The sequence below is a fragment of the Rhodococcus sp. 14-2470-1a genome (assembly GCF_002259425.1).
Classification (GTDB): Bacteria; Actinomycetota; Actinomycetes; order Mycobacteriales; family Mycobacteriaceae; genus Rhodococcoides; species Rhodococcoides fascians_E.
Genome location: NZ_NPFZ01000009.1, coordinates 1 through 57671 on the forward strand (window position 1 = coordinate 1; position 57671 = coordinate 57671).

Sequence of the window (57671 nt, forward strand, 5' to 3'; positions counted from 1 at the left end):
AAGAGTCGATTGATGCCGTCAGCTTGAGGATACGTCTTTTGGCGACTTCGCATCACTACCTGGCCGCCGATACACCCACAGATCAGTCACAAGGGCCAGGGAATCTTGACGATCACGCTAATGCTTGAAGGTTGAATCGTTAACCCTAGGGCTAATTAGCGGGTCAGCCCTTGATGTCGTACGCCGGAAACGTTCATCCACGCACGCCCGATAGGAAAGCAGTTGAATACTTAACGGATCAGAGGCGCCCGACGATGACTGTGCACCACCCCCGACCCATGGCCCCGCGTTCCACCTCGAGCTCACGGTGGGACACCCGCACCGGCATGGTCATCGCCAGCGCTTCCGGGGCGCTACCGATGCTCGCCATCGCCCTGATCGAGCCCTCCTTCCTTCGGCCCGGTGCACTCCCGATCCTGACCGCCATAGTCGCGTTCACCGCCCTCACGGTCGCGATCGCTGTCCGCGCCGGACGCCTCACCGAAACCCAGTTCACGATCCTCGGATCCGGAGGCATGCTGGGAGTAGCGATCTCGGCGTACCTGATCGCCGACCCCGCCGGAACCCGCGCGGTGACCTCCATGCTCGCCGTCGTACCGGCGATCGCTGCTTCCGGCTCCCCACCCCGCGTCACAGCAGCCTTGACCACAGCATCGATGGCCATGGCCACGACGCTGTCCGTCACAGCTATGAAGTCCTCCGGCATGGCCGTCACGATCATCGCGGTCGGCGCGGCCGTCACCACTGTGCTGGTCCCCGTAGCGCTGATTCTCGCTCTTCGACGCTCCATCACCGCCGTCAACCAGCGACTGGAGACACTCGCCAACACCGATTCACTGACCGACCTGCTGAACCGACGTGGACTACTCGCCGCCGCCGAGACAGCACTGCGCACGGCTGACGGTCAAGCCGCATCCCTGACCGCCGTCGTAATCGACGTGGATCACTTCAAGACCGTCAACGACACCCACGGACATGCCGCCGGCGACCGGGTCCTCATCACCATCGCTCGAACACTGGAACAGACCGTCGCCCGACCCAACGAGCCCGGATCGATCGTCGCCCGCATCGGAGGCGAAGAGTTTCTTCTCCTCATGCCCGGAGCGCATCCGACGCTCGGAACCACCATCGTCGAAGCAGTCCGACCGAGCGGCGATGTCACCGTCAGCGCCGGGTCGGTAACAGTCGAGATCGAGCAGACACCCCACAGCACCTCTGGGATCGCGCCGATCCACATCGACCGCAGTGCCGCCGACACGGCGACTACCGGTGAACCGAGTCCCGTCGACCACGCCCGTCTCGGAGTGGAGCGGACAATGGATTCCATAGTCCGCGCCGCCGACCGCGGACTGTACGCAGCGAAAACAGCGGGACGCGACCGCGCCCACCACTGCGGCGCCTTCACACTCACACTCGCGGAGAACACTCCCCCTGATGCGTCCGACCCCGAACCTGCCCATCATGGCGTGCCCGTGATCCGGCGCTGACAATTCCAGCGCGGGAATCCAGCGAACGGTAGGTGCTGACGTGTTCGTTCAGCGCCGAAACCCTCGCTCCGGGTCACGCGGCGAGCTGTCGGCGAACGGGGTGAACCACTGCGCCGGATCGAGATTGACTGCGCCGAGACCAGGTTCGATGTCCTCGTCGAACAACATCAGTACGTCATGGTCTTGGAACAGAAATTCCAACGGACCATCCCAGTCGCTGTCACTGTTGTGCTCGGGGAGTCCGTCGGTCAGGTCGGTACGTGGATCGGAGGGGTCTGTGGCCATACCCCGGGCACGTTGCATGATCAGGTGCAGTGCCATTTCCTCACCGGTACACCGAGGATCGGGATCGGCAGCACCTGATGTCTCGGTAGCGAGGTCGTTGAAACAGCGTGCCTGGTGACGCCACCATGTCACCGATTGTGTCCAGGTGGATGGTGGGAAGTCGCTGAGAACGGAGATGTCCTGCGACGCGAAGTCCGGGATCTTGGCCAGCTCGTCGATCGCGTCGTAGACGTCGTCGGCGAGGGTCCAGGCAGCGACTTCGACGAACTTGCGCTGCCTCGGCGTCAGTTCGATGAACAGGTCGTACAACATCTCCGCGTCTGCGGTGTGAACCGGTGGTCGAGCGGCGTTCCGGCCTGAACCAGGCACCGGGGTTGGTGCGGCGCGTCGTGAGCTGCCCTCGTAGCGGCCGGTGGCGAAATCGACTGCTATGAACACCGACTCGCTGCCGTCCTCTCCTGTGTTGCTGACCTGCTCGACGCTGCTCTTCCCAGTGGAACCGGGATTGCGCCCGGTGTCTTCGCCATCGATATCTGGTCCGCCGGCGTCTCCGCCACCGAGGTCCGATCCGTTTGTGTCCACGATCGAACTGTAAAGGCGAACCGCGGCGCAGTCTGTGGGGCGCGCCAGGCTTGCAGAGTTATCGGCGCAACATCTCCGGAGCTTGTTTCTGTCCTGTTGTGCTGCGTTCGGTCCGAAAGATGCCTCTTGGTCTTTTTTGCTGCAAACTAATAAGTCGGACATTGTTCACTCGACGACAAGGAATTTGTCATGCGATCGATCAACCGGGCACTTCTCGGCGGGTGTGTTTGTGCCCCGGCATTGTTGGCCTTCCCGGCAGCGGCCTCAGCGGCAGAACCGGATTGGACCTACGCGGTCACCGTCGACGGATCGACGGTGACCAACACGATCACCAATAATTCCGGCAGCACTTTGACCTGCCTTGCGCGTGGAAGGTGTGCAGTCATTGTGTTGCGAGACTGAGTAATTCAATTTTGTCAGCTTGTCCGGGGCGTGTTAAATACTCCGAGCACGGCACGTTTGGCCACCTGGTTCAGTCGGCGTCGCAAATTGTCGTCAACGACGCCTTCCCCTGTGTGCGCTGGCGGGTCTACGGGCGTTCTCACCCCGGGGGCGAGGTGGCTCGTCAGAGGTCGTCGAGCGCGACGATGCCGTCTTGTAGCGCGCGGGCGACAAGCGCGGCTTTGGTAGGGGCGGGCCGTCCGACGGCGTTGTATTTGAGTCGTATGCGGGTCAGGTGGGTGTTGACCGTTCCGAGCGCGATGTGCAGAGTCGTGGCGACGCCGATCTTCGAGTCGCAGTACAGCCACGCTCGAAGAACGTCTATCTCTCTGTTGCTCAATCCGGCGTGCGCGTACGCGGGGCGCCCGGGGACGGCCGCGCGGGTGGCCACGGAGGGGAGCGGCGCTTGCAGAGCAGGGACGGTCGGTGCAGCGGTGGGAACGATGCGGGTCCGCAGCGGCGACCGAACTGAATGGGTGCGACCGGGCGTGGCCGGCCGAATGCCTGACGGAGGCGGGGGAGCGGTGAGAACCATGATCGTTACCTCTCAAAGCTGACACGAATCGACATCGCGAACGAGTCAGAGCGTCATTGGCGGGGGCGATTCGGAAGCGGATCGGCGACTGCGGCGTCGGGGAGAAGCGCACCCAGGATCCGTTGTTCAGCGGTCGTCCGAGAGCGCCATGTGGCCGCGTGCACCCGTTGTACGGGCCACGAGACAGGTGATGATTGAAGCTTGTCGCAATCTGAACACGTCTCCAGATCTGCTGCAACACAATCAGTCTCGATCCACATGCCCACGTTTGTGTCTCATCTACATGCGTGTGTAGCTACAGCTACATTCTGCGGCTAGCGCGGCCTTGTGGTTATAGTTCGATACCCATGTTCGTTCGATCAAGGTGGTTACCCGATGAGTTCGAAGCCGACCCCTCGGGAGCAACTGCTACGCGCCGGTTCGCGTCTTCTCGGCCGGCTCGACATGACCGACATGGTGCGTGCTCTGTCGATTTCGGCGGTCGTCGACGAGGCGGGTCTGTCGCAGCAAACTTTCCACAACACCTACCCCGGTAGTTCTCGCGCCGGAGGAACAGGCGGCAAGGAAGCGTTCGTCGAGGACCTGCTCGAGAACATCACCATCGAATACTCCGGATTCCCCTCCGCCACGGAGTCCGCGGGCGGGCACCGGTCGGCATCCGCGCGCGCGGAGCAGGTCAGCGGCGTGTTCGACGACATGACCTCCGGCCTGCTCCGTCGGCGGATGCTTGCGGTACTTCTCGCCAGCGACCACGACGGCGCCCGCAAGGCAGTCGTACCGGACTTCGAACGCTTCGACACCGACTTCCGGGCGTTGGTCGGCGATGCCGTGCAAGCACGCGGCGGTTCGATCCGGCAGCCACTGTCGCTGACGATGCTTTCGACCATTCTGGGATCACTCCTCGACGGACTGGCCCTACGCGAGATGCTCACACCCGGCACCATCGACCCTCGTGATGTCGGCGCCGCTACCCAATCGATCCTGCGGTGGGCGATCGACCCGGTGCATTCGGACCGGTCGATCCCCGACGCGGACCCCTCGGCCGCAGACAGCGCCCTCGACCCGATGCTCGACGACGTCGAAGCCGAGGTCATCTCCGCCACCGAAACCCTCTTCGTCGACCACGGATACTTCCTGGTCACCCTCGCCGACATTGCCCGCGCTGCCCGGATCCGGCTCGATGATCTGATTCGTCTGTTCCCGAGCAAGATCGACATCATCGTCGCCGGGCTCAAGCCCGAGTTCGACCGGGTGCTCCGGCTTCAACGAGCCGACGAAAAACTAGCAGTGGAACCCCTCGCCGCGTTGCGCCGTACCTTGACCGCAATCGGGGAGTTCGTGATCGGCAACCGAGCCATGAGTTCGGGAATGCTTCTGGCGCTCAGTTTCGAACAATTCCAGCAGCCCAGCACGGTCACCACAGTTCTGGAGAACCTCTACCTCCCCTCAGCCGTCGTGCCGATTCTCGAACGCGGTCGAGAGCAAGCGGTGTTCACCGCCGATGCCCCCGTGATGGAAGCGGCGATCATGCTCACCAACAACGTCCTCTTCCGGTGCCTGACCCGCCCGAGCGAGTCCGCCGCCGATGTCGTCGACGGAGTGTTGCGGGTACTGCTGCCGGGCGTCGCGGCACCGAACCGGTGAGCGACCTCGTCCCGCGCCAGCCGGATGCGGTGGGCGGTTACATCCACCACGGATTGCTTCGGTCCGATCACTGGGATTGCCTGACGCGTCTGTCGGATCGCCTCGTCGAGAGCATCGGGGCCCAACCACTCGACATCCACGCCGATCAGCGGTGGTACGTCCCGCGCGGCATCGAACCCGCGCTGCTCGAACGCCTCGACCTGCCAGGCACTGCCCCGCAGATCGTGGTCGGTGAAGCCGGGCATGGGAAGTCGACATTGCTGTGGTCGCTACACCATGCGCTGCGGGAGCGTCAGCGCAGACCGATGATGGTCTCTGCGACCTGGCTGCAGCGCAGCGAAGACGGATCGCGCACCACATCGACCGCGGACATCGCAGAAGCCGTCATCACCGAGCCCGGTGCCGTGCTGCTACTCGACACTGCAGATCTATTGCTGCACAACGAATCCACCAGGCTCGCCGTCGTCGATCTGCTCGACCAGCTCGCCCGCGCCGGTGTACCGGTGGTGGCCACGACCAGACCGCAGGAAAGTGCGTACCTGCCGCCGACTGTGGGCTACAAGGTGCACCTCGGACCCTACTCGATCGACCGCGAATTGCCGTCGGCGATCGTCGCGCTGACCGAGGAATTCTGCACAGACGATGCGTCCGTGCCCACCGACCCGTTGACGGCGATCACCTCCGCTCGCGCACGCGGGCTGCTCGTCGACGAGGTGTGCACCAGCCCACTGCTGCTGCGCCTGCTGTTCTCCCTGTCCGCGCCTCGTTTTCCGAGCCTCGAACTCGACGTCAGCGGCTTGTACTCCCAGTTCTGGGCACGCCGAGTCGCCGCCGACCACCGCACCGGACCGGACACGCCGATCGACGGCGGCGACGACCTCACCGCGACCGCCGGAATGTTCGCGATCGCAATGCTGGCGTTGGGAACTCCCGAACCGCACATCGGCGACCTCGTCCGCCGCGCCGCCGACGTCACTGCAGCCAACGGACACCCGGCCGGCGAGGACGTACTCCGCAGCGACCTTCGAACCTTGACTGCTCGCGGTGTCCTGATCACCGTCGATGAGCGAGTCCGCTTCTTCCACCAGACGTTCTTCGAGTTCGCCGCCGCCAAGGGACTGACCGCACGCGGCGGCGAGCACGAACTCCCGCGGCTGATCGAGCGGATCATCGACGCACCCGACGATCTGTTCGTCGGAGCCGTCGTCGAACAAACCTTGATCGTGCTCGGCACCGACACGATCGCGCACCCCGTAGTGCGCGATGCATGCCGCACTCTGCTCGAGACCGGCCACCCGACATTGGCCGCGATCACGATGACCGTCTGGGCGCACCACCCCGCGACCGTTCGATTCTCCGATCACGACATCTCCTCCGCCACGGACGACCAGCTACGCCGATTCCTCCGAACCCTGCCCCGCGTACACAGCCCGATAGCTGTAGTCGCGGAGCGCCTTGCAGCGCTGTGGGCCTCGCGGCCCAGTCTCCGAACGGCGATCGCCACGACCGCCGCCTCTCTCGCCGGCCGCGACCCCGCGTCGATGGCGGACTTTATTCGCGGCACCGACATGTACACCGAACTCGCTGCATCCCACGGCCTGTATCTGCAATCGAACAGCGAACCCCGCACCCTCCTGCGGCAGATCGCCCCCACCGAGCCGGCCTTGGCCCGCCACACGATCCTCGCCACCATCATCGGTCTTGCCACCCCGACGGCCGGCACACGATCGCGCTCCTCGGGCAAGGAGACCATCGCCGCTTACCTGATCCTGGCGGCTGATCTATGGAACCTACTGCGCGAGAATACTTTCCTCGATGAGTTGGCCAGCGCGATCAGCGACGTGCAGGCTCGCTCGGATGACAGCGACGCCGATACCGTTCGTGATGCGTTCGCGATGCTCACCGCCGCAGAACTGGACCGACGACTCACCGGTGCCGCGGACATGTCCACGAGCTGGCTCGACTGGGTTCACACCGTGCTCGCTGCGCTCGAACGACCGGGAGGCGACCGCGATCCCATCGTCGCAGCCCAGCTCCTGGCCCTCGGTACGACCATGCACCGGTTCTCGAGTCCCGAACACGACCACCTCATCGCCGCCACCTTCACGCGCATCGTCGCGCTCACCGGACGTCCCGCACCACGCCAACTCGCGCGCGGTGCCCTGACCCGAATGCTGAGCACCGACTCAGCCGCTCGCCGCGCTCTGGTCCCCATCCTGTCCAGGATGCTCGATGGACACCTACCCGCCGCGCACAACGGCTCGGCCCCCGGCGACGAGCTGTGGGCAGCCGTCGCCCGACAGACACTCTGGCACCACGACATCGATACCGATGTCGTCCACCGAATTCTGGCACCCACAATGCGGACATACGCCGACGACGCCCGATTGTTCACCACCGGAAACCACCTGGTGGCGCTGGCACCGGTGGCCATCGTCTGGGGCGAGCCGGAGGCTGTGGCAGCAGGGCATGCTCTCGCCGACATCGATGTGCTTATCACACGCGAGAGGCAAGCCGCGAACACGTTCCTCGACCGTGCGATCGAACGCGCACACCAACGACCGGATGTCCTCGTTCCCCTCATCATCGCGATTGCCCGCACGGTCGGCCGCACCGCGACGATCGCTGCACTACTGTCCCGCCCCGAGAACCTCGACGCCATCGACTCCTGTGCCCCGATGCTGAACGATTGGCTCGCCGACCTGCTCACCGGCGGCGACAACAGCCAACGCGATGGTGCAGACCTGCTCAGTCGACTAGCCGAACGCGGGATCACCACTCCGACATTCGAACAGGTGGTGTCCTGGCTCGACCGTGCCACCAGCCCGCAAGCGACAGCGAACCTGCTCGCCACCATCAGCACCTACGCACGGCAATCGGGGACGACCTCAGACGCTGCGACGCTGTTCGAAGAGTTCGTGGCCACAATCTCGGACCCGGAGCCCGCGATCACACCACGAGGACGCAGCCGACAACCAGTCGTAGTCGAGGCAGCCCGCACAGGGCTACTCGAATGCCTCGCCGACAAGACTGAGTCGACCTCCGACCAGTGGCCCACCGTCCACACCCTGGTATTCGCGCCGCGACTGCATGGCGCTGCTGTCGACGTCGCTGGAATCGGGCCCCTCGCGCTCTTCCTGGGTAACGAAGCCCGCGCCGGCCACATCGACGAAGCCATCGCTCATCTCGAACACACCTGCACCACGCTGGCCGAGATGGACAAGAACCTGCGAGTAAAAGCGTCCAACAAGCTCAAGCCCTCAGTCGCCGAGATCTTGCGGCGAGCGAAGAACCATCATTACGACGCGCTGGCACGCCTGGTCGATTTGGCTCCGGACCAAACGTCGAAACAATTGATCCACGGCATGCTCGACTCGCCCTTGTTCGCCGAGCGTGCCCGCGAATTCGGTTCGAACCTCTCGGTCATCCCGCGCGTCATCGGTATCGGACCTTTCCCGGAGGTCCTCGTCCCCGCCACGCCGCCGATACCACCTGCCGAAGTCACTGAGTCCGCGACGAATGCGCCCACCGGCGAAGGGGCAGCAGCGCAAACACGTGCCCGCCACGCCGCACAGGTTATCCTCACCCTCGATACATGCACGCGTGAGTTCGAAGCCGCGACATTGTCGGCCTACGAGGCGATCAGAAAGCACACCGCGGCTACGAACGACGACGCCGCCGCACGCGCTTTCTCCGAAGCGACCGGATTCTTGGTATCGGAGTCGACGGTGTACAGGCTCAAAGTCGGGACCTATTGGGTGCCGCCGTCGCAAAAACTGTGCGAAACGATCGACAAATACACAGCCGCACGCGGCACGTCAACCGATCTGACGAAAAAGCACGCAACGTACATAGCTGCTAAGCAAGCCTCCGACGATCTGAAGAACGCACGCCGCTGACAACGACAACAGACCAGGTCACTGCCCGCATCGCCTGCCTTCACGCGATCTTCGCAATTTCATGAAACGGTGAAGGCAACTGCGCCGGAGGTGAGGTCGAGGGGTCCCACTTTTGAGTCCGGCATCGAGCACTCGGCTGCCGGATCATGATTCGAAAGGCCCCGCCATGACCACGGCAGAGCACCACACGCCCGAACAGCCGACACATTTCGCGGGTGTCGTCGCCGCGACCACTCCCGCCTACCGCCGGTTCCTCACCGACCACGGCATCGATCCCGACACCGTCGCCGACATGCCCGATCTGTCCGCGCTGCCGATCACGACGAAAGAGAACTACCGCCGCGTCAACACACTCGCCGACCTCCAGCCAGGTGAACCCGGCGAGGTCGAAGTCATCGCCTTCAGCGCTGGATCCTCCGGCACACCGACCGCCTGGTCCCGCGGGCGGGCGAGCACCGACCACGGGGCGACGATGTTCGGACACGTTCTCGAGGAAACGGCAGATACACGACGTCGCTCCGCACTGTGTGCGGTCACATTCCCCTCCGGCCAATACGTCGGCGGACTTTTCATGGCGCAGATGCTCTTCGATTTGCAGCGACGACATCACCGTCTCACGGTCACCACCCCCGGCATGGATACGTCCGCGATCGTCCAGTTCATCGAGGAAGCGGCGGACATCTACGACCAGGTCGTTCTCTTCGCCTACCCGCCGATCGTGCGTGATCTGCTCGATACGCACGGCGACCTGCTCCGGCGGCATCGCGTGATCGTCATCGTCGGCGGCGAACCGGTTAGCGAAGCATGGCGCACCCTGGTGCTGACGATGCTCGGCCACCCGAATGGTGACCTCGTCCGAGTGGTGTACGGCGCAACGGACGTCGGGTTCGTCGGCTACGAAACCGCAGCGACCATCGCTATCCGCGCAGCCGCAGCGCACGACCCGGTGCTCAACACGACGATGTTCGGCACGCAGTACACCTCCGGAGACCTCGTCCAGCAACCCGCCTTCGTCCAATACCGACCCGAACACACCTACATCGAGGTCGACTCCGAGGGATACCTGCTCTTCACTGTCGGGGGAGTGCTCCCGTTGGTGCGGTACCGAGTCAACGATCGCGGCGCCGTGCTGACCGGGACACAGATCCGTAACCAATTGCACGACAACGGATACAGCGACCTCGCCGAAAGCATCGATGCCACCGGATCGTATCTACTCGTCCACGGACGCACCGATGTCGCAGCGATCTTCAATGCCGTCAACCTCTATACCGACTACTTCAGACCCGCAGTCGAGCATATTTCCCTCGCCACGAGGTTGACCGGCCGCTTCGTTGCCTACTGTGAACCCGACTCGGAGCAACGCACGACACTGGTACTCGACGCCGAATTGCGGCCCGGGCAGCAGTCCGACCCCGACACCGCTGAGCACCTCACCCAGCTGACGATCGCCTCCCTTCGGCAGCTGAGCGCCGAATACCGCGTCGTCCACCATCAACGGGGCCACGCCGCCGAACCGATAGTGCGCCTGAAACCGTTCCGCTCCGACGGCTTCGTCACCGACGGAAAGCAACGCACTACCCGCTGACCGCAGCGTGACTTGCGTGCACCTCGTCCCGTAGGCAGGACGAGGTGCACGCAGCCACGATGGCCCAGTCAGCACTACACCGTTCATTCGAACAATCGACAGATGTACACCGTTCGAATGACATATTTGTCGGTTGTTCGAATGATTGAACGAACACGATGGGCGCTTCGGTTCGAACAGGTGAACGAAGTTGGCGTCCACCCCGAGGCGGCGACAATTGCCCGATGCGCCCGCTCACAGTGCGGACGGTCAGGCGTCGGCATCGTCTCGTGCCGTGGTGGCTGTCTTGTCTGTAAACCGAGATGACGGCGGACCTACTCAGCGGTTCGTGGGCCCACGGTGTGCGAGTTGCTCGCGCGCCGCAGTTGGCGGAAGCGTCATCATCTATCGGTGCCTCCACGTATCGATCGCATGATTTACATCGACGACTCCGGTCGGCCCCAGTCCGGCCACGCCGTGTACGGGTGGATCGAATTCAGCCCAGACCGGTGGAGGTCGGTGCTGCGATCGTGGTTGGACACCCGCAAACGTTTGTGGCGCGAGTACGGCATCCCCGTCACACAGGAATTGCACACCACCGAGTACGTCAACGGGCGTGGACGAATCTCCAAACACATCCCCGAGCGACACGTCCACGACGGGCACGAGTACTTGAAAGACTTCGGCCGAGAAGTCGCGGTCGAGTGCCTCGACACTCTGCGTTCCACCGAGGGTCTGACGGTCGGGTCGGTGTACCGCCACGGCGAACCCACGGCGCTTGCCCAGACCAAACGCGAGCTCTACGCCGACCTCGTCACTCGAATCGAACACGAGCTGGCACAGTCGGACTCGCTGGGTCTGATCTTCATGGACGGCGACGGGAGCGACAGCTCCTACCGCACAACCCACCGCAACCTCGCCCTGGCCGAACGACGGGTGATCGAAGATGCGATCCATATCGACTCATCGGGCTCACAACTGGTTCAGATGGCCGACCTCGTCGCATGGTCCGCCCACGCCACGATCGACAGTCACACGAAGAACGTGTTCGCGGGGGACTGGTACGCCGATTACCTCTCCGAGCGCGATCCGAAACGAGGCCCAGAACCGCTATACCCCCCCCAGATACAGCAAGACCCCCTGCTCCACAGGTGCGGGGGGGGGGTCTGCGGGATCAATGCTATCGCTATGACCCCATCGGGGCAAGTACGGCGTCAGGGCGCACGCTCACGTGCCGCGACTCCCACCGAGTCCTGTCTGGCTTGGGCGTAATTCGACGACTGGGCCTTCGGTCCGCGACGAGGCCGACCACTCGTACGTTCACATCTTGTCAGGTGTACTTGATCCGGCGGGTCTACCTGCTTGTGTCACCTGGTTGTGGTTTTGTCGAAGAATGTTCGACAAAGAGGGGAACAGAGTTTCCGACGACGACGTCTTGGACAAGGTTCGGGACATGGGCGCCGCCGTGGTGCGGCGCGGGCCGGTCGAGAGTCTCGACCTCGCGAGTTGGCGACGAGAGCTCCGCGTACAGGCCAAGGCCCGGGGCTTCCGGATCCATGTCCGCACGTCCGACGACGTCATCATCGTGTCCGACCCCGATCATGTCGTCGACAGGCGACGCCTGCGTGCGGCGATGGAGGCTGTGGCGCTGCCGCCGGACTTCGGACCGCGCTGACCCGAGACTAGGGGAGCGCCGCTGTCGGACGCCGCCGGTAGCGTTCGAGATGTGGCACCCAGACCGCCCCGCCCGTCAGCTCGATATCACTAAGACTGGGGACTGTTCGTCGACTGGTGCTCCGCCGCCGAATACGTTTCGTTACCAACGACTCCGGTGGTGTTCGGCCGAGTTGCTTGACGACAGTCCTGCCGGTGACGCGGTGCAGAGGCGCCGCGTCTCGGCCATCAACCGCCATCACCTCGACTCCGGTCACATCCCACCGGGGCAGGTGACGTCGATCCGTCTGGCACTCAACTCCGTCCGCGCGGAGCGACTCGACCGCCGCGCTGAGCACGTTCACAAGATCGCCGCCGCTCTGCCGGTATCGGGTACGACCGAGGCACTGTTCGGACGCCGGGATGCGGTCTTGCTGATGTTCGCCGGGACGGGCTTCTCGTACCGGGCGATCGCCGATCTCGACCGCACCGACGTGTCCATCGATGGGCAGGATGTGCGGATCGGCGGCAGTCACCGCGTCCGTATCACCGCCCGATCGACGGATGCGACGCCAGCCATGTAGTGGCACCGGTGGTCCGAAGTTCGGCAGTTTTCCGACCGCTACCACTCGACCACCCTGCTCGCGCAGCAGCTGGAGCGCGGCAGGTATCCCGACATGGAGCATTGGCCGCAGCGACCGGGTCCGGTCGCGGTGCCGATCGATCGGTGGGGACACATGCCGTTCCCGCCCGCGCCCATGACTGCGGACGCCGTCGCCGCGGTCGTGAACGCGTCTCTGACCGACTCTCCGCCGCGGCGCACAGCCCGCACACCCGGGCACCACCGCATCGACAACGAGAGCCGTACGGACACCTTTGAAACTACTGCAGTAGCACCGGTTTCGGCGGATTTGGATCCGGGCTACTACGAGCGCGGGGTGCAGGCCCGGCGCCGGGCCAACGTGGCCACGGCAGATGTCCCCGGTCTCGTCGACGAGGTCGAACACCGCATCGAGAAGCTGCTGCAGCGGACCCTGAATCTGCTGGGCGACACTTTCGACGACCCATTCTGAGCCGCACCACATCCTGATACGGCACACCGTGGAGCACGTACTTGACGTACGAACCGCTTATCGGTTGTCGATTATCACCAGGTCCTTTCGCCAAAATCGGTGCCGGGCGGATGAGCGAATCGGTCGGTTGCTAGTTCATTCGCTCCAATACTGGTCGACGAGGTGAAGCGAAACTCTAGAGGTGGTCTTGCCAAGGAGTCCGATCAACTATCGCAAGCGCTTCAATCGTGCCGTCTACCCCAGACCATCGACATCCGTGCAGGTTCAGAACAGATCGGAGCGTCGAATATCAGTGACGCTCGGTGTCACGAGACTGTCACAAGTCGGTACGTTCGGACATGGACCGGCCCGGACGGTGATGTACGAAAACCGTTGCAGATAAACAAATATTGAGTCCAGAGGCGTTCATGTGAATCCAGTTCTAGGGACTTAAAATCCGCACAGTGTCGGTTCGAGTCCGACTGGGGGCACGGGGTCCACATGGACTCGGAAACTTAGTCCACGTAACAGTTTTCGTCGCGTATCGCAGACGGTGGTGAACCGCGGTGGTTTTGAATGGACAAGTGAGGCAGCGGACCTGGTGTACGTTGTGTTGTTGACACATTGTTGCTGGATTTTCCTTTCTTTATGCAGGTCAAAGCGCTTTTGTGGAATGCGAGATTGTCGTTCGTGGAAACTCGATGACACGAGCCTGTCACAACTCGGTACGCACTGGATCAAATCATGTGCTTGTACGACCGCTAGGCCGTCTGCGCGATAGCGGATCGTGAAGTCACTGATAAGACTGCAACGCGGTATCCAGCGGACGAGAGATGCCCGAGCGGGCGCCCTCTCCGTCATCACAACCACCGGGTGGGTGGCCGGATGACGCCGGTGTGGCGACGAGTGCCGCTCGAACGAAGGAAGCCACCGTTCCCTGACGGGTGACGGTGGCTTCTGAAACCCGGACTGCGCCGGGAATACATATCCAACTGTAGCCTCTGCTGCGTGCTTGTTCAACCGACGCCTTCGCAGCAGGCTGCGTTGATCTCGCTCACGGCGAGTTCGCGTCTGGCTCCGTTTCGTAGAGCGTGCGACGGTCATGAGGGTCCGGCGCTCGCGTTGTATCTGCTGGACGCCCAGCTGTCGTCGCATATTCACGGACACCTACGAATTGTCGAGGTCGTCCTTCGCCAGCAGATGCACGAGGCCTTGAAAGCTCGATATGGAGCGCGGTGGTTCGACAGTGCGAGCGCGGCGGGGCTGTCCAGCGACGGTCGTAGCAAAGTTGCGCGAGCATACGAAGATTTGATGCTCCAGCGTTCGAGGCGTCGATCAGATCGAGCGTCCGCGCTTCCCACCGCTGACAAGGTCGTCGCGGCGCTGATGATGGGGTTTTGGGCGGGACTGCTGCGGACACCTCGTGATGTCGACCAGGAAGCCACATTGTGGATACCGGCGCTTGAGGGCTGCTTCAACCGGCACCAGTCGCTTCCTCCGTTGAGTCTTTCGGCGGCTCAGAAAATTTGCCGACGGCTCAATTGGGCCCGCAACCGAGTCAATCACTGCGAGAGCGTTGTTTTCGGCTTCCCGCAGCCCGGCCAGGTGCAGGGTGGGCATGCATCCCGTCGGAGAGCTGACCGACGCGGGCCGTTGGATCCTGTGCGGCGGGGTCGTGCTGTTCGTCGTCGGGATCTGTTCCATCCTCGGGTGGAGCTCGGGTGATTGGAAGACTGTGATGCAGTGGCCGGGGCTGGCGATCCCCGCCGTCCTGGCGGTGGGCGCCGTGGACAACGCACTCCCGTTCGCATCGGCCGTCGTGCTCGCTGTCGGTGCCATCATCGCCGTGGTCACGGGGATCGTCCGGCGCCAGCGAAGTCCGATCGAGACAACAGAAACCTGACGCGCCGGTAGCGACACGCGACGTCCCGTCGCACACCCCTCGATGGTGACGATCATCTCTGACCGGAATACCTGACTGTTGCCGACGGTTAGTCGATGTAAGTATCGCCCCCGTCTGGAAAGAGTCGAATCAGTGAAGTTGTTTTCTCCGTTGACGCTAGGTGCCCTCGACCTCGAGAACAGGCTTGTGATGGCTCCGCTCACGCGGGTGCGGTCCGGGCGTGACGGAGTTCCCGGCCCGCTGGTGGTCGAGCACTACCGTCAGCGTTCCTCGCTCGGTCTGATCGTCACCGAAGGCACGTATCCGTCGCACGCGGGTCAGGGATTCCCCGGCCAACCCGGCCTCGTCACGCCCGAGCAGATCGACGGCTGGAAGAATGTCGCCGACGCCGTGCACGCCGAGGGTGGTCTGATCGTTGCTCAGGTCATGCACGCAGGCCGTGTCACGCACGAGGCGACAACAGGCGGCTACGAGGTCGTCGCCCCGAGCGCGATCGCCATCGACGGTGAGACACGGACCTACGACGGGAAGAAGCCGTACCCCGTGCCTCGCGCCCTGACGACCGACGAACTTCCTTCGGTGATCGAGGAATTCGTCCAAGGAGCCAAGAACGCCATCGCAGCAGGATTGGACGGCGTCGAGATTCACTCCGCCAACGGTTACCTGCTGCACGAGTTCCTTTCGCCCGCATCGAATCAGCGTGACGATGCCTACGGCGGCACACCCGAGAACCGCGCGAAGTTCGTCGTGGAGGTCGCGCAAGCGGTCGCCGACGCCATCGGAGCCGACCGCGTCGGAATCCGAATCTCGCCCGAGCACAACATTCAGGATGCGCTCGAAACCGACCGCGACGACGTACACGCGACTTACGCCGCCCTGGTGAAGGGGATCGCTCCGCTGGGTCTGGCGTTCCTGAGTGTGCTGCACAAGGATCCGTCGGGTGAGCTCGTTCAGGATCTGCGCCGCACCTTCGGCGGTCCTGTTCTCGTCAACAGTGGATTCGGCGAAATCACCAGCAGGGACGAAGCTCTGTCGCTGGTCGACGACGGATTCGGCGACGCTGTCGTGGTCGGCCGTCCCGCCATCGCCAACCCGGATCTGGCCCGCCGATGGAAGGAAGACCTTCCACTGAACACTCCGGACCAGAGCACCTTCTACTCGGACGGTGCAGAGGGCTACACCGATTACCCGGCACTACAACACTGAGACGATCGGGAGGAGGAGCACCCGTTCCTCCTCCCAGGTGTGCACCGGGACTGGACGTACATTCCGCCGCATGTCTTGCAAGGCATTCGGGTGCCGTGGCGCCGCTAGGACAGCTCGCGACGCACGAGTTCGGTCCCGGCGGCGAGCGTGCGCATCTTTTCTCGCGCGACCCGTCGATCGAGAGGCGCCATACCGCAATTGGTGCTCGGATACAGTTTGTCCGCGTCGACGAACGGGAGGGCGCGTCGAAGGGTGGCGGCGACTTCCTCTGGCGTCTCGATGGTGCTACTCGCAACATCGATCGCTCCCAGCATGACTTTCTTGCCCCGAAGCAATTCGATCACGTCGACCGGTACCCGCGAATTGTGGCTCTCCAGCGACACGATGTCGATCGAAGACTGTCGCAGCAGTGGAAACGACTGCTCGTATTGACGCCACTCTGCCCCGAGCGTCGCCTTCCAATCGGTGTTGGCCTTGATGCCGTACCCGTAGCAGATGTGCACGGCAGTCTCGCAGCTCAACCCGTCCGTGGCACGCTCGAGCATCGCCACGCCCCAGTCCTTCAGTTCATCGAAGAACACGTTGAACGCAGGCTCGTCGATCTGGATGATGTCCACGCCTGCCGCTTCCAGGTCCTTCGCTTCCTGATTCAGCGCCGTCGCGAACTCCCACGCAAGCTTTTCGCGGCTCTTGTAGTGGTCGTCGTAGAGTGTGTCGACCATTGTCATCGGACCGGGCAGGGCCCACTTGATCGGCTGGTCGGTTGTCGCTCTGAGGCGGGCGGCGTCGTCGGCGAACACAGGCCTTTCGCGGCTGACTTCGCCGATTACCGTTGGAACACTTGCGTCGTAGCGGTCTCGAATTCGTACGGTCTCGCGTCGATCGAAGTCGACGCCGCTGAGGTGCTCGATGAACGTGGTCACAAAGTGTTGACGGGTCTGTTCACCGTCGCTGACTATGTCGAGCCCGGCTTGCTTTTGCTCGTGCGCCGCAAGGGCTTGGGCGTCGAGTTTCCCTTCGCGCAGTTCGTCCTCTCGCAACTTCCATGGGGACCACAGCTTTCCGGGCTCGGATAGCCAGGAGGGCTTGGGCAGGCTACCGACGATCGAGGTGGGTAGGAGGGTGTTCATCTCTGGTACCTTTCGGTTCTGCGGGCTCAGGCCGTCTGCGCGAAAGCCCACCGTTCGAGAACGGCGCCGTACGGTTCGATGAGATTTACCTCGGTGAACTTTCCTTGGGTGGTTGCGAGGCCGGTGCGCTCGACACGGTCGTAACTCACCTGTGGCAGTGAGTAGTTGCCGTTGTCGAGGCTGGGCCGATATACCTGCGCCGCTGCGTTATTCGAATTGTAGATTTCCGGACGGTAGATCTTCTGAAACGTTTCCATCGTCGCGATCGTTCCTGCAAGCGCGAGTAACGAGTAGTCGTTGAGCAAGTCGCCACGGTGGTAGAAGGCAAGTGGAGCGGCGGAACCGCGAGGCATGAAGTATCGCGCGCGGAGCCCCATCTTCTCGAAGTACCGGTCGGTGAGCGACTGCTCGTCCGCCACGTACTCCACCCCGAGAATCGGATGGTGATTGGTAAGACGGCGGTACGTCATGGACGTCGACACACTGATGCAGATGACCGGCGGCTGCGAGAATCGTTCGCGATACTCGTCCGACTCGACGAAACGCTGGAACACCTGCCCGTGCAGGTCGCCGAAGTCGCTGGGGATTCCCGTTGCTCGGTGCCCCGGGAGCCGAACGCTGAAATCGTAATCACGAATGTACGACGAGAAGTTGTTCCCGACGATTCCTTCGGTGCGGGATCCGGCCTCTATGTCGACGATGTCGACATCGAGCACTTCGATCACCGGGAATGCGGATCCATCCCCGGCCGACGCGAGATGCAGGTCTACGGAAACGATGTCGAGGTCGAGCCTGTAGCGGTCACCACGTGGGTTGTCCCAGTGCACCAACTCGTTGACACGGGTATTCATCATCGTCACCGCATTGCGCAGATTCTGTCGGCGACCCTCGCCCCGTGCGAGATTCGCGAAATTCGTCGTACTGCGCGAGCTGGTCGACGGTGTGTAGTCCTCGTCGAAGCGTGTCGTATCGATGCTGAAGGCACAGTCGTTCGTCATTGTGGAGAGTTGCCCCGATCATGTGCGGTAACTACAGCGACGAGGGCGTCGCCGCACGGCTGATTGCTTGGTTCTGTGCAGCACTTCGGCCCGCCGCATCCTCGTGCCCAGATGGACTCTCGGGCCGAGATATTCGAAGATCGGCGGCGCAAAGTGACGCGAAAATGAGTGTAGACAGACCGACCGCCATAGGCTAATTGCTTCGAACGATAGCTGGATATACCGAATGGCTATCCCAGGAGATCGACTCCGAATCCTGAGACGACGTCGCGCATCTCCAGCACGAATCGCCGGGCCTGAGCGGTCAAGGACACCGAGGCATGACCGATCCAACCGATCTCGATGCGCTCGTCCACGTCCAACGGCACGGCGACGATGGACGGATCGAGATCGTCCGAGACGATGCCGGTGGAGATGGTGTATCCAGCCAGACTGATCATGAGGTTGAAGATGGTCGCCCGATCACTCACCCGGATGTCTTGCTTCGACGAACGGGTGGAGAGGATCTCTTCAGCCAGGTAGAAGGAGTTGTTGGCACCCTGGTCGAAGGTGAGCCGGGGCAGATCCTCCAGATCACTCAGGGTCACGCTCGTTCGTTCTGCGAGCGGATTCGTGCGGGCGACGAAAATGTGCGGCGATGCCAGAAATAGCGGCGTGAACACCAGTCCGGCTTCGCGAATCAACTTGTCGATCACGTTTGCGTTGAACTCGTTGCGATACAGCACACCGAGCTCACTTCGCAGTGTGCGAACGTCCTCGATGATGTCCCACGTACGGGTCTCGCGAAGAGTGAACGCATATTCTGCCGCTTCGGATGCCTTCACCATCCGGGCAAAGGCGTCGACGACGAACGAGTAGTGCTGAGTCGACACGGCCAGCAGCCGCCGAGAGGGTCCGCGGCCCAGATAGCGTTGTTCCAGGAGCTCTGCCTGCTCGACCACTTGACGCGCATAGCCTAGGAATTCCGCCCCGTCCTCGGTGAGCGTCACGCCGCGGGTCGAGCGAAGGAAGAGCGTACGCCCTACGCGATTCTCGATGTCTTTCAATGCGGACGACAGGGTCGGTTGCGCGACGTAGAGAAGGTCGGCCGCGGCACTGATGGATCCCTCGGCGGCCACTTCCACGAAGTACCGCAACTGCTGAAGGGTGATTCCCCGCGCCGTCCCTGCGATGCCACGCGCCATAGCGAGAACTTATCGCATTGGTACACGATGCGGACGCTGGTGCTGAAGTCCCGCCGAGTTCGTGTCCGCGGGTTCTCGAAGGCGTCCATCTCGATTGCGATACGCCGCGCGAGTGAGTATGGAATCGGCAAGCCGAACCTCGCCCGACGACATCGCTACGAACCCAAACGGCCGACTCATCCTCGGCGTTCTGCGTCCGCTGCCCAACGCCCGAGCGCGTCGATCGCCGTGCGCAGGGCATGTCCGCGTTCGGTGAGTGCGTAGGCTCGTGTGTTGTGCTTCAACGGAAGACGGGTCAACACGCCTGCTGCTTCGAGTTCGCGCAGACGGGTCGCGAGCATGTTCGTCGGCGTTCCGAGATCGCGCTGGAGATCGCCGTAGCGTTGCGGCCCGTCGAGCAGTCGCTCCACGATCAGTAAAGCCCACCGAGCGCCGACGACGTCGAGCGCTGCGGCCAGGTCGCTCATGCGGGCGTGTCGACGTCCGGCTTCATCCAGAACGGGGAGTAGTGATAGCCGTCGGGATCGTCGAACTGGCGCTGGTACATGAACGGGTAGTCGTCGGTGTCACCGATTCGACCACCGGCGGCGCCTGCACGTTCGACGAGTTCGTCGACGGCCTCGCGGCTGGCGAGGTCGAAGGAAACGGTGACTTTCGACGGGGTGCCCGGCCCGCCGATCAACTCCTCGGTACCTCCCACGCTTGCGTACATCTCGCGGCTGCCGAGCATGACGTACTGCCCGGGTGTGATCGCGAAGCACGAGACGTTGTGGTCGGACATCTCTGCGTTGAGGGTCCAGCCGAGGGCGGTGTAGAAGGTGGTGGCGCGCTCGACGTCGTCGACGGGGCAGGTGATGAACAGGCTCATGCGAGAACACTTGCAAAATGCAAGTGCGCTGTCAAGGGTGCTATCGGCTTCTGCGGTTGCGTCACAGAGGTGAGCGGGCGGATCCGGCTGAACCGCAGTGCTCGGTCGAGGTGTGCGGGCCGGTGGATCGAGACTCCGATACGCCCGAAGATGCGTTGGCGTCGTCGATGGTGGTCAGATCTCGACCCTGGGTTTCGGGTGTGAAGAACGTCGTCGCTGGGCACGGACAGAAGTCGTGCGTGCGTCGGACGTTGCGTGGCGAGTGGGCGGTGACGACTTCGCCGTCTCAGCGCGGACACCGACGACGACGTCACGGCGCTCGCCGAACGGGTCGACCAGCGGTTCGAACGGTCACCCGAGAAGCGTTCGGGAGGCCCGAGGAACGAGATACCGGGCAGCCGGTAGTGGACGAGTAACGAGACCTTCAATGTTTTCGCCTCCGACGTGCACCAGAGTTCTTCTTGTCGAACAAGTCGCCGGATGACCGGCTCAACTCGAAAGAAGAACACCATGAGCGTAACTCCTCGTCCCGATCTTCAACTCTCGCATGCAGTGGTCACCGCCGACGTCACTGCGCCGCTCGACTTCGTCGATATCGAGCAGTGGCTCAAAACCCTTCCAACGCATGAGTATCAGCGCTGCGCACCCGGGGATCACAAGGCCGCCGGTTACACCGTCGACGACGACGGCACCCCGATGTCGATCAATGTCGAGATGATCGGAACCGGTCTCGTCATCCAGCAGTACCGTTTCGAGGTCGCCAGCAGGCACTACTGCAAGATGGTCTCGATCTCCGACGTCTTCTCGGCAGCCGGATGGACCACCACTCAGGTGATCTGGGAGCTCGGCATCGAACAACTGGACGGCGACAATCTGCGCTACATCAACACGGTCACCTCGCACCCCACCGAGGAATTCCTCGAGTTCATCACTTCGAGCGGACAGACCTTCGAAGACGCCGCAGCAGCGCGGCAGAAGGCGTCGGGGCAGCACTGCGAACTAGAGACCCCGCACTACGCCCAGAGCATCGCCAACTTCGCCAAGGCTCGTGCGGCTGACGCCGTCGCGGCGGGCAACTCCGGGTAGCACGCATATACGTCGACGGACCCAATCATCAACGGATCCAATCGTCGACGGCCCTGCATACGTCGGCCGAGGACTCGATCGGCGCCAGGTGTCCGACGCCGTCGAGTGTGATCACGGCCGGTTCGCCCGGTAGCGATTGCCGAAGCCGGGTTGCTTGCTCCACCGGTATCCAGGGATCATCGGTGCCCCAACCGATTCGAGTCCGACAGCGAACTTCCGCCAGTTTGCGGACCAAGGGCTGGGTGTGGTCGGGGCGCAGGGCGGCGATCTGTCGGTAGAACCCGGGCTGTCCGACCTCCCCGAGCCAGGGCCCGGTCAGGGTGTCGAGCCACGCGGAACTCAGCGGCCGCCGGGCAGCACCGGCGATGTATTCGCGCACGAGCGCAGCGTGCAATGGTGCGGGAAGCGCGCCGAACACGTCGGTGTGCTCGGCGACGAGCTTGAAGAATGGCGACCCCCAGGGGTCCAGTGTGACGATGTCCCACAGAAACAACGATGCATAGTCGACGCCATGCAGTACATGTGCACCGAGTGCGACCGCGCCGCCGATGTCGTGGGCGATGACATGCGGACGGTTCACTCCCCACAGTGACAGCAGCCGAGCCAATCTCGACATCTGGGTGTCGAGATCGACTGCCGCGTCCAGGGTTCCGGACCGGCCGTAGCCCGGCATGTCCCAGAGGTGAACCCGATGATCCCGGCTCAGGTGGTGGGCGACGCCTGCCCATACTGCTGCAGACCACGGCGTCCCATGGCAGATGACCACATCGCCGACGGCTTCTGTCGGCGGTTCGAGCACGTACGTCGCGATCGAGACTCCATCCACGACGACTGTCTCGGGTTGCGGCAACGTGCCGTCAGGAGTTTCCACGGGTGTCCTGTTCTCGTCCGCCGAATACGCCCGCGCGTGCCGCTGCTGCTGTTGCTCGCACTGCTCGGTCGGCGTCTGCTGCATCGAGTGGCTTCGTGGTGGTCATGAATTGGTAGTACAGCGGTGCCGACAGATATCGAACGACTTCGTCGGCGTCGGTGTCGGAAGGCAGGTCGCCACGTTCGACGGCGTCGGTGACTGCTGCCGCCCACTCCGACACTCGCGTTCGATAGAAATCCGCCAATGCTTGCTTGGTGTCCGCGTCGTGCGTCGAGGCGGCGATGAGCGCGGAGAAGAGTCTGCCGGTGCGGTGATCGGTCAGGGTTTTCACGACCAGTTCGGCGTTTGCCGACAGGTCGGCAGTGAAATCGCCTGTCCGCGTTGCACTGACCGATCGAGCAGCCATGTCGTCGAGAAGGTCCGACACCAATGCTTGCGGAGATCCCCATCGTCGATACACCGTCGTCTTGCCTACCTTCGCGGCGTCGGCGACGGCGGGGAGCTCTACACCGGCGAACCCGTACTCGATCAGCGCATCCTCGGTGGCTGCGAGCACTGCGCGGCGCACAAGGGCGGTGCGGCCGCCCGGGCGCGCTGTCGCGGTTGCGGGCTTGCCTTTCGTCGCAACGGTCATGGTGCCCGATCGTACGGCATTGCAGCCACTAACGGTACTGCAGTTCCGTTTTGTTGCGAACCGTTGTATGGTCTTAACGGAAATGCAGTCCCGTTAGAGAGGTTCGATATGAGGTATCGACAAGTTGGAAGCTCCGATTTGGTGGTGTCCGAGTACGGTTTCGGCGCCGCCACGTTCGGCGGACGCGGTGATTTCTTCGGAGCGTGGGGGACTACCGACGTCGACGCCGCCCGTGAACTGATCGATCAGTGCCTCGACGCCGGCGTGAACCTGTTCGACACCGCGGACGTCTACTCGGACGGTGCATCCGAGGAGGTTCTCGGTGCCGCGCTTCGTGGACGACGGGACAAGGTCGTGATCTCCACCAAGGCAGCGCTCCCGACCGGGGACGGTGCCGGCGATTACGGCACCTCGCGTCGGCGACTCGTTCAGGCGGTGGAATCGGCGCTACGCCGACTGGGAACCGACCGAATCGACCTGTTCCAGCTCCACGCCTACGACGCCTCGACGTCGATGGAGGAAGTCGTCGGCGTGCTCGACGAGCTGGTCCGGAGCGGCAAGATTCTGTACACGGGCGTGTCGAACTTCTCGGGATGGCAGCTGATGAAGATGCTGTCGACCGCCGACGAGCGTGGAGCTGCGCGGCCGGTGGCTCACCAGGTGTACTACTCGCTGATCGGTCGGGACTACGAGTGGGAACTGATGCCGCTCGCGGTCGAAGAGCGAGTCGGGGCGATCGTATGGAGCCCATTGGGGTGGGGTCGAATGACTGGACGTGTCCGCCGTGGTGTCCCGCTCCCGTCGTCCAGCAGGCTGCACGCCACCGCCTCTGCCGGGCCGCCGGTCGACGACGAGCGCCTCTACCGCGTCGTCGACGCGCTGGATCGCGTTGCGCACGACACCGCCAAAACCGTTGCGCAAGTAGCCCTGAACTGGCTGAGTGATCGGCACAGTGTCTCCAGCGTGATCATCGGCGCGCGCAACCGGGAACAACTCAACGAGAACCTCGGAGCTGCCGGATGGTCGCTGAGTGCTCCGCATCGCGAGTTGCTCGACAACGTCTCCGACACCGACGCGCCGTACCCCTATTTCCCGTACTACCGGCAGGACGGATTCGCGCGTCTGAATCCACCGCTCTATCCAACAGCTGGATCGAACCACTTCGCCGTTGTCGACGGCCACTCGGTCAGGCCAAGTCCTCGGGCCTGATCTTCAGTTTTTCCGAAATGCGTGCCAGGGCTTGCTGATCCTCGTCTGTCAATGGGTCCAGCACGAACTGTCGAACGGCAGCGACGTGTGTCGGGGCTGCCGCGACAACGACGTCGTAGCCTTCCTGGGTCAGTGCGGCCGTGGTGTAACGACCGTCTTCGGGGTCGGGTGAGCGTTCGACCCACCCTTTGTGCTCGAATCGCTTGACCACGTTGGACAAGCGTGACAAGGATCCGTTTGCCAGATATGCGAGTTCGCTCATTCGTATTCGCCGATCCTGCGCCTCGGAGATGTGGCTGAGGGTCAGGTAATCGAAGAGAGTCAAGCCCGCCTCCTGCTGGAGTGGTGCCTCGAGCCGTCCGGGCATCAGCAGGACGAGCGAGACAAGGCCAGTCCATGCTTCCTTTTCCGACGCGGTGAGCCACAGCGACTGCTTGCCGTCGCTCTCACCCGAAATCTCCATCTGCGCCATCCGCTCACCATACCGATCGGGCCCCGTCGGCCATTTGACTTCAAGCGTGAAGTGATGCACTGTGGAAATTGACTTCAAGATTGAAGTCAATACACATGCGAAAGGTCGAATCGTGACTACACCTCAGTTCTTCGCCACCCCGGGTTACGGAGACACTCAGCTGACGAACATGCACTACAACCAGGCCGTTCGCATCGGCAACCGCGTCGAGATCTCCGGGCAGGGCGGGTGGGACGACGAGTTCAACTTCCCTTCCGATCTCGAGGAAGAGATCGTCGCGGCATTCGACAACGTCGAACGCACATTGCAGCAGGCAGGTGCCACGTGGCGCGACGTCGTGTCGGTCGACTCTTTCCACGTGCCCGAGGTTGCGGGATACATCGGCGAGACCCACGGACGGGTGATGGTGGAACAGATGCGTCGACGTATGGGCGACCGTGCGCCGATCTGGACCGAAATCGGTGTGCAGGCCTTGGGGGCCTACGGAATGCGTGTGGAAATCCGTGTGGCCGCAATCCTGGACGAGGACCCGGCGCGGTGAGCTGATCCGCCGTTCTCAGGGCGCGCCGAGAGCGAGTACCGCGACGTCGTCTTGAAGCCCGGACCCGAAGCTGTTCAACAGGCCGATCAAATCGTCGACGATTCTCGCCGCGGTTGTCGGGGCCGCGTCGTTCGCGAACGTTTCGAGTGCTCCGGCGTCGTCGTAGCGCGCCTTCCCCGGTCCGACGTGCGCCTCGGTGAGACCGTCGGTGTAGAGCAGAAGCACGTCTCCAGCTTCCAGGATCACGTCGGCGGCCCTGAATTGTGCGGTTCGAAGTGCTCCGACGAGTTGGCCACCGATGGTGTCGATGTACTCGGCACTGCCGTCGGCCCGCAGGTGCAATGCCGGGGGGTGACCGCCGCTCGCGAGCCGGATGGTTGTCGTCTTTTCGTCGACTGCTGGGGTGATGGTGCCGAAAAGCACTGTGCAGAAGCGTGGGTCGTCCCCGCGAAACTCGTGGTACAGAACGGTATTGAGGTTCTGAAGAACAGTGATCGGGTCGCGGTCGAACACAGCGGCCGCCCGGAGCGTGTAGCGAGTCAACGACGTCACCGCTGCCGCTCCTGGGCCTTTGCCGCTCACGTCTCCGAGGAAGAATCCCCACGTGGACTCGTCGAGGGGAAAGACGTCGTAGAAGTCGCCGCCGACTTCCTCGATGACCGCGTGGTGATAGTAGGCCGCCACGTCGGTTCCTGGCGGGGAACTCAACACCGGAGGAAGAAGGGTGCGCTGCAGGGTCGTCGCGAGAATCTGTATCTGCGTGCGTTCGGCCTCGGCGACCCTGCGCGCGTCCTCAGCAGCTTCGAGCGCGTCCTGCGACCGTGTCAACGCGTCGGCGGTGGTGGCCTGCGCGGTGAGCGCCCCGTCGCGGGCCTCGATGAGGGTCTGTTCTCGAATTCGGTGCGAGGTCGCACTGTGCAGAGTGAACCTGATGGTGCTGTCGTCATCCTGGATGTCTCGATTGGCCATGACCAACATCGACAGGACCGAATCCGGACCGGTGACCAAGTCCGCGGTGGCGCCGACGGGAGTCTCGGTGTCGGCGTCAGGGCTCGCGCTGAGCAGGGCCGTCACCGTGTCCGCGCTGGAGTCCGCGAAAAGATCGTGGACGCGGCGCCCGACGACGTCGGACCATGCTCGGCCGATCGTCCGGCATACCGTCGCATTGGCGTATACGACGCACTGGCTGCTCGCCCGTATCGCCAGGTAGCCTGCCGGGGCGGTATCCAGGAAGCGCAGCGTGTCTGCGGGCATCACAGAAAGTCGCTTCTGTACCGACAGCACTGGCTGGGCCCGCTGGTGCCGAGCGCACGAATTCGATACGCGTTCACACATTTGTTCTATCAGATCGGCGTGTGTGACAGCAGCCGACTGGCGAGGCGTTATCGCTGAGAGCGGTCGAGGTTCCAGGTCAGAGTGGTCGAAGTGCCGGATCCGTGATCGACGGCAACGTGATCGGTGATCGCGTCGGCGAGTTCCAGCCCGCGCCCGCGATGCGGGGTCGGCTCGGCGGGCTTCCAGGAACCGGTATCGGACACCGTCACCGTGAGCGCGGAGGCCTCGTGCACGGCGGTGAGTGTGAGCGGGCCAGGTGACGACTCGTCGCGGTAAGCATGTTCGACGCTGTTGGCCATCACCTCGTACGACGCGAGCACCACGTCAGGGGCGATATCGGAGAGATGTCGCGCGTCGAGCCAGGCATGGAGATTACGCCGCAGCTGGGCGGCGAGATCGGCGGTCGCGGGGTCACTGTGGGTCCACCGAGCCGAGGTGGGCTCGGGTGGTTCGACAATCACACGGGGCCGGACGGAGATGTTCGAAAAGAAGCCATGACGCTCGGTTACCCGAAAGTCGGCATTCGACGCATCGAGCGTGCGTGCAATCCGAAGAGCGTGTGCAGAAACTCGCTACGCGTAGCGTCGAGTCATGGTGAACGAGCCTGCGGGCGAGGCATTGACCGTCGAATCGTCCGAGCAGGACGGTGTCACGGTGCTCGCCGTCACGGGCGAGCTGGATCTTGTCGGTGCGCCGAAGTTGGCGGACCGCGCCTATCCGGTCGCTGCGCAGGCGGTGCACGGACTCGTGATCGATCTCACCGACGTGCATTTTCTGTCCTCGAGCGGAGTCAGCGTGCTGGTTCGTACCGTCGATTCGCTACCGTCCGGCGCCATGGGCGTATTGGTAGCCCCACATGCGGTTGTGCAGCGACCCATCCTGCTCAGTGGTCTGGATCGGGTGATCACGACAGTCGCCGACCGCCCCGCAGCGTTCGCGGCGATCGCCGCCACTCGGACGTAGATGTCGGCACCTCCTTGTAGGCTTGTTCGCGCGTGGTCTAGCCCGGTGCCCGCATCCTCAGACCCGACACGCTTCATCGCCACAAGGGAGTACACGTGCCCGCTCGAGACAGCACAGCTCGCTTCGACATCGGACGCGAGGTCGTCGGCAACGCCGTCGTCGTCGCCGTCACCGGCGACATCGACCTGGGTACCGCACCGTCCTTCGCGTCGGAGATCGACTCCGCGCTGACGCCCACACCGGCAGCACTGATCGTCGATCTCACCGGCGTGGGATTTCTCGGATCGAGCGCAATGACCGTCCTGGCGGCAGCGCACGACCGAATGGGCGAGCTCACCACCATTACCGTGGTCGCCGACGGCACCGCCACTCGTCGCCCTCTCGAACTGCTCGGGCTGGGGTCCGTGATGGCCATTCACTCGACGCGTGAGGACGCGCTCGCCGCTGTCGAAGCCGGCTGATATCTGGGCTCACCACGCCGAGGTTCATTCATCCTGAACCTGGCCGCGTACTGCGCGACCACATCATCGCGGCAACCCGCCGCGGACTTACGTATGCCCAGCTTCAATGGGCGTTATCGTTCCGTTACTTTTCGTTATACATCTGTGACATACGTAGGGACGAGTCCGACATGCCGCGTCGACACAGTTGGTGGGGAAGAACGAAGTTGGTCGGCGATCGATACAAGTCCGATGCCGGCTTCATCCGAACGCCCCGTGCAAATACGGGAAACGAGACCGACTACGGCACATGACATCTCGCTAGGAGTCCTACATGACTGCAGTTCTTTTCGGGTCCATCAGCACGCTGGCCGACACGTCGGAACTTCAGCGCCGAGCATTCAACGAGGCGTTCGCGTCGCACGACCTGGATTGGAACTGGTCGCGCGAGGACTACTCGGCGATGCTGACGAGTAACGGCGGCGCCGGACGGATCGCCCAGTTCGCCTCGTCTCGTGGAGAGCAAGTCGATTCCGACGCCGTCCACGCAACCAAATCCGATATCTTTCAACGTCTTCTGGCAACCGAAGGTATCGAGCCCCGCCCAGGCGTCCTCGACACCGTAGCCGGCGCGCGAGAGCACGGGTACAAGCTCGGCCTCGTCACGACCACATCCACGGAAAATGTCAGCGCGCTGCTGAATGCATTCGAGAAACTCGGCACCGAGTCCTTCGACATCGTCGTGGACAAAACCTCCGTGTCCGAGGTCAAGCCCGACCCCGAGGTGTACCGGTTCGCCATCGACGGTCTCGGCGAGAAGGCAGACGATTGTATTGCCATAGAGGACAACGTCGGTGGAGTCGAGTCGGCGACGGCGGCGTCCATCCGATGCATCGCTTTCCCGAACGCGAACACCGTCGGCGGAGACTTCTCGGCTGCTTTGAAGACTGTCGATCGGCTCGAACCCGACCAGCTCGCTCAGTGGGCCAAGGGCCGCGCGTGAACGTTCGACGCGAGAACGAAAGGACATCCCGATGAGCAACATGCAAGCTAGCGTGACGGCATCCGACCGGGCGTTTCACGTCGAAGGGTACGAGCGGATCGAATACGATCTGGTCTACGTCGATGGCGTCTTCGATGTCACCAATACCGAACTGGCCGAGAGCTATCAGCCGTACGGTCGGTGCCTGATGGTCGTGGACGAGGCTGTTCGTTCGCTGTACGGCGACCGCGCCCAGGCGTATTTCGATCACCATGGCATCGCGCTGACCGTCGTACCGGTCACCATTGCCGAGACCGCCAAGTCGCTCGAGACCTTCGAGCGCATCGTGGGCGAATTCGATGCGTTCGGACTGGTCCGCACCGAACCCGTGCTCGTGGTCGGAGGTGGCCTCACCACCGACGTTGCCGGGTTCGCGTGCGCCAGTTATCGACGCAACACCCCGTACATCCGCATACCCACCACGCTGATCGGCCTGATCGACGCGAGCGTGTCCATCAAGGTCGCCGTCAACTACAACAAGCACAAGAATCGCCTCGGCGCTTACCATGCGTCGCAGAAGGTTTTGCTGGACTTCTCGTTCCTCGCGACCTTGCCCGAGGACCAGATCCGCAACGGCATGGCCGAATTGATCAAGATCTCGGTGGTCGGCAACCAGACCATCTTCGACATGCTCGACGAGCACGGACCCGAATTGTTGGCAACGAAGTTCGGGCACTCGGGCGGTACGCCGGAGATGCGCGACATCGCACATCGCCTGACCTATCAGGCGATCGAGACGATGCTCGAGCTCGAGGCGCCCAACCTGCACGAGATCGAACTGGACCGTGTCATCGCCTTCGGCCACACCTGGAGCCCGACGCTGGAACTGACGCCTCCCCAGCCTTTCTTCCACGGGCACGCGATCAACATCGACATGGCGTTGTCCACCACCGTCGCCGAGCAGCGAGGTCTGATCTCGACGGCCGACAGAGATCGCATCCTGGGCGTCATGAACCGGCTTGGTCTGGCGTTGGACAGCGATCATCTGACGCCCGAGCTGCTGACCGCGGCCACCGCGTCGATCCTGAAGACCAGGGACGGCATCCTGCGCGCTGCGGTTCCCGATCCCATCGGATCGTGTCGATTCCTCAACGACCTGACCACCGACGAGCTGGCGGACGCCTTGGCCTTGCACAAGAAGGTCTGCCTCGATTTCGACCGTGGGGGAGAGGGAATCGCCATGTTCACCGGTGGTTCCGATGACTGATGGGGTTCTGCGTACCTCTCGACCGGTGACACCGACGACGATCCTGGGCAGGGAGCTGCGCGAACTCGCCCGGGCCTACGACAGCGGAGAGACCGGCGAGGACTTCGCACAGCGGTTGCGTCGCGCCCGGGACCTGGCAGACGGTCTCGATCCGTACCTCGACACGCACACCACTCCCGAATCGCCCGCTCTCCAGGACCTTTCCCGGCGTACGCAGGGAATGGACTGGGATTCCCGGACAGTGGTGTCCGGATCCGGTCCGTTGGAGCAGGAGATGCTGTCCGGGCACGTCGAAGGTCAGGTGCTCAAGTTCCTGGTGCACACGACCGGCGCTCGACGGGTCCTGGAGATCGGTATGTTCACCGGATACTCCGCGCTGGCCATGGCGGAGGCGTTGCCCGACGGCGGCACGGTGGTCGCGTGCGAGGTCGACCGGTTCGTTGCGGACTTCGCACGTGAGTGCTTTTCGTCGTCGCCGGTCGGTCACCGGATATCGGTCGAGGTAGGGCCGGCACTGGACACCCTCGGCAGACTTGCAGCAGAGTCGGCTCAGTTCGATCTGGTGTTCATCGACGCGGACAAGACCGGATATCTCGAGTACTACCGTCGTCTTCTGGACACCGATCTACTGGCACCGGGGGCGGTGATCGCAGTCGACAACACGCTGCTTCAGGGCACTCCCTATGCGGACCCGGCGCACCGGACCGTCAACGGCGACGCCGTCGACGCGTTCAACACCTTCGTGACCGAGGATTCGCGCGTCGAGCAGGTTCTCCTTCCGCTACGCGACGGTGTCACGTTGATACGACGAGTGGAGGCTTAGCCCACCATGCAGTTCAGAGCCTTGGCTCGCACGGTCGGTGCACTCGGTGCGCTGACGGTCACCCTCCCCATCGATCTGATCGTCGTGGCGTTCGCGCTGCTCGATCAGCGTCGCGTCGCCGCCCCGACGTCGGGACGCACGGTCATGGTGAGCGGTGGAAAAATGACCAAGGCTCTGAGCTTGGCGCGCGCTTTCCACCGCGCGGGCCATCGTGTGGTCCTCGTCGAGTCGTCGAAGTATCGGTTCACCGGCCACCGGTTCTCGCGCGCGGTGGACGCGTTCCACTGTGTTCCCGAACCGACGGACCCCGGGTATGCGCGCGCCCTGCGAGATGTGGTGCTTCGTGAGCAAGTCGACGTCTTCGTCCCGGTCGCGAGCCCTGCCTCCAGCGTGCCGGACGCCGATGCTGCGGCGCTGCTCGGCGATCTCTGCGAGGTGGTGCACGCCGACCCCGAGACTGTGCGCATGTTGGACGACAAGTCCACCTTCTCGGAGGCAGCCGCGTCTATGGGTCTGTCGGTGCCGGATTGGAGGCGCATCACGTCGGTCGACGACATCGCCTCGTTCGACTTTCCTCCCGGGCGCGAATACATCCTGAAACAGATCGCGTACAACCCCGTCGGCAGAATGGATTTGACGCGTCTGTCGAGCGCGACACCGCAGCGAAACATCGAATTCGCACGCACCCTGGACATCTCCGAGAGCAACGCGTGGATCCTGCAGGAATTCATCTCGGGACAGGAGTACTGCACCCACGGCACCGCCCGCGACGGGAATCTCACCGTGTACGCGTGCTGCACATCATCCGCGTTCCAGGTGAATTACGAAATGGTCGACGTGCCCGACATCCGGTCCTGGGTCGAGACTTTCGTCGGCGAACTCGGTGTCACCGGGCAGCTGTCCTTCGATTTCATCCAGGCCGCGGACGGCCGGGTGTACGCGATCGAGTGCAACCCGCGCACGCACTCCGCGATCACGATGTTCTACGACCAGGACTTGCTGGCCCAGGGATATCTGGAACGAGTCGAGTCGGCAGTGCTTCCGACGCGCGAATCCAAGCCGACGTTATGGACCTACCACGAGGTGTGGCGATTGCTGACCGAGCCGAATCGTCGGCACCGGCTTCGCGCCATCGTGGAGGGGACAGACGCCATCTTCGCGCGGTGGGATCCACTCCCGTACTTGCTCGTTCACCACCTACAGATTCCGGTCCTGCTGGTGAAGAACGCAGTGTCCGGGCGCAGTTGGTCTCGAATCGACTTCAACATCGGAAAACTCGTCGAGCAGGGAGGAGACTGATGCCGACGACTGTGCTCGTACTGGCGGGCTCGCCCGTCGACCAGTTCCACGTCGATCTCTCCACGGTCTACGCTCAGGGATTTCTGAACGCGATCGACGGTAATCCCGACTACCGCGTTCACATCGCCGTCGTGACACCGGGCGGTCACTGGCAGATCGTCGATCGTCTCGACGCGCTGAATCAGGCCGAGGTGAGGACCGTCGGGCAAACAATGGAGTGGGTGAACACAGCAGGCATCGACGTCGTCGTTCCACAGATGTTCTGCCGACCCGGAATGACCAGCTACCGAGCGATGTTCGACTTGCTGTCCATCCCGGTTCTCGGCAATCGACCGGAGACAATGGCCATGACCGCGGACAAGGACGTCGCGCGAGCGATCGTGGAGGCGGCAGGCGTTGCGGTACCGCGCGGTGAAGTCCTCCGATCGGCCGGAAGCACCACGGTGCCGTTCCCGGTGGTCGTCAAACCGGTGGACGCCGACAACTCGGTAGGTGTCGAGTTGGTCAGGGATGCCGGAGGTCTCGATGATGCCGTTCGTGCTGCGCTGGGTCACTCGGACGGTGCTCTGGTGGAAACGTACGTTCCGCTCGGCCGGGAGGTCCGCTGTGGAATCCTCTCTCGTGACGGTGAATTGATGTGTCTGCCGCTGGAGGAGTACGCAGTCGGTGGGTCGAACCCGATTCGAAGTTCCGCGGACAAGCTGAACCGCACCGACGAGGGTGACCTGTACCTGGTCGCCAAGGATTCGAGCAAGGCCTGGATCGTCGACGTCGACGACCCGATCACGGAAAAGGTATGGGCGGCTGCCCGTGTCGCCTATCGCGCTCTCGGTTGTCGACACTACGGATTGTTCGATTTCCGCATCGATCCCGACGGCAATCCCTGGTTTCTGGAAGCCGGGCTGTATTGCTCCTACTCGCCGGGCAGCGTCGTTGCGGTCATGGCTCGCGAAGCAGGGATCTCGGTGACCGAACTGTTCGAGCTGTCGCTGCGCGAACTCGACAGAGAAAGGGTCCGATCGTGAACAGTGAAGTTCTGCACCCTCTGGGAGTGCGCGTCACCGACGTTGCGGTCGGCCCACTCGGCCCCTCGGACGTCGATGCTCTACGGCACCTGCTCGCCGAGCACGGCGCCGCCGTACTGCCGGGCCAGCATGTCGGGAACGACGAATTCGCGGCCTTCCTCGAAAGCCTCGGGGACTTGATGTTCACCGAAGGCGAGACGCCCGTCGAGGGATACCCGGACCTCAATGTCATCACCAACGTCGGGCGAACAACCCCGCCGAAATCGACCTTTCACGTCGACACTACCTACATCCCCGTCCCACCGGCGTACACCGCTCTTCGAGCGGTCGAAGTACCGAGGGACGGTGGGCAGACACTGTTCAGCAACCAGTATCGCGCCTACGACACACTCACCGCCGAGGACAAGAAACTCGTCGAACACGCGACCGTCACCCACACCGTCACCGGACTCGACGGCATCGAAGGATCAGCCGAGCATCCACTGGTTCTCGAGCACCCGGTGACAGGTCGCACAGCGCTGTACCTCACCGCTCCCGCGCGTTGTACTGCCGTGTCCGGGTCGACGGCCGACGAAGCGTCGCACCTCATCAGGCGCCTCGTCGACCACTCGACCCGTGAGGACAACGTCCTGCGCCATTCCTGGTCCCCTGACGACGTCGTCATCTGGGACAACCGATGCGTCATGCACAAAGCCGATCACACCGGCGTCGTCGGGAACCGGGTCATGCACCGCGGCATGGCCGGCGATCGTCTGGCACGCGCGCGCTGATCCAAGCAACACGAGCACTTCCTCGTTCACCGATGAGTTCTGCCGTCGGTGCCGGTCGGTACCAGCACGGGACAAGTGGCTGCACGCTGTAGGGAGTGAACGAAATGGGTGACGTGGAGAGGATCGAACAGGAGCTTCGTGCTCTGTCGAGTCCGGACCAGGTGGATCTGATTGCCCGTCGTGTCGATCGGAACCAGATCATCGGGGTTCGCATGGGATCGGTCTTCGGTCTGGCGAAGGCGAACTGGCGGCTGGACTTGGGCACGGTCCGAGAACTCGTGCAGTCCAACTGGTTCGAGGTTCGCATGGTCGGGGTCAGCATTCTCGACGCACGTGCACGGAAAGGCAGTGCGGCCGATACCGAGCGGACGGACTTGTACGAGCTGTACCTGGACGAGCATGCGCACATCGATACATGGGATCTGGTGGATCGAGCTGCGCCGCGCGTGGTCGGAGAGTATCTGCTCGACAGGCCGAAGGAGCCTCTGCACGTCCTCGCCGGCTCGGCCAACCTGTGGGAACGGCGGACGTCGATCGTCGCCTGTTACTGGCTGATCCGAAACGGCGAACTCGACGATCCATTGCGCATTCTGGAAACCCTGATCGACGACCCGGAAGTGTTCGTCCACACCGCGCTCGGAACTGCGTTGCGGGAAGTGAAGCGCGCAGACCCGGCAAGGGCGGACGAGTTCCATCGGACGCTCGGCAGCCGCCTGCACCCGGCCGCTCGACGTGCGATGAAGGTCGGCCGCACATGAGCTGTCCGTCGGCGTTGTGTTCTCGGCACGAGGTCAGGGCGTGGATCAGTTCGTGACGAAGTCCCCGAGTACGGGTAACCGTGACGCCGACCGGTTTGCCAACGTAGGCACGCACCCGAGAAGTCCCTTCGTGTAGGGGTGGGTAGCGCCCGAGACGATGGTGGTCGCCGGTTTCTGCTCGACGAGCTCTCCTCGGTACATCACGAGCATCGTGTCGGAGAATTCCAAGCAGAGTTTGATGTCGTGGCTGACGACCAGGAGCGCTGTTCCCTCCTCGCGCGTGAGATCCTGCAACAACTCCATCGTTCCGCGCGCAAGTGACGCGTCGAGCGCGCTGGTTGGTTCGTCGGCGATCAGGAGCCTGGGTGACCCGCACAGCGCCAGCGCCGTCATGACCCGCTGCCTCATTCCTCCGGACAGCTCGTAGGGACGACTGCGCATCACTCGGCCGACGTCGTGCAGACCGACCTTGTCGAGCCAATGCGCGGTGACATCTGCACGTGCGCGACGACCGGTGACACCTGCCCCGGCGAGAACGTGGCTGAACTGGCCGCCGATGGTCCACACAGGATCGAGAGCGGTCATCGCATCCTGGAACACCATGGCGATACCGTCGGTCCGGCTCGGAACGCTGCGCCTCGTACTCGGCTGTTGCGGCACACCCTCGAATTCGAGGGTGTCCGACACGACGGACGCGCCACTCGATGCGCCGATCAGCCCGGCGATCGTCATGGCCAGTGTCGACTTCCCCGAACCCGACTCGCCGACCAGGGCAACCCGCTCACCGGGAGCGATGTCGAACGAGACGTCCTTCACCGCGGCGACGGCCGACGTCCCCGTGCCGTATGTCACAGAAAGATTCTTGATGCTGAGTACAGAATTGCTCGACGTGGACGTGTCAACCGCGTCGATTACTCGGTCCTGCACCGTGTTCGAGGAAATCGAGCGTTCCGCTGTTGTCGTCATTCATGCTCCCACCGAGGCGTCCGAAGAGGTCGATTACGTCGGTAATGCTTCATCAGGGGTGTTTCCCAGACCGATCCCGTTGGTAAACAACGTATTACGCGGACCGAATCGGTCGCTTGATGCTGTGCTGACCTGGGAAATCGCACATACTCGTGCGTTCATGTGCCGCTGGATGACCAGCGGCACTGCGGCCCCATTCCGATAGACTCGTCGAACCGGTTGATCTCATCGTCGCGGCCAACCCGTCTCCCTGTCGTTCGATTCTGCGTGCGAACGTTTATCACCGAAAGGCCTCGACAGCATGACCCGTCCCTTTTTCGACAACGAGTTCGGCATCGTCGCAGCGCATCGCCGTCGCCAGGCGGACGAGCAGCGCGCACGGTATCTGCGTGCCCAAGCTGCACGTCAGGAGAAGTTCGTCACGTCGCCGCGCCGCGTCTACGAGCTGATTCGTTCAGGAATTCGTCGCGGAACGATGCCGCACGACGAGACCCTGTCGGAGCAGCATTTGATCGACACGCTCGGGGCGACCCGAAACGCGGTGCGCAAGGCATTGCAGATGCTGGCCGACGATGGTGTGGTGCTCCGTGCCCGTCGAGCTGGGACGTCTGTCGCTCACGACATCGTTGCGGTCCGCGATGGAGAGGTCGGCCCGCGTGCCTGGGCTGGAATGCCGGACGAAGGCCGACTGACCGTGGATACACTCGAATGCCGCAGGATTGCCGCGCCTGCGGTACTGCAGAACTTCATCGGCGCCGAGGTGGACACTGTGGTGTTGCTCGAGCAGGTGGGGCGGATGGGGGGCAACCCGTTGTATCTCCGCGTTGGATACTGCATCACCGATTTCGAGATCGAAGAATTCATCACCCGTATCGAGAGCAACCATTCCGAGTACCCGCCGATAGCTGTGGCGCACAATCGGATCTTCGGCACCGTCTACGGCGGCAGCAGTTCGGTTGTGGAGGCGATCTCATGCCAGGAACGTGCGGCGGAGCTGCTGGACATGCAGGTCGGTGCGCCGGTGCTGTTGCGGGAACTGATCACCAGAGACTCCGAGGGACGCCCGGCAGAGCTGAGCTTCACACACTTTCGTGCCGATCGCGTGGCGATAATCGGATCCGCCGACCAACACGGAATGTCTCCGCACCTGTGATCGACAGCAACGGAGCCGGCACTGGTGCCGGCTCCGTTGCTGTCCAGTAGGACAGCGGCTTTCGAGACGTGGGTCAGAAGTCCAGCAGGTTGCTTCGGAAGTGCCTGTGCGCGTAGCCGTCACGCACCAATCCTCGACGCCGCAGCGCTGGCACGAGCCCGTCGGTGACCTCGGTGTAGTAACGCCGACCGAGCCTTCCGGTCATCAGGAAACCGTCACCCCCGACAGCGTCGATCACCTCTTCCATTCGTTCGGCCACTGTCTCCGGAGTTCCGACCAGGGGGACCGACGTGATCGACCACGTCGCCGCGAGTTGCCGGAGCGTCTTCTCGGAGCCGTCCTCGTTGAACTTGCTGCCTCCGGATCCGGCGAGAAAATCCGCCAACGTGGTGCGGTGACCGTTGGTGGACAACGGCGGCGGGGGAGCGTCGATGTCCATGGTCGACAGATCGTTGCCCGTCACAGCCGACAGGTGCGCCAATGCCGCGTGCACTCGGCCGTCGGTTGCTTCCCTGGACCGAGCATCGAGCTCGGCTGCCTCGGCATCGGTTTCACCCAGGACCGGAGAAACGATGTACATGATCTTGATCGAGTCGGGATCGCGACCGGCGTCGGATGCCATCGTTCGTACGTCGTCGCGGTAGGCCTTCATCGCCTCGATGCCTTGAGCCTGACAGATGATGGTGTCCGCGTTGCGTGCCGCGAACGCGCGTCCACGGGGTGAACCGCCTGCCTGGCATATCACCGGACGCCCCTGCGGCATCGGGAGCGTGTTCAGCGGCCCCCGCGTGCGATGAAACTTTCCGACGTAGTTCGCATCGTGGACCTTGGTGTGGTCCGCGTACGTACCCGACTCGCGGTCCAGTACCACCGCGTCCGGTTCCCACGACTTCCACAACGCGTCGACTGCTTCGACGAACTCCTCCGCGCGCTCGTATCGTTCGTCGTGCGGTGGCAGGGCGTCCATTCCGAAGTTCTGCGCAGCGCGATCCTCGCTGGAGGTCACCACGTTCCACCCGACTCGTCCGTGCGACATGTGATCCAGCGTCGAGACGGTGCGCGCGAGCAGATACGGGGGATAGAAACTTGTCGACATCGTCGCGACGATCCCGAGCCGGGAGGTCGCGGCTGCGAGCATCGGAACGAGGGCTACCGGATCGTGTTTGGGCGCGTACTGAGCCTTGGCGAGGTCGAACTCGGTTGTCCCACCGTAGATGTCGGACACCATCGATGAGTCCTCAAGCATCAGGTAATCGAAGCCCGCGCGTTCGAGAGCCCGCGCCATCTCCACATGGAAGCGTCCGTCCGCCCAGGAATCGGCGTCGGACCCGGTCCAATGCGATGTCCACACCGGAGGACGGAAGCTGGTGAACCAACCGAGGTGCATCCGCGGCGTGCTCATCGCGCACCTGCCAGGTGCTCACGGAGGCTCTGGCCTCGGAACCCGGTGCCCGCGACGCCGCGGCGACGAAGCTCTGGCATCAATCCGTCGCACACGTCGTCGACGTATCGCCGGTTCAGCACACCGCCACCACCGCCGAAGAACAGGAACCCGTCACCACCGACCTCCTCGATGACGCTTTCCATTTCGTCGGCTACCGATGCAGGCGTCCCGACGAGCCTGAGCGACTCTGTTCGTTCTGCCGCGACAGTCTCGCGGATGGTCCGTCCTGCCGCCCAGGTACGTAGATTCTCCAAGATGCTGGTGCTCCCCTCGGTGTGCAGATCGTCCGGAATCGGCTGGTCGACGTCGAACTGAGAGAAGTCGATGTCGCCGGACAGCATGATCAGACGCCGCGCAATCGCGGCGTCGGTGGGCTCGTAGTAACGCTCCGCGCGACGGCGTGCGTCCTTCTCGGTCTCGCCCAGGATGGGCGTCACCATGTACAGAACCTTGACATCGTCCGGATTTCGGCCGAAACCAGCTGCGCGCGAGCGAATCGTGTCTCGATACGTACGCATCGCAGCGCGGCCCTTCGGCGCGGACACCACGAGATCGGCGACACGGGCAGCCAGATCGATGCCCGACGGGGACGCTCCCGCCTGACAGATGACGGGTTTGCCCTGAGGACTCGGCAGTGTGTTCAGCGGACCGCGAACCTTGAAGTGCTTACCGGCGTGGTCGATGGTGCGAACTTTGGTGTGATCGACGTAGGACTCCAAGCCAGGGTGAATCGGCGACGCGGCGTCGCCGTCCCAGGACGCCCACAGGGCGTTGGCCACGTCGACGAACTCCTCGGCGATCTCGTATCGTTCGTCGTGGCCAGGGAGGGTGTCGTGGCCGAAGTTCTGAGCCGCTCGGTCGCCGGTCGAGGTGACGATATTCCAGCCGATTCGGCCGTGACTGAGGTGATCGAGGGTGGAGAGCAACCGTGTCAGCAGAAATGGGGGATAGAAGCTCGTCGATGCGGTGACGACGATGCCGATGTCGTCGGTCTCGTACGCGAGTCTCGATGCCAGAGCCATCGGATCATGCTTGGGTGCCCTCGGTGTCCACTTGAGTTCGGATTCGAACGTGCCCCCGTAGATGTCGGTGAGCGCGGTCGAGTCCTCGAGCATCACGAAGTCGATTCCCGCTCGCTCGAACTTCCGCACGATGTCGACAGCGAAAGATCCGTCTGCCCAGTCCGTTCCGCCGGTTCCTGCCCACGGGCCCGTCCAGTCCGGGACGAGATAGTTGGTGAACCAGCCGAGGGTGAACGGTGTTGACATCTCTCCTCATTTCTCGAGCGGTGCTCGCGATGTTCCTTGGTCGGTAAAGATCTGATGGACGACGCCGAGGTCGCGGATTCGTCGGTGACGACCACCTTGGAATCCGGGGTCGCCGTTCCGTTGGTTCGCCATGGCCGGAGCGCAAGCAGAACGGCCAGTATTGCCACGGGAACGCTTGCGGTGAATGCCAGGGAGTAGGAGGTCTGCGCGGCCACTGCACCGGCGACGAGTGGGCCGAGCATGGTTCCGACGTCGAAGGTCACCTGGTACACGGCGATCGGCGTTCCTCCCCGCCCGTGCAGTACGTCTCCTACCGTTGCAGCACTCGCCACCATTGCGAATGTTCCGCCGATACCCCACAGGATCATGGTCGAGACGAGCACCAACAGGGTCGGGAAGACAGCGAGCAGAACGATGCCGAGCAAGATCAAGGCCGATCCTGCGGCCAGCATCGGGCGACGCCCCCATCGGTCGACGAGGATCCCGGCGGGTTTGACCACGACGATCTGTACGATCGCGCCGACGACCAGGACCAACCCCGAGACGAACGGGCTCCCACCGATGACGGTTGCGACGAACAGTGGAACGAGAGTGAAGCGAACGCCGTTGCCTATCCACCCGTTGGCGAAGTTGGACGAGATCGCCGCGCGAAAGCCTGGATGACGAAGCGCGTCCAGCAGACTCATCCGCTCGGGTCGCGTGGACAGGTCGTGCTCGACGCCGGCTGCCGCGTCCTTGCGGTCGCTGGATCGGAACGCCAGCCACACCACTGCAACTCCGACGATCAGGGTGATCGCGTGCGTCAGGAAGGGGGCTCGCAGTGATACCAGGGCGACGGCACCCCCGATAACCGGACCGAGTACCCCGCCGATCAGGAAACCCGACTGGAACACCGACGCCGTACGCCCTCCGCTCTCTGCTGTGCTGTAACGGAACAGCAGTTGCTGCCCCGATACGGTGAACATCGCCGTCCCGATTCCCCCGACCGCTCGGAGCAACAGCAGAGCCAGGAACGTGGGTGCGAAGGCCGCAGCCAGTGACGATGCCGCAGCGAGGAGCAGGCCGATCGTGAGTACCGTCCGCTCGTCGAAGCGGAGCAGGATGCGGCTCGCACCGAACGAGGCCAGCACGCGAGTGAACGCGTAGATGCTGACCACGGACGATGCAGCGAGGTCGCTGACACCGAAGTCCCGTGCGAACACGGGGATGACCGGTGCGACGACGCCGTACCCGAGCCCGATACACACGTTGACGAACGCCAATGCGTACACCGGGCCCGGCACGACCGAATCGCGTCGAGGGAAGCACATCAGAACGACAGGAGGTTGTCACGGAAGTGCGCGTGCTCGTACTTCGTGCGTACGAGGCCGCGTCGCTGCAGTGCAGGCACCAACCCCTCGGTGATCTCGCCGACGTAGCGTCGTCCGATGCTGCCCGTGATGAGGAAGCCGTCGCCTCCGACGAAGTCCATCGTCTCGCCCATCTGCTCGGCGACCGAGTCGGGCGTTCCCACGTAGTGCACATTCTTCATCGACCATCCGAGAGCAGCCTTGCGCGGCGTATTTCCGTAGGAGAGGAAGTCGCCCAACGTCGTTCGATGTCCGTTGGTGGACAGTTCGGGAAACTCCTCGTCCAGTTCGTAACTCGAGAGGTCGATTTCGGTGAGGGCCGAGATGTGACCGAGTGCGGATTCGATACGTGAGTCGACGTCCGCAGTCATTCGTTCGACCTTCGCCCTCGCGTCGGCGTCGGTATCGGCAAGCACGGGTTGGGTGATGAACATGATCTTGCAGCTGTCAGGATCGCGTCCTGCCTTCTCCATTCGCATCCGGATGTCGTCCCGGAACGCCTTCATCGCGACAGGATCCTTGGCCGCGCTCAGAATGGTCTCGGCGTTGCGCGCGGCGAACTCCCGGCCGCGCGGTGAGCCGCCGGCTTGGCAGATCACCGGTTCACCTTGCGGGGACTTCGGAAGGTTCAGGGGGCCGCGCGAGGCGTGAAACTTGCCACGGAAATTGGTGACGTGCACCTTGGTGTGATCGACGTACGTGCCGCTCTCGCGGTCGAGCACCATCGCGTCGTCCTCCCACGATGCCCAGAGTTGCTGGACCAGATCGACGAATTCGTCCGCGCGTTCGTATCGTTGGTCGTGCTCGGCCAGCTTGTCCATACCGTAGTTCTGCGCAGCACGATCTTCGCTGGAGGTGACGACGTTCCAGCCGACACGGCCCTTGCTGACGTGGTCGAGCGTCGAGAAGCGGCGAGCGAGCAGCCACGGTGGGTAGAAGGATGTGGAGCAGGTTGCGATGACTCCGATGTGCTTGGTCGCGGCCGTCAGCACCGGCACCAGCGTGACCGGGTCGTGTTTGGGGGCGTAGAGGCCGTACTTCAGGTCGACGCGGGACGAGTTCTCGAAAGCATCCGAGACCATCGACGAATCCTCGAGCATGATGTAGTCGAAGCAGGCCCGCTCGAGTGCTCGCGCGAAGTCGACGTGCAGCTCACCGTTCGCCCACGTCTTGCCCTCGTCGCCGGCCCACGTGGTGTTCCACGGCGGATTGGAGAAGTTGGTGAACCACCCCAGATGAAATTTGGTCATTGCCGTGTACTCCTTGTTCTCGATTGTCGTTCGGATGAAAGGCGACGGACTCTCCGGATTTCCGACGCTTCGTCGTCTCGGACTCCGCGCAGTGTCGACGGAACACTGGCGGCGAGGGCGCTGCCCGCCATCATTGCGATTGCTACGACGAACCCTGTTGTCAGGGAGCTTGTTTCCGATGCCGGCAGCATGAGGGCGTCCCCGGAGTAGACGAGTTCGCGGAGCGCAGGAGGCAATGCCGACACGGCCAGGACCAACGCAAGCGCAGTGCTGACCGTCACCGCCGTGTTGTCCAGCGATACACGGAGCCCGTTCGCCATGCCGGATCGGTTGGGCGGTACGCCGACGTTGATTGCCGCAGCATTTGCGGTCTTGAAGATCGCACCGGTCAGTCCGAGCGCGAAGAGTACGACGACGACAGGCACATCCGCTGCAGGTCCGCCGATGTGCAGAGCCAACACCGTGAGTACGGCGGCCGTGCCGAGCGTGGAGGCCGTGGTCAGCACTCGCGTCCGTACGCGAGTCGCCAGCCGACCGGCGATCGGCGACATCATCGTCGTGCCGACCGCCAGTGCCGTGATCTGCAGTCCTGCCTCGATCGGACTCCGTCCTTCGACACTCTGGAGGTACAGGGACATCGTCACCGCCACTGCACCCTCGGCGATGGTGACGAGAAACGACGCGCTGTAGGCGCAGCCGCGGAAGCGGCTGGTCAGCAAGGCGGGATCGACGATCGGGTCGACGGTGCGCCGTTCCCACCACCAGAACAAGGGAAGGCCCAGGACGACCACGGCCAAGGGGAACAACGCGTGCACCGAACCGAACCCGACACTGCCACCACGGTTCACCCCGTAGACGAGGCATCCGAGCACAACCATCGATCCCACCGCACCGGCGTAGTCGAACCTCGCGACGCGGGGTGGCCGATCGGTCCGGCGCAATGTGATCGCGGCCCAGACCGTCCCGAGCACTCCGAGGGGTACGACGACTCCGAAGACGCCGCGCCACCCTGACGTTTCGGTCAGAACACCGCCCAGGAGCGGGCCGATCGAAACGGCGAGCGACATGATCGTGATGTTCCAACCGATTCCGATCGCCAGTTGCGCTGGCGCGAAGGCCTCGACCAGCAGCGCGGTGGTGTTGGTGATCACCGCGGCAGCGCCGACGCCCTGCACGACCCGTAACGCGATCACCAGAGCTGGATCGCTCGACAGTGAGATCACCGCACCACTGACCGTCAGCAGTGCGAGGCCCGCAAGGTAGACCGGCCGTCGGCCGAGGATGTCGGCTACCTTTCCCAGAACCAGAATGAAGACGGCGGTCGTCAGCAGATACGCGAGCATGAACCAATCGGTCTGCGCTGCAGAGGCGTTCAAGCCTGCGCTCATGTCCGGCAAGGCCACCGGCAGCATGCTCACCGAGACGAAGGTGATGCTCATGCCTAGCCCGGTGACGGACAGCACTCGCCACGGATAGTTGTCGGGGCGCGACGGTGGCCGCGCATCCACCGGCGTGTACGCCCCTGCAGCGTCGATCAGAAGTCCATCAGGTTGTCGCGGAACAACTCGTGCGCGTAGCCGTCGCGGATCAAGCCTCGCTTGCGCAGCTCGGGCGCCAGGCCGTCGGTGATCTCGCTGATGTACCTGCGGTGCACACTGCCGGCGATCAAGAATCCGTCCCCGCCGACCTCCGCTGCGATCTCACCCATCTGCTCGGCCACGGCGTCGGCCGTCCCGATCAGGTCTACTGACTTGCGGATGTCCGAGCTCGCTGCCTCGCGCAGAGTCATTCCGGTCGTGTTCGCTCCAATCAACGCCATCGTGCCGCGGCCTGCGTTGGTCTCCACCGAAGGAATCGGCGCGTCCAGATCGAATTTCGAGAAGTCGATTCCGCTGGCGTAGGACATCGAGGCGAGGTTGACGTCGATGTCGTTGCGGAAGCCGGCGAGGATGCGTTCGTGCTTGTCCTCGGCCTCGCGCTGGGTCTCACCGAGAACGGGACTGACGATGAACATGATCTTGCACGAGTCGGGATCTCGGCCCTCAGCGACCATTCGTGCGCGAACGTCGTCACGGTACGTCTTCATCGCCTCGACGTTTTCGACCTGAGCCAAGATGGTTTCGGCGTGCTTGGCGGCGAATCCGCGTCCCGCCGGAGAGCCACCGGCTTGGCAGATCACCGGACGGCCTTGCGGCGTCGGCGTCGTGTTCAGCGGTCCACGAGACGAGTGATACGTGCCCTTGAAGTCGATGGCGTGGACCTTCTCGAAATCTGCGAACACTCCGGCCTCACGGTCGAGGCGCACGGAGTCCGGCTCCCACGATGCCCACAGCTGCTTGACAAGATCGATCCACTCGTCCGCCATCTCGTACCGGTGGTCGTGCTCGAACATCTCCTCGAACCCGAAATTCTGCGCGGTGCGCACGTTGTGCGAGGTGACGAGGTTGATGCCTGCTCGGCCGTGGCTGAGATGATCGAGCGTCGCAGCCGTGCGAGCTGCCATGTAGGGCGGATGGAAGGACGTCGTCATCGTGCCGATGAGCCCCAGGTGCTCTGTGAACTGGCTGAGGATGGGGAGCAGGGAGTGCGGATCCTGCTTCGGGACCGACCGTGCGTTGGCCAACCACCATTTAGCGTTGCCGCCGAACGAGTCCGGTACGAACGAGCCGTCCTCGAACATGATGTAGTCGAAGCCTGCACGTTCGAGTGCCCGCGTCATGTCGATGTAGAGTTCGGGGTGGTTCCATTCGGTACCGCCCTCACCCGACCACATCTGGTTCCACGACTGTACCTGCCAGCTCAGAAACCAACCCAAGTGGAACATGTGTCCTCTTTCTTACGTGTATGCGATCGACAGATCAGAATGCGCGAAGGTTGTCGCGGAAGTGCTTGTGCTCATAGGAGGTACGGGTCAACCCGCGACGCTTGAGTGCGGGGACGAGCCCGTCGGTGATCTCGGCGACGTATCTGCGGTTCATCGGCGCCCCGGCAATGAGGAACCCGTCGCCACCGACGTCCTGCATCACGCCGTCCATCATGTCGGCGACATCGTCCGGGGTGCCGACGAATTCGAGCGTGTCGATTGCACTGTGGCTGGTGATCCGCTCGCGCAGGGTCTGTGTCCCGTCTCCCTTGAACTCGGCGAAACTGCTTCGGTGGCCGTTGCTTTCGAGGTCCGCAGGCAACGGTGCATCGAGGTCGAACTGGCTGAGGTCGATACCGGACAGATGAGACCGGCCGGCCAGCAGGCCATCGATGTTGCGCGATGCTGCGTCCTGGCGTCGCTGGTGCTTTGCCTTGGCCTCGGCAGTCGTCTCACCCAGGATCGGCGAGATCAGATACATGACCTTGACGTCATCGGGGTTACGCCCGGCTTCGGCGGCGCCCTGGCGAATGTCCTCGCGGTAGCGGCGCATCTTGTCGGTGCCGTGCGGGTTGGAGATGATGGCATCGGCGTGTTTGGCGGCGAACTCCTTGCCTTTGTCCGAGCCTCCTGCCTGCAGGAACACCGGTCGTCGCTGTGGGCTGGGAACGGTGTTGAGCGGTCCTCGGGACTTGTAGAACTTGCCCTCGAAGTCGATCCGGTTCACTTTCTCGTGGTCGGCGTAGATGCCACCTGGCGCGGTGTCGGCCACCACCGCGCCCTCCTGCCACGAGTCCCACAGCTTGCGAGTCAGTTCGACGAATTCGTCGGCCATGTCGTACCGAAGATCGTGCTCGGGCATGTCGAAGCCGTAGTTCTGTGCTGCACGGGTGTTGCTGCCGGTCACGATGTTCCAGCCGATGCGACCCTCCGCGATGTGATCGAGCGTCGACATCAAACGGGCGACGGTGTACGGGTGGTAGAACGTCGTGGTGAGCGTCGGCACGATGCCGAGGTGCTTGGTGGTGTAGGAGAGGATTGCCGCGAGTGCAGCGGGATCGTGTTTGGGCGCGGCAGATGCCGTCGCGAGGTAGTACTCCATCGACCCCTTGTAGGTGTCGGAGACCTGCACGGAATCCTCCATGATCAGGAAGTCGAAACACGCGCGTTCGAGCGAGTGTGCAAGGTCGACGTACTGATCGGGCATCATCCAGTCGGTGGCACCGGTACCGGACCACGGCTGGTTCCAGGATTGGACACCGAACCCGGCGCCGAGGAACCAGCCCAGGTGAAACTTGTTGGCAGTCATGTTGTTCTCCAGTGATCGAGACGTGTCGAGTCAGAATTCGAGAAGATGATCGCGAAGGTGTTCGCCCGTGTACTCGGTTCGCATCAGTCCACGTCGTTGCAGGGCGGGAACCAGTCCGTCGGCGATTTCTCCTATGTAGCGTCGGTTGTGGGGTTGGCTCCAGATGAGGAATCCGTCACCGCCGATCTCGTCCATGGCCTCGCCCATCTGCTCGGCCACCTCGTCGGGAGTGCCGACCAGCTCCATGGATTCGGTGCGGTAGGCGACGCATGCTTCGCGGAGTGTCCGTCCGTCTGCCCACTTGCGGAAGTTCTCCAGCGTGGACTGGTGACCGTTCGTGTGGACGTCCTCGGGAAGTGGTTTGTCGAGATCGAACGTGGAGAAGTCGATCTCCATGCTCGCCGACCATCCGATGAGCGGACCCATCGGATTGGCGCGCACCGCGTCGGCTTTGCGCTCCTTGCGGTCGAGAGCATCCTGATGTGTCTCGCCGAGAATCGGTGAGACGACGTACATCACCTTCGCCGAATCCGGGTCGCGTCCGTGTTCGACCATGCGCCTCCGGATGTCGGCGCGGTACTCCTTCATCGCGGGAACGCCCTTGGGCAGCGCCATGACCATGTCGGCGTGCTTGGCCGCGAAATCGCGGCCGGCGGGGGAGCCGCCTGCTTGCGTGATCACCGGACGGCCCTGGGGGGACGGGAGGGTGTTGAGGGGGCCGCGGGACGAGTAGTACTTGCCCCGGAAGTCGACGGTGTGGACCTTGGTGTGGTCCACGTAGGTGGATGTCGCGCGGTCCATCACCACCGCGTCGGCATCCCAGGAATCCCAGAGTTGTTCGACCAGTCCGACGTATTCGTCGGCGCGGGCATATCTCTCGTCGTGGGGCGGAAGTGTGTCCATTCCGAAGTTCTGCGCGGCGCGATCCTCGCTGGAGGTGACGACATTCCACGCGATACGCCCCGACGAGAGATGATCGAGCGACGCGATCGACCGAGCCAGCAGGTAAGGAGGATAGAACGACGTGGACGCCGTGATGGAGATTCCCAATCGCTCCGTCGCACGCGTCAGGAGCGGCGCAAGAGCCATGGGGTCACCCTTCGGAGCCCATCCACCCGTGCGGAGTGTCGCCTCCGAGCTCCCGCCGTAGGTGTCCGAGACCATCGACGAGTCCTCGAGCAGAAGGAAATCGAAGCATGCGCGCTCGAGCGTACGGGCGAAGTCGACGTAGAAGTCGCCGTTCAACCAGTCTTCGCTGTCGGTGCCTTCGAAAGTGGTGTTCCAGGCGGCCGGGACGAAGCTGCCGAACCAGCCGAGATGAAATCTTTTGTCTGTCATAGTCCGTTCGTTTCTGCCGGTGTGTGAGTCGACTTCACCGCGGGGATGTTTCGAGAAGCGGCGCGGTTGGTAGCCGCCCGATTTCGCCGCGTATCTTCTGCGTTCTCGCACGCAGTTCGGTCGGTTGGCGGGATATGACCACCGACCGAACGGGCGGAGCTACTGCGAGAACGACAGGTTCGAGTAGTCGATACGGAAATCGGTGCGTTGAACGAAGCCGTCGATGCCTGCCTCCAAGGCCACCGACGGGCGCACACGAGCAATGAAGATGTACGGCGCCTGCTCGGTCATACGAAGCTCTGCCGCGTTCCAGTACTCCCCGGCCTCCGGGCTCAGAGCGTCGCCTGCATTCAGTCCCTGATCGACGAGACCCAGGAATTCGGGATCGTTCCACAGTGCGGTGTTCGAGCCACCACCCGGCTGAGTGAGCAACTGCAGCGAGTACGGCGGGGTCATGGTCACCGATGCGCCGATCGAGAGGCTGGCCTGGATCTTCCCGTCGAGCTGCTCAGCGTTGAGTTGAGCCGCAGGAACTTCGGAGATGGTGACGTCGATGCCGGCTTCGGCAGCGTACGACTGAATCTGAATTGCAGTGTCCTGCGCAGCGGGGAGCTGGTTGTTGACGCTGAGCGTGAACGCGAAGCCGTCCGGCATGCCGGCCTCCGCGAGCATCTGCTTCGCACGTTCCGGATCACCGTCGTACTGCGGTAGGGCGGATCCATCCCAGTTGGGCGCTTTGTCGTCCAGAACGTGGTTGTACTTGTACGCGCGGTCGAAGAAGACGTCGGACATGATCTGGTCGTAGGGGATCGCGTAGGCCATGGCCTGGCGCACCCGCACGTCGTCGAATGGGGCAGTGGTGGTGTTCATCGCGTACAGCAGGTACTGGTTCGAGGTGGTCGTCGGTACCGTGACCGCCTCGTTTCCCTCGAGCGTTGCCTGGTCCGAGGAACGCAGCGCGAGCGCAACATCGGCGTCCCCGCGGGTGACCATGTTGGCGCGCGTTGCAGGATCGGCGACTACTCGTCGAATCATCCGCTTCACCTCGGGCTCGCCGAGGACGAAGTCGGGGTTCGCCTTCATGACGATCTCCTGGCCCGGAGTCACCGACTCCAACATGTAAGCGCCGTAACCGAAATTGCCGCGCATCATGTCCTCGGCACCCCACTGCACGGCGTAAGGATCGTCGGGAGTGGCGTTCTCGATGAGATAGTTGCTGTCGTAGATCGATCCGATGTTCTCGGCCAGGTTAGCCAGCAACGTCAGGCCGTAGCCCGCTTTCTCCACGGTGAAACTGACCGTGTAGTCGTCGATTTTCTGAATCTGAGTGACCGGGTCGGTCAGCATCGGCTTGAAGTAACCGGCCATACCGCCACCCGGAGTCGCGAACTTGCGCTCGAAGGACCACAGCACGTCGTCGGCGTCGAGTTCGTTACCTTGTTGGCTCGACACACCTTGCTTCAGCTTGAAGGTGTAGACGAGTTGATCCTCGCTGACGTCGTAACTCTCGGCCAAGTACGGCTCGAAGTTGTAGTAGTCCTGCACCAGAGCGTCCGAGCCGTCCTCTTCCACGTACGGTTTGCGGATGAGCTGCGCGTGCATGTTGTTCGTGACGTCCTGGTTGTCCGTACCCGCGGTGTAGCCGTAGTCACGGACGACGTTCGACGCCTGGTCGGGAGTCACGACGATGATTTCGCCGGTGCTGGCCGCGTCGGATCCTGCGGACCCACCGTCGGAGCACGCACTCAGCGCGAGCGCGCCCGCGAGAAGCGGGATGGACCACTTGAGCCCGAAAGGTAGGCGATGGGAGTGTTTCACTACGAGTGTCTCCTTCGTCGATGCATGGGGGATCGACGGGTGTCGCGTATCAATTTGTCGACGCCCGTGAAAATGGGAGGTGCACGTGCTCGGACAGCGCTGTCCGTGTGCTGATGGGGTCACTTCGCCGGCTGCGCTCCGGCGCGTGAATGGGTCACTCCGCCGGCTGCGCTCCCGCGCGTGAATGGGTCACTCCGCCGGCTGCGCTCCCGCGCGTGAATGGGTCACTCCGCCGGCTGCGCTCCCGCCGCGTCAGTGGGAGCGGCGCGTGTCTTTCGTGAGATGACGGCCGACGATGGCGACGGAAGCCACTGTCGCGCACAGAGCGAACGCGGGTGCGCCGGCGGCCCAGAGCTTTCCGATCGCCGCATCGCCGGCGCCGCGCGTGATCATCGATCCCCATTCCGGTGTGGGAGGTGCGAGACCCACTCCGAGGAAGCCGAGAGCCGCGGTCAGGATGATCGTCAGTCCGAACACCACCGACGCGTTCTGCAACGCAGGGACGGACGAGTTGGGAAGCACGTGCCGGAAGACGAGTTGGGTCTCGCTGAGACCGGCCTGCCGGGCAGCGTCGAGGTAGGCGTCTCCTCGAACCCGCAAGACCTCGGTGCGCACCAACCGTGCCTGAATCGGTGCGAGAATCACCGACAACGTGAAGATCATCGTCAACGACGAAGTGCCGAAGAACGAGACGACGACGAGTGCGACGATCACGGTGGGTACTGCCTCGAGGAGGTCCAGGAACCGGGCGGCGCCGCGCGCCAGGAATCCGCCGAGCCCACGTCCTGACTCGCTCATTCCGATCGTGAGGCCGATGAGAATGCCACCCACTGTCGATGCGATCGTGACGAACAACGCGATGGTGACGTCGATCCGTGCGCCGGCGATGGTTCGAGAGAACACGTCGAGTCCCGTGGAATCGGTGCCCAGCAGGAACTCCGAGTTCGGTGAAAGCGACGGCGCACCGACAACTTTCGTCGGATCGAACGGTACGATCCACGGTCCGACGAGCGCTACCAGAAGCACGAGGGCGACGGGCACGAACAGCAGGAGGGTCTTGGGTGAGGCGCGCTTCGTCTTTCGAGTCTCGCGTGCAGAAGTCGTGACGCCGGCCATCTAGGAAGCACCTCCTTGCCGACCCGGCTTGCGCCGAGGGTCGAGCAGCATGTTGATCAGGTCTACACACAGGAACACGATCAGCGATATCGCGGCAACCACCAACAGGAAGCCCTGTAGAGCAATGAGATCCGTTGCGGCAACGGCCTCCACGGCATAGGTGCCCATTCCGCCGAGGCCGAAGAGAGTCTCGAGAATCACGGCACCGCCCAGCAGCGAACCGAAGACCATGCCGAACAGTGACACCGTCGGAGGGAGGGCCCGCCGATAGGCACTGAGATAGATGTACTTGCGCGCCGATCCCGTAGCAACCTTGAACAGCGTCGGGCCCGCGGTCAGGCTCGAATCCAACGCAGTCAGAAGCTGTTTGAGAAGAATGGGCGTAACCGAGACCACGAGAACCGAGATCGGCAACAACAGGTGTGAGGCCATCGAGGACACCACCACGGTGTCGCCGCGTAGGACGGCGTCGAGCAAAGGGAGAGAAGTGATCGGATCGGGTTCGGTCAGCCCAGGTCGCACCCGCCCCGAGGGGGCCGGGACGACCTGAAGCGTCGCATAGAAAAGGAAGATTCCGACGACGCCCACGACGAACTCGGGCACCGCGCCCGCTGCCTGGGCGTAACCGCGCACGGCGCGCGATGCGAGAGAGCCGGGCCACGCCACGACAATGGCTGACAACAGCAGAGTCACCGCGACGAGAAAAGTGAACGCGATGCCGGCCAGTTCGAGTGTGCCGGGTAAGCGGTCAGCGATGTCAGTGGTCACCGGTCTACCCGTCATGATGGCGTTTCCGAGATCGAAGTGCAGGAGGTTACCCAGATAGGACATGAGTTGGCTCCACAGACTTCCGTCGAGTCCCAGCTCGGCCTTGGTGGCCAGATAGTCTGCTTCGGTGGCCTCAGGTCCGACTACTTCACGCGCAGGGTCGCCGGGGATCGCTCGCACCAGGAAGAAGGCTGCAACTGCGAACACCAGCAGGTGTAGAGGTAGCACCGCCACACGCCCCAGCCACCAACGCTGGCGGCCGACGAAATTCTGCAGCGCGTTCATCGGGCTGCTGCCACGGCTAGCTGCTCGACTTCGTCGAGTCCTCGGTACGCCTCGAGCAACTGCTCGGTGTACGGGTCCTGCGGTCGCTCGACCACGTCGTCGGTGGTGCCCTGTTCGACGATGACGCCGCTACGCATGACGACGATGTCGTCGGCGATGAAGGCTGTGGCGGGCAAACCATGCGACACGAACACCAAGCCGCAGTCCTCGGCCGCGCAGTAACTCTTGAGCATGTTCAGTATTGCTCCCTGGACCGACACATCGAGCGCGGAGACCACTTCGTCGCACAACAGAATCCGCGGTTTCACCCCGAGCGCACGTGCGATCGAGAAGCGTTGCCGCTGACCTCCCGAGACTTCGGCGGGGTACCGATCTGCCATCGACGGGTCCAGTTCGAGAGACGCGAGTGTCTCGTCGACGCGGACGTTCGCCGTCTCGGTGTCCATACCGAGCAAACGCTGCACAGGTAGCCGCACGGCGTCACGCAGCGTTCGCCTCGGATCGAACGACGACGTCGTGTCCTGAGCGACGTACTGTATGCGGGAACGAAATTCGCGGCGTCCTCCTCGGGTCGACAACACGCCGGGTAATGCTGCGCCGTTGTACGCCACAGTGCCATCGGTGGGCTCCAGCAGCCCGCACATCATTCGGACCAACGTCGACTTGCCCGACCCGGACTCACCGACGATTCCGATGGCCGACGCAGACGTGACCTTCATGCTGATGTCGTTCACAGCAGCCTTGCCGGACCCACGGCGATGGAAACTCTTGCCGAGGTGCCTGGCGTCGATCTCGGCGTATGCACCGCGCACAGTGCCACTCATCACGATCCTCCAACCCGTTCGTCATCAGCAGATGTACTGCCTTGACCGCAGAGCTTTCTTCAGACTCGTTACTGAAAGCGCCTCGAGGCGTAACCGAAGTATTACGCCAGGTGAAATGCCTGGTCAGAGCCTTGAGAATCCTCTAAACGCCATTGTGATCTAGCTCTCTGTGGCGTTATCGGCGTCCAAAACGGCCCCCAGCAGGCCGAGTGCGCGGCGTAATCGGTCAGTTACGCCTGGGCCATGTTCGTTAATCCGATTCCCCCAAGCTGGTGCGCACGCAGCGTTACCGCTGCCCATGGAAACCCGAGAGGACTTCGATGAACGTACTTCTGCCCCGCGATCACGCCGAACCCGAACAAGGACCGAACAGAGGTGCAGGCGCATGATGCATCTCGGGTGGTTCTTCACAACCGGATTCGGTGTCTACGGCTGGAATCAGCCATGGTCCGGCAATGTACCTGCCGACGTCGGGCGGCCGGATCTGTTCGTCGACGCGGCGCGCAGTCTCGAACGGGCGGGCTTCGACTACATCATGCTGGAGGACTCCTCCGTTCTGTCGGACGTGTATCGCGGAACGTTCGAAAGTTCGGTGCGTCGCGGCACCACCGTCCGATTCGATCCGATGCCGCTCGTACCTCTGATGGCCCAGGCAACCGAGCGAATCGGAATTATCGCCACCGTCGCAACGACCTTCTATCCGCCTTTTCTCGCTGCTCGCTTGATGGCAACGCTCGATCATGTGACCAAGGGCAGGATCGGCATCAATCTGGTGACGGCAAGTGCTGACGGTGCTGCCCAGAACTACGGCTTGCCGAAGCAGATCGAACACGGCCTGCGGTACGAGATGGCCGACGAATGGATCGACGTCGTGTCTCAGCTGTGGGACTCGTGGGAGGAGGACGCCCTGGTTCTCGATGCCGAATCCGGCGTCTTCGCTGACCACGAGAAGATTCACAAGGTGGGGTTCGAAGGGAAATATTACGCCTCCCGCGGTCCCCTCAACGTCCCACGTGGACCACAAGGGCGTCCGGTCATCTGTCAGGCGGGCGGCTCGCCTGCAGGTCGCGCGTTCGGAGCCAAGCATGCCGACACGATCATTGCCAACGTGCGCGGACTCGATGCGATGCGCGAGTATCGCGAGGACATCAGCAAGAGGTTGCTCGAGTACGGACGCAAACCGGACGATGTCAAGGTGCTGTTTCTGGTCAGCCCGATCATGGCCGACACCGACCAAGAAGCGGCAGTCAAACGGGACAGAATGCGCGAGGTCCAGAAGAGCAACATCGACGGAGTATTGGCTGCGATGTCCTACCTTTCGAGCACCGACTTCTCACAATTCGACATCGACGCGCCTGTACCGGATCTGACGAAGTACAACGGGCACAAGAGCACCCTCGAGGACATGGCAAAGTCAGGCAAGACATTACGCGAGATCATCGCCAACTACCCGACCGTGGAGTCCATCGAACTCGTGGGCACCACCGAATCCGTTGCAGCACAAATGGACGAGGCGATGGACTACGTGGGCGGCGACGGATTCCTCATCGCGTCTCCGGTCACTCGCAAGGTGATCTCCGAGATCAGCGACGGGCTCGCGCCGGCTCTCCGGCGCCGCGGTGCGATCCGAGACGGTTATTCGAAGCCGACCTTTCGCGAGAATCTCGCAGCGTTCTAGCCGGCGCCGAGTGCGCAGAGGGCTCCGCGCTGGCGGAACGGTTACATGTACGAGGCGGCGAACATCAGGAACACCACGAACAACGCCGTTCCGCCGAGTGCGGCGCCGATCATTGCCTCGCGCCCATTGGTGGCCGTTCCGTCGACGGCGCGGCTGAGGCCGACCCATCCGCACACGACGGCTACCAGGCCCGCGGGGATCGCGAGATAGTCGCCGATGAAGGGGACGAACGCGCAGACGACTGCAACGATGCCTGCAATCAGCGCGACGCTCCCGGCGCCATCACGGTACAGGGACCGTGCAGCCGGTTTCTTGCCCACAGCTCCTCCAACGGGTTGCACCGAGTCGTGCGTTGCCGCCGAGCGGGTTCTTTCGGCACCCTCGGCGATCTCGAAGATACGCGCATTCGGGACAGCCGGCCGCTCGATGAGCGCGAGCATTCACTGCCGGTCTATGTGGCGTATTCCGGCTTTGGCTTCGTACAGCGCGATGTCCGCTCGGGTGAGCAGGTCTTCGAGAGTGGAGAGGCCGGTGTTGCGGGCGATGCCGATGCTCAGTTCGATGTTGATGGTGCACTTCATGAGCTGAATCGGTGCCCGCGCTGCGATGCGAAGGCAGTCCGCGATGTCGGCCGGGTCGACGGGGCTGCCGAGTTCCGTGTCCGGGAACAAAGCGGCGACGAATTCGTCGCCGCCTATTCGGCCCAGGACGATGTTGGTGCCACACTGCTCGGAGAGTCGGGCGGCGGTGATCCGTAGCACCTGGTCGCCGATGAGGTGGCCGTGTGTGTCGTTGATCGTCTTGAAGTCGTCGACGTCGATGAACAGGACGGCTGCGGGGGCGCCGATCTCGGTGCTGATGCGATCGATCCGCTCGAACAGTGCGGCCCTGTTGAGGACACCGGTGAGGTCGTCCAGTCGAGACGCGCTCAGCAACTCTCGGTAAGCGCCGAGCAGGTGGTCCATCGTGACGGTCACGGCGGTGATGTCCCGGAAGCTGACGGCGACGACTCCGTCGACGTAATTGGCCGTGACCTCCATGATCGTGCCGGGAATGAAGAGCGAAGGCACTTCGATCCTGATTTCTCCTCGTGTTCGGACTGCGTCACGGTGAAGGTCGTCGAAGTACGAGCCCTTCGTGGTGGGGAGTGCCTCGTGGAGATGTCGGCCGAGCAACTCGGACCGATGGGCACCGAGGTGGTGCTCTGTCTGCGCGTTCACGTACCGGATGATCAGGTCGGTGTCGAAGATGGCGAAACCGAGGGACACACTGTCCAACGCGGCGCTGAGCTGGTGGGTGGGTTCGTGCGGGTGAACTCTCGACACCACGCCGGTCAGGACCTCCGGAGTGCCGTCGGGGGTGTACTCGATGGACACGCTGCGGGTCAGGACGTGCCCGATACTTCCGCCGGGCAGAACGATCCGGTAGATGCACTCGGCACCGATGTTCTCGCTGGCGTCGCCGTACAGATCGACCAGTAATTGGGCATCGTCGGGGTGCACCCGATCGCGCCAGATGTCGATCGGGGGCCGAGGATCGGCTCCCGCAGCGAAGATGTCGGTGGCACGGGCGTCCCATTCGAGGAGCCCGTCCGCGATCCGAAAACGAGTGATCCCGATCGAGGCGGTGTGGGCATCGATGTCGGATACGCGCGGCCCCAGGCCAGTGAATTCTCGACGTGACTCGGCCACGATGCGTACCCTCCTTCACTTCACCGACCCGGTACGAAGTCTGCACCACACCTGCCCTCTCGCACGGCGAAACAAGCGCACGAAGCGCCCGACGTCGACGGCCACGGTGTGGTTACCGTTGCGTGCCTGGGCGCGGATTACGATGAGGATCGGATCAAAGCATGGTGGGAGGTGATCGGACGTGGCCGAGGCAAGGCACGAGTTCGTTGCTCGGCAACTCCGTTCGGCCATCACCAACGGTGAATACGCTGTCGGAGATTCCTTGCCGAGCGAGAGTGCACTGTGCGCCCAGTACGAGGTCTCACGAGGCCCGGTCCGTCAGGCACTGGCGTCGTTGTCGGCCGAAGGCCTCGTGCAACTGTCGCAAGGCCGCCCCGCAGTGGTGCGGAGCAACGATGCGGCGCAGACCCTGGACACCTTCACCCCGTTCTCCCAATGGGCCAGGAGAACGGGGCGCGAGGCGGGAAGCAAAACCCTGGAAGTGTCGCGTCGTCGGGCATCTCCATCGGCCGTCACGGCGCTCGGAATCGAGCCCGACGATTTCGTCGTCGAGGTGGTGCGTGTTCGGTACCTGGACGGCGAACCGACGATGATCGAGAGAAGCGTCTTCGTCGACGCCGTCGGCTCACTGCTGTTCGAATTCGAGACCGACTCGGGCTCGATCACCGATTACCTCACCGGTCGGGGAGTGCGTTTCGAGTCGATGTCACATGTGCTCGACGCTGTCTCGGCCGATTCGGTCGATGCCGACAGCCTCGGGATCGCCGAGGGTAGTCCGTTGCTCCGAGAGCGTCGGACCTCGCGTGACCAGTACGGGATCGCGTTCGAATACGCGGACGATCGCTATCGGTCGGATCAAGTGGTATTCAGCATCGTCAACTCACGGACCGTCGACCCGCGGATGATCGCTCCCGACAACTCCGGTAGCTGACCGAGCCGCTCAGTCGGCGGCAGGCATGCGATTCCAGTGCGGCAGCAGGAGCAGCATCGCCAGGAACGCTGCGCCGGCGAAGCCGTAGAACAGTGTTGTCGTGTCGAGGTAGCCGGGCAGGAGCCCACCGAAGATCGCACCGATGGATCCACAACCGTTGACGATGCCTGCGGCTGCTCCAGCATGTTTCGAAGTTCCGAAATCCACCGCGGACACACACGAGATCATGGCGTCGGCACCGTAGATGGTCAATCCGATGACTGCGAGAACGGCCACCATGATCCAGACGTTCCCCGCTGCGGTCAGTGGTGTGAACAGTGCCAGGACCATTGTCAGGGCAACGAGACTCAGTACGCACGCAGGTATACGTCGTGCTTTGAACACCTTGTCGGAGATCCTGCCGATCAGGATGGGCGCGAGCACGCCTGCGATGCCGAATGCGATGGGTACGGTGATGGCGACGAAGTTGTCCGCACCCTGCAGCCGTTCGGCGACGATGACCGGACCCCACAACAGGATTGCGTAGCGAGCGGGTTTGAGCAGGAAGTAGGCCGCGCCGAGCGTCATCACCATACGGTCCTTGATCACCACGGCGAAGGTTTCACGAACGGACCGGGTCGGTTCGGCAACAGCGGATTCGGCCTCGAGTGGGGCAATGTCCGCACTGGGGTGATAGTCCTCGATCGGTGGCAGCCCCACATCTGTCGGACT

The 57671-nt window shown here is 63.1% G+C and carries 53 protein-coding genes (1 of these 53 running past the window's edge); 25 read left to right on the forward strand and 28 right to left on the reverse strand.

The window, feature by feature from the left end:
- Positions 1-254: 254 nt before the first annotated feature.
- On the forward strand, positions 255-1487 hold the full coding sequence (locus tag CH292_RS04400) for a GGDEF domain-containing protein (protein ID WP_094654059.1): 1233 nt from the start codon (positions 255-257) through the stop codon (positions 1485-1487).
- 48 nt (positions 1488-1535) lie between these two features.
- On the opposite strand, the gene CH292_RS04405 is transcribed toward CH292_RS04400, so the two are convergent.
- Positions 1536-2354: a hypothetical protein gene (locus CH292_RS04405; protein ID WP_094654060.1), complete on the reverse strand. Its 819-nt coding sequence runs from the start codon at positions 2352-2354 to the stop codon at positions 1536-1538.
- 565 nt (positions 2355-2919) lie between these two features.
- Positions 2920-3330 carry a LuxR C-terminal-related transcriptional regulator gene (locus tag CH292_RS04415; protein WP_094654062.1) on the reverse strand — a complete coding sequence of 137 codons (411 nt, stop codon included), beginning with the start codon at positions 3328-3330 and terminating at the stop codon, positions 2920-2922.
- Positions 3331-3705: 375 nt separating this feature from the next.
- On the opposite strand from CH292_RS04415, the gene CH292_RS04420 reads away from it, so the two are divergent.
- The 9 genes from CH292_RS04420 to CH292_RS04460 all read left to right on the forward strand — a co-directional run bounded on the left by CH292_RS04420 (position 3706) and on the right by CH292_RS04460 (position 16254).
- A complete protein-coding gene (locus CH292_RS04420) occupies positions 3706-4974 on the forward strand; it encodes a TetR/AcrR family transcriptional regulator (protein ID WP_094654063.1) in 1269 nt (422 codons plus the stop codon).
- A complete protein-coding gene (locus CH292_RS04425) occupies positions 4971-8873 on the forward strand; it encodes a hypothetical protein (protein ID WP_094654064.1) in 3903 nt (1300 codons plus the stop codon). Before CH292_RS04420 ends, CH292_RS04425 begins: the two co-directional genes overlap by 4 nt.
- Before the next feature lie 166 nt (positions 8874-9039).
- Positions 9040-10461, forward strand: coding sequence for a hypothetical protein (locus tag CH292_RS28810; RefSeq protein ID WP_094654065.1), 1422 nt, complete (start codon positions 9040-9042; stop codon positions 10459-10461).
- A gap of 390 nt (positions 10462-10851) precedes the next feature.
- Positions 10852-11712, forward strand: a complete 861-nt coding sequence (locus tag CH292_RS04435; RefSeq protein WP_094654066.1) for a DUF3800 domain-containing protein — start codon at positions 10852-10854, stop codon at positions 11710-11712.
- 121 nt (positions 11713-11833) lie between these two features.
- Positions 11834-12115 (forward strand): hypothetical protein, encoded by a 282-nt coding sequence (locus tag CH292_RS04440; protein ID WP_094654067.1) that lies wholly within the window; start codon positions 11834-11836, stop codon positions 12113-12115.
- Between the two features lie 172 nt (positions 12116-12287).
- Positions 12288-12677: a hypothetical protein gene (locus CH292_RS04445; protein ID WP_094654068.1), complete on the forward strand. Its 390-nt coding sequence runs from the start codon at positions 12288-12290 to the stop codon at positions 12675-12677.
- Positions 12678-12770: 93 nt separating this feature from the next.
- A complete protein-coding gene (locus CH292_RS04450; RefSeq protein WP_143545721.1) occupies positions 12771-13166 on the forward strand; it encodes a hypothetical protein in 396 nt (131 codons plus the stop codon).
- Between the two features lie 1597 nt (positions 13167-14763).
- Positions 14764-15048 (forward strand): hypothetical protein, encoded by a 285-nt coding sequence (locus tag CH292_RS04455; RefSeq protein WP_255182809.1) that lies wholly within the window; start codon positions 14764-14766, stop codon positions 15046-15048.
- 132 nt (positions 15049-15180) lie between these two features.
- Entirely contained in the window at positions 15181-16254 is a 1074-nt protein-coding gene (locus CH292_RS04460) for an alkene reductase (protein ID WP_019663366.1), read from the forward strand.
- A 104-nt stretch (positions 16255-16358) separates the two neighbouring features.
- Here the strand turns inward: CH292_RS04460 and CH292_RS04465 are convergent, their stop codons facing one another.
- The 5 genes from CH292_RS04465 to CH292_RS04485 all read right to left on the reverse strand — a co-directional run bounded on the left by CH292_RS04465 (position 16359) and on the right by CH292_RS04485 (position 20434).
- Complete coding sequence (locus CH292_RS04465) at positions 16359-17384, reverse strand: methionine synthase (RefSeq protein WP_179277905.1); 1026 nt, start codon at positions 17382-17384, stop codon at positions 16359-16361.
- Between the two features lie 26 nt (positions 17385-17410).
- Entirely contained in the window at positions 17411-18382 is a 972-nt protein-coding gene (locus tag CH292_RS04470) for a putative oxygenase MesX (protein ID WP_094654071.1), read from the reverse strand.
- A gap of 230 nt (positions 18383-18612) precedes the next feature.
- Positions 18613-19566 (reverse strand): LysR family transcriptional regulator, encoded by a 954-nt coding sequence (locus CH292_RS04475; protein WP_019663369.1) that lies wholly within the window; start codon positions 19564-19566, stop codon positions 18613-18615.
- A gap of 176 nt (positions 19567-19742) precedes the next feature.
- Positions 19743-20033, reverse strand: a complete 291-nt coding sequence (locus tag CH292_RS04480; protein WP_019663370.1) for a helix-turn-helix domain-containing protein — start codon at positions 20031-20033, stop codon at positions 19743-19745.
- Positions 20030-20434, reverse strand: a complete 405-nt coding sequence (locus tag CH292_RS04485; protein WP_094654072.1) for a VOC family protein — start codon at positions 20432-20434, stop codon at positions 20030-20032. The genes CH292_RS04480 and CH292_RS04485 overlap by 4 nt, the downstream gene beginning before the upstream one ends.
- A 510-nt stretch (positions 20435-20944) precedes the next feature.
- Here CH292_RS04485 and CH292_RS04495 point away from each other — a divergent pair.
- Positions 20945-21520 (forward strand): hypothetical protein, encoded by a 576-nt coding sequence (locus CH292_RS04495; protein ID WP_256977915.1) that lies wholly within the window; start codon positions 20945-20947, stop codon positions 21518-21520.
- A 28-nt stretch (positions 21521-21548) separates the two neighbouring features.
- Here CH292_RS04495 and CH292_RS04500 read toward each other — a convergent pair whose 3' ends face one another.
- Together CH292_RS04500 and CH292_RS04505 are read right to left on the reverse strand one after the other, a co-directional pair.
- The gene (locus CH292_RS04500) at positions 21549-22391 is read right to left on the reverse strand and encodes an alpha/beta fold hydrolase (protein ID WP_094654075.1); all 843 of its coding nucleotides are present in this window, start codon (positions 22389-22391) and stop codon (positions 21549-21551) included.
- The gene (locus CH292_RS04505) at positions 22378-23025 is read right to left on the reverse strand and encodes a TetR-like C-terminal domain-containing protein (RefSeq protein ID WP_094654076.1); all 648 of its coding nucleotides are present in this window, start codon (positions 23023-23025) and stop codon (positions 22378-22380) included. Before CH292_RS04505 ends, CH292_RS04500 begins: the two co-directional genes overlap by 14 nt.
- 108 nt (positions 23026-23133) lie before the next feature.
- Between CH292_RS04505 and CH292_RS04510 the strand changes: the two genes are divergently transcribed.
- Entirely contained in the window at positions 23134-24234 is a 1101-nt protein-coding gene (locus CH292_RS04510; protein WP_094626296.1) for an aldo/keto reductase, read from the forward strand.
- On the opposite strand, the gene CH292_RS04515 is transcribed toward CH292_RS04510, so the two are convergent.
- A complete protein-coding gene (locus tag CH292_RS04515; RefSeq protein WP_019663377.1) occupies positions 24212-24706 on the reverse strand; it encodes a MarR family winged helix-turn-helix transcriptional regulator in 495 nt (164 codons plus the stop codon). The genes CH292_RS04510 and CH292_RS04515 overlap by 23 nt on opposite strands.
- Before the next feature lie 112 nt (positions 24707-24818).
- Here CH292_RS04515 and CH292_RS04520 point away from each other — a divergent pair, with 112 nt between their 5' ends.
- Positions 24819-25247 carry a Rid family hydrolase gene (locus CH292_RS04520; protein WP_020111284.1) on the forward strand — a complete coding sequence of 143 codons (429 nt, stop codon included), beginning with the start codon at positions 24819-24821 and terminating at the stop codon, positions 25245-25247.
- 15 nt (positions 25248-25262) lie between these two features.
- On the opposite strand, the gene CH292_RS04525 is transcribed toward CH292_RS04520, so the two are convergent.
- Entirely contained in the window at positions 25263-26501 is a 1239-nt protein-coding gene (locus CH292_RS04525) for a PP2C family protein-serine/threonine phosphatase (protein ID WP_143545461.1), read from the reverse strand.
- A 128-nt stretch (positions 26502-26629) separates the two neighbouring features.
- Complete coding sequence (locus CH292_RS04530) at positions 26630-27043, reverse strand: ATP-binding protein (RefSeq protein WP_094654077.1); 414 nt, start codon at positions 27041-27043, stop codon at positions 26630-26632.
- 130 nt (positions 27044-27173) lie between these two features.
- Between CH292_RS04530 and CH292_RS04535 the strand changes: the two genes are divergently transcribed.
- The 9 genes from CH292_RS04535 (at position 27174) to CH292_RS04575 (ending at position 34909) form a co-directional block, all read left to right on the forward strand.
- Positions 27174-27545: an STAS domain-containing protein gene (locus tag CH292_RS04535; protein WP_094654078.1), complete on the forward strand. Its 372-nt coding sequence runs from the start codon at positions 27174-27176 to the stop codon at positions 27543-27545.
- Positions 27546-27640: 95 nt separating this feature from the next.
- On the forward strand, positions 27641-28006 hold the full coding sequence (locus CH292_RS04540; protein ID WP_019663382.1) for an STAS domain-containing protein: 366 nt from the start codon (positions 27641-27643) through the stop codon (positions 28004-28006).
- 313 nt (positions 28007-28319) lie between these two features.
- Positions 28320-28988 carry an HAD family phosphatase gene (locus tag CH292_RS04545; RefSeq protein WP_033189807.1) on the forward strand — a complete coding sequence of 223 codons (669 nt, stop codon included), beginning with the start codon at positions 28320-28322 and terminating at the stop codon, positions 28986-28988.
- A 31-nt stretch (positions 28989-29019) separates the two neighbouring features.
- Positions 29020-30234 (forward strand): sedoheptulose 7-phosphate cyclase, encoded by a 1215-nt coding sequence (locus CH292_RS04550; protein ID WP_037144339.1) that lies wholly within the window; start codon positions 29020-29022, stop codon positions 30232-30234.
- A complete protein-coding gene (locus tag CH292_RS04555) occupies positions 30227-31057 on the forward strand; it encodes an O-methyltransferase (RefSeq protein ID WP_033189809.1) in 831 nt (276 codons plus the stop codon). The genes CH292_RS04550 and CH292_RS04555 overlap by 8 nt, the downstream gene beginning before the upstream one ends.
- 6 nt (positions 31058-31063) lie before the next feature.
- Entirely contained in the window at positions 31064-32356 is a 1293-nt protein-coding gene (locus CH292_RS04560; protein ID WP_094654079.1) for an ATP-grasp enzyme, read from the forward strand.
- Positions 32356-33381 carry a D-alanine--D-alanine ligase gene (locus CH292_RS04565; RefSeq protein ID WP_094654080.1) on the forward strand — a complete coding sequence of 342 codons (1026 nt, stop codon included), beginning with the start codon at positions 32356-32358 and terminating at the stop codon, positions 33379-33381. The genes CH292_RS04560 and CH292_RS04565 overlap by 1 nt, the downstream gene beginning before the upstream one ends.
- On the forward strand, positions 33378-34151 hold the full coding sequence (locus CH292_RS04570) for a TauD/TfdA family dioxygenase (RefSeq protein WP_094654081.1): 774 nt from the start codon (positions 33378-33380) through the stop codon (positions 34149-34151). Before CH292_RS04565 ends, CH292_RS04570 begins: the two co-directional genes overlap by 4 nt.
- 104 nt (positions 34152-34255) lie before the next feature.
- A complete protein-coding gene (locus tag CH292_RS04575) occupies positions 34256-34909 on the forward strand; it encodes a DNA alkylation repair protein (protein WP_094654082.1) in 654 nt (217 codons plus the stop codon).
- A 45-nt stretch (positions 34910-34954) separates the two neighbouring features.
- Here the strand turns inward: CH292_RS04575 and CH292_RS04580 are convergent, their stop codons facing one another.
- Positions 34955-35875 carry an ABC transporter ATP-binding protein gene (locus CH292_RS04580; RefSeq protein ID WP_094654083.1) on the reverse strand — a complete coding sequence of 307 codons (921 nt, stop codon included), beginning with the start codon at positions 35873-35875 and terminating at the stop codon, positions 34955-34957.
- A gap of 301 nt (positions 35876-36176) precedes the next feature.
- On the opposite strand from CH292_RS04580, the gene CH292_RS04585 reads away from it, so the two are divergent.
- Positions 36177-37028: a GntR family transcriptional regulator gene (locus tag CH292_RS04585; RefSeq protein ID WP_094654084.1), complete on the forward strand. Its 852-nt coding sequence runs from the start codon at positions 36177-36179 to the stop codon at positions 37026-37028.
- 73 nt (positions 37029-37101) lie between these two features.
- On the opposite strand, the gene CH292_RS04590 is transcribed toward CH292_RS04585, so the two are convergent.
- The 12 genes from CH292_RS04590 to CH292_RS04645 all read right to left on the reverse strand — a co-directional run bounded on the left by CH292_RS04590 (position 37102) and on the right by CH292_RS04645 (position 52660).
- On the reverse strand, positions 37102-38430 hold the full coding sequence (locus CH292_RS04590; protein ID WP_033189814.1) for an NtaA/DmoA family FMN-dependent monooxygenase: 1329 nt from the start codon (positions 38428-38430) through the stop codon (positions 37102-37104).
- On the reverse strand, positions 38427-39623 hold the full coding sequence (locus CH292_RS04595) for an NtaA/DmoA family FMN-dependent monooxygenase (RefSeq protein ID WP_052061815.1): 1197 nt from the start codon (positions 39621-39623) through the stop codon (positions 38427-38429). The genes CH292_RS04590 and CH292_RS04595 overlap by 4 nt, the downstream gene beginning before the upstream one ends.
- Positions 39587-41050 carry an MFS transporter gene (locus CH292_RS29245; RefSeq protein ID WP_052068118.1) on the reverse strand — a complete coding sequence of 488 codons (1464 nt, stop codon included), beginning with the start codon at positions 41048-41050 and terminating at the stop codon, positions 39587-39589. The genes CH292_RS04595 and CH292_RS29245 overlap by 37 nt, the downstream gene beginning before the upstream one ends.
- A complete protein-coding gene (locus CH292_RS04605; protein ID WP_094654085.1) occupies positions 41050-42339 on the reverse strand; it encodes an NtaA/DmoA family FMN-dependent monooxygenase in 1290 nt (429 codons plus the stop codon). Before CH292_RS04605 ends, CH292_RS29245 begins: the two co-directional genes overlap by 1 nt.
- Entirely contained in the window at positions 42336-43778 is a 1443-nt protein-coding gene (locus CH292_RS04610; protein WP_143545722.1) for an MFS transporter, read from the reverse strand. The genes CH292_RS04605 and CH292_RS04610 overlap by 4 nt, the downstream gene beginning before the upstream one ends.
- 95 nt (positions 43779-43873) lie before the next feature.
- A complete protein-coding gene (locus CH292_RS04615; RefSeq protein WP_020111269.1) occupies positions 43874-45163 on the reverse strand; it encodes an NtaA/DmoA family FMN-dependent monooxygenase in 1290 nt (429 codons plus the stop codon).
- A gap of 34 nt (positions 45164-45197) precedes the next feature.
- Entirely contained in the window at positions 45198-46511 is a 1314-nt protein-coding gene (locus CH292_RS04620; RefSeq protein ID WP_037144350.1) for an NtaA/DmoA family FMN-dependent monooxygenase, read from the reverse strand.
- A 30-nt stretch (positions 46512-46541) separates the two neighbouring features.
- Positions 46542-47849, reverse strand: coding sequence for an NtaA/DmoA family FMN-dependent monooxygenase (locus CH292_RS04625; RefSeq protein ID WP_037144353.1), 1308 nt, complete (start codon positions 47847-47849; stop codon positions 46542-46544).
- A 159-nt stretch (positions 47850-48008) separates the two neighbouring features.
- Positions 48009-49667 (reverse strand): ABC transporter substrate-binding protein, encoded by a 1659-nt coding sequence (locus tag CH292_RS04630; protein ID WP_052059990.1) that lies wholly within the window; start codon positions 49665-49667, stop codon positions 48009-48011.
- 252 nt (positions 49668-49919) lie between these two features.
- Positions 49920-50783 (reverse strand): ABC transporter permease, encoded by an 864-nt coding sequence (locus tag CH292_RS04635; RefSeq protein WP_094654087.1) that lies wholly within the window; start codon positions 50781-50783, stop codon positions 49920-49922.
- Positions 50784-51836 (reverse strand): ABC transporter permease, encoded by a 1053-nt coding sequence (locus tag CH292_RS04640; protein WP_033189818.1) that lies wholly within the window; start codon positions 51834-51836, stop codon positions 50784-50786.
- Positions 51833-52660 (reverse strand): ABC transporter ATP-binding protein, encoded by an 828-nt coding sequence (locus CH292_RS04645; protein ID WP_094654088.1) that lies wholly within the window; start codon positions 52658-52660, stop codon positions 51833-51835. Before CH292_RS04645 ends, CH292_RS04640 begins: the two co-directional genes overlap by 4 nt.
- 385 nt (positions 52661-53045) lie before the next feature.
- Between CH292_RS04645 and CH292_RS04650 the strand changes: the two genes are divergently transcribed.
- The gene (locus CH292_RS04650) at positions 53046-54338 is read left to right on the forward strand and encodes an NtaA/DmoA family FMN-dependent monooxygenase (protein WP_094654089.1); all 1293 of its coding nucleotides are present in this window, start codon (positions 53046-53048) and stop codon (positions 54336-54338) included.
- A 41-nt stretch (positions 54339-54379) separates the two neighbouring features.
- Here the strand turns inward: CH292_RS04650 and CH292_RS04655 are convergent, their stop codons facing one another.
- Together CH292_RS04655 and CH292_RS04660 are read right to left on the reverse strand one after the other, a co-directional pair.
- Positions 54380-54778: a hypothetical protein gene (locus CH292_RS04655; RefSeq protein WP_020111262.1), complete on the reverse strand. Its 399-nt coding sequence runs from the start codon at positions 54776-54778 to the stop codon at positions 54380-54382.
- On the reverse strand, positions 54779-56029 hold the full coding sequence (locus CH292_RS04660; RefSeq protein ID WP_094654090.1) for a diguanylate cyclase: 1251 nt from the start codon (positions 56027-56029) through the stop codon (positions 54779-54781).
- Positions 56030-56210: 181 nt separating this feature from the next.
- Between CH292_RS04660 and CH292_RS04665 the strand changes: the two genes are divergently transcribed.
- Entirely contained in the window at positions 56211-56960 is a 750-nt protein-coding gene (locus tag CH292_RS04665; RefSeq protein ID WP_019663396.1) for a GntR family transcriptional regulator, read from the forward strand.
- Between the two features lie 9 nt (positions 56961-56969).
- On the opposite strand, the gene CH292_RS04670 is transcribed toward CH292_RS04665, so the two are convergent.
- Positions 56970-57671, reverse strand: partial view of an MFS transporter gene (locus tag CH292_RS04670; RefSeq protein ID WP_094654091.1) — the 3' portion only. The gene runs 612 nt beyond the window's last position; the window shows 702 of its 1314 coding nt (coding positions 613-1314); its start codon lies off the right edge, out of view; it ends in the stop codon at positions 56970-56972.

Excerpts from the sequence above, each read along its gene's own strand:
- CH292_RS04645 (WP_094654088.1), bottom strand. The coding sequence starts at position 52,660 with ATGAGTGGCACTGTGCGCGGTGCATACGCCGAGATCGACGCCAGGCAC.
- CH292_RS04450 (WP_143545721.1), top strand. The coding sequence starts at position 12,771 with ATGGAGCATTGGCCGCAGCGACCGGGTCCGGTCGCGGTGCCGATCGAT.
- CH292_RS04640 (WP_033189818.1), bottom strand. The coding sequence starts at position 51,836 with ATGAACGCGCTGCAGAATTTCGTCGGCCGCCAGCGTTGGTGGCTGGGG.
- CH292_RS04555 (WP_033189809.1), top strand. The coding sequence starts at position 30,227 with ATGACTGATGGGGTTCTGCGTACCTCTCGACCGGTGACACCGACGACG.
- CH292_RS04575 (WP_094654082.1), top strand. The coding sequence starts at position 34,256 with ATGGGTGACGTGGAGAGGATCGAACAGGAGCTTCGTGCTCTGTCGAGT.
- CH292_RS29245 (WP_052068118.1), bottom strand. The coding sequence starts at position 41,050 with ATGTGCTTCCCTCGACGCGATTCGGTCGTGCCGGGCCCGGTGTACGCA.
- CH292_RS04465 (WP_179277905.1), bottom strand. The coding sequence starts at position 17,384 with ATGAACACCCTCCTACCCACCTCGATCGTCGGTAGCCTGCCCAAGCCC.
- CH292_RS04455 (WP_255182809.1), top strand. The coding sequence starts at position 14,764 with ATGCATCCCGTCGGAGAGCTGACCGACGCGGGCCGTTGGATCCTGTGC.
- CH292_RS04470 (WP_094654071.1), bottom strand. The coding sequence starts at position 18,382 with ATGACGAACGACTGTGCCTTCAGCATCGATACGACACGCTTCGACGAG.
- CH292_RS04590 (WP_033189814.1), bottom strand. The coding sequence starts at position 38,430 with ATGAGCACGCCGCGGATGCACCTCGGTTGGTTCACCAGCTTCCGTCCT.
- CH292_RS04545 (WP_033189807.1), top strand. The coding sequence starts at position 28,320 with ATGACTGCAGTTCTTTTCGGGTCCATCAGCACGCTGGCCGACACGTCG.
- CH292_RS04400 (WP_094654059.1), top strand. The coding sequence starts at position 255 with ATGACTGTGCACCACCCCCGACCCATGGCCCCGCGTTCCACCTCGAGC.
- CH292_RS04550 (WP_037144339.1), top strand. The coding sequence starts at position 29,020 with ATGAGCAACATGCAAGCTAGCGTGACGGCATCCGACCGGGCGTTTCAC.
- CH292_RS04525 (WP_143545461.1), bottom strand. The coding sequence starts at position 26,501 with ATGCCCGCAGACACGCTGCGCTTCCTGGATACCGCCCCGGCAGGCTAC.
- CH292_RS04615 (WP_020111269.1), bottom strand. The coding sequence starts at position 45,163 with ATGTTCCACTTGGGTTGGTTTCTGAGCTGGCAGGTACAGTCGTGGAAC.
- CH292_RS04420 (WP_094654063.1), top strand. The coding sequence starts at position 3,706 with ATGAGTTCGAAGCCGACCCCTCGGGAGCAACTGCTACGCGCCGGTTCG.
- CH292_RS04650 (WP_094654089.1), top strand. The coding sequence starts at position 53,046 with ATGATGCATCTCGGGTGGTTCTTCACAACCGGATTCGGTGTCTACGGC.
- CH292_RS04655 (WP_020111262.1), bottom strand. The coding sequence starts at position 54,778 with ATGCTCGCGCTCATCGAGCGGCCGGCTGTCCCGAATGCGCGTATCTTC.
- CH292_RS04625 (WP_037144353.1), bottom strand. The coding sequence starts at position 47,849 with ATGACAGACAAAAGATTTCATCTCGGCTGGTTCGGCAGCTTCGTCCCG.
- CH292_RS04565 (WP_094654080.1), top strand. The coding sequence starts at position 32,356 with ATGCCGACGACTGTGCTCGTACTGGCGGGCTCGCCCGTCGACCAGTTC.
- CH292_RS04475 (WP_019663369.1), bottom strand. The coding sequence starts at position 19,566 with ATGGCGCGTGGCATCGCAGGGACGGCGCGGGGAATCACCCTTCAGCAG.
- CH292_RS04560 (WP_094654079.1), top strand. The coding sequence starts at position 31,064 with ATGCAGTTCAGAGCCTTGGCTCGCACGGTCGGTGCACTCGGTGCGCTG.
- CH292_RS04505 (WP_094654076.1), bottom strand. The coding sequence starts at position 23,025 with ATGACCGTTGCGACGAAAGGCAAGCCCGCAACCGCGACAGCGCGCCCG.
- CH292_RS04635 (WP_094654087.1), bottom strand. The coding sequence starts at position 50,783 with ATGGCCGGCGTCACGACTTCTGCACGCGAGACTCGAAAGACGAAGCGC.
- CH292_RS28810 (WP_094654065.1), top strand. The coding sequence starts at position 9,040 with ATGACCACGGCAGAGCACCACACGCCCGAACAGCCGACACATTTCGCG.
- CH292_RS04580 (WP_094654083.1), bottom strand. The coding sequence starts at position 35,875 with ATGACGACAACAGCGGAACGCTCGATTTCCTCGAACACGGTGCAGGAC.
- CH292_RS04510 (WP_094626296.1), top strand. The coding sequence starts at position 23,134 with ATGAGGTATCGACAAGTTGGAAGCTCCGATTTGGTGGTGTCCGAGTAC.
- CH292_RS04605 (WP_094654085.1), bottom strand. The coding sequence starts at position 42,339 with ATGACCAAATTTCATCTGGGGTGGTTCACCAACTTCTCCAATCCGCCG.
- CH292_RS04585 (WP_094654084.1), top strand. The coding sequence starts at position 36,177 with ATGACCCGTCCCTTTTTCGACAACGAGTTCGGCATCGTCGCAGCGCAT.
- CH292_RS04415 (WP_094654062.1), bottom strand. The coding sequence starts at position 3,330 with ATGGTTCTCACCGCTCCCCCGCCTCCGTCAGGCATTCGGCCGGCCACG.
- CH292_RS04440 (WP_094654067.1), top strand. The coding sequence starts at position 11,834 with ATGTTCGACAAAGAGGGGAACAGAGTTTCCGACGACGACGTCTTGGAC.
- CH292_RS04515 (WP_019663377.1), bottom strand. The coding sequence starts at position 24,706 with ATGGCGCAGATGGAGATTTCGGGTGAGAGCGACGGCAAGCAGTCGCTG.
- CH292_RS04480 (WP_019663370.1), bottom strand. The coding sequence starts at position 20,033 with ATGAGCGACCTGGCCGCAGCGCTCGACGTCGTCGGCGCTCGGTGGGCT.
- CH292_RS04535 (WP_094654078.1), top strand. The coding sequence starts at position 27,174 with ATGGTGAACGAGCCTGCGGGCGAGGCATTGACCGTCGAATCGTCCGAG.
- CH292_RS04610 (WP_143545722.1), bottom strand. The coding sequence starts at position 43,778 with ATGAGCATCACCTTCGTCTCGGTGAGCATGCTGCCGGTGGCCTTGCCG.
- CH292_RS04495 (WP_256977915.1), top strand. The coding sequence starts at position 20,945 with ATGAGCGTAACTCCTCGTCCCGATCTTCAACTCTCGCATGCAGTGGTC.
- CH292_RS04620 (WP_037144350.1), bottom strand. The coding sequence starts at position 46,511 with ATGACTGCCAACAAGTTTCACCTGGGCTGGTTCCTCGGCGCCGGGTTC.
- CH292_RS04485 (WP_094654072.1), bottom strand. The coding sequence starts at position 20,434 with ATGAGCCTGTTCATCACCTGCCCCGTCGACGACGTCGAGCGCGCCACC.